We start from the raw sequence: 56,825 nt of genomic DNA, 5'->3' as shown, positions 1-56,825 counted from the left end.
TGCCATGGCCTTAGCCCTCCGCCTGGATGTCGGCGATGGTGCGTTTCAGCACCTTCACCACCTGTTCGAGTTCGCGTTTGTCGTCCTTGTTCAGTGCCTTGAGCGGCGCGCGCACGTGGCCGCAGTCGATGCCGGTCAGGGTCACCCCGTGCTTGATCGTCTGGATGAACTTGCCGCCCTGTTCGAGCACATGCATCAGCGGCAGCATCGCCGACATGATGCGCCGACCCTTGGCAAAGTCGTTCTGGACAACGCAGGCCTCGTAGAGGGCGACATGTTCTTCGGGCAGGAAGTTGGATCCGCCGCAGACCCAGAAGGGTGCGCCCCAGGCAAAGAATTCAAGCGCCTGGTCATCCATACCGCAGCCCAGCTGGATATGCGGGTAGTCGCGGGCCAGCAGGTGCACCCGGTTGATATCGCCCGAGCTTTCCTTGATGCCGCAGAAGTTGCGCGACCGGCCGACCCGGTCCAGGAAGTCTTCGCCCATCATGACGCCGGTGCGGCCGGGGTAGTTGTACAGCATGATCGGCAGATCCGCCGCCCGGTCGATGGCCAGGGCGTTCAGCGCGTTTTCCCGTTCCGTCGGAACCGCATAGGGCGGAGAGGCCAGCAGGATCGCGTCGCAGCCCATGTCGCGCGCGGCGGTGGCCAATGCAATGGAATCCGCCGTCAGCATCGCGCCCGTGCCCATGACAAGGGGCAGGCGACCGCGGATCTGCTGATGGGTGAAGCGCGCGATTTCGATCCGTTCCTCGACCGTCTGGGCATAGTTTTCGCCGGTCGACCCGCCGGTGATCAGCCCATGCACGCCCTTGTTGATCAGGTGTTCGATCACGTCGGCCAGCCCGTCCCATCTGACGGTGCCGTCAGGATGCATCGGGGTCACGACGGGCGTCCAGATGCCGTCAAACTTGAATACAGGGGTCATCTGCACCTCATGCGGTTCGGGGTTGGGGCATCTGCCCAAGGGGCTGATCCAGTGCCTCGGGCATCAGGAACAGGCTGATCTGGTCGCGCGACAGCGCCCAGTGGTCATCGGCCAGGCGGGCGGCGGTGGCGGCGTCCCCGGCTTCGATCGCGGCGATGATCTGGTCGTGCTGGTCGCTGGCCAGCCCCATGTCCATCGCGGTGTCACTGCCCTGGGGGCGGTAGAAGGTCATGCCGATCCGCGCGTGGTCGATCAGCAGGCGATGGAAGCTGGGCATCAGGTAGACGCTGCCGGCCATCTCGCCGGTGATTTCGTGAAAGCGGTAATTGGCCAGCGTGCGATCCTCGGCCGATCCGCTTTGCAGCGCGGCGCGGAAATCGTCCTGGGCGGCCTTAAGCGCCGTGATCTGGTCGGGCCGGGCATTGCCCGCCGCCAGGCGCAGCACGGCGCCGTAGATCATCGGCGCGGCCAGGAAGAAGTTGCGCAGCGTGACATGGCTGAGGTCCGAGACCTTGGGGCTGCGCTGTTCGCGGATCTGCACATAGCCCAGCCCGTCGAGATCGCGAAACACCTCGCGCACGGGGGTGCGGGACAGTCCGAAGCTGTCGCACAGCTGGGTTTCATCCAGGTCGCTGCCCGGGGCCAGCTGCAGCGTCAGGATCTGTCGCTTGAGCCAGTCGGCCAGGTCGGTCTTGCGGGTCTTGGGGGCCATGCGGGGCGCGCCTTTGATCGGGTCTGAAGGTCTCTGCGACTCGGCCTAGCAGAAAATACAACTTGTATGCAAACTGAATTCTGCGGAATATACCGGCATCAGAAACGGAGACTCGGATGACCGAACATGTCGTTTTCGCCCTGGTCGAGGACTTCTCGCACCTGGCCTTCGCCAACGCGGTAGAGCCGCTGCGCATCGCCAACATGGTCAGCGGCAAAGAGCTGTATCGCTGGTCCTTCCTGTCGCAGGACGGCCATGCGGCCAAGGCGTCAAGCGGGGCTGCAACGCTGGTGCATGGGGATTTTGCGGGCGGCGGCGGGGTACTGGATGCTGATCGGCTGTTCGTGGTGTCGGGCAATAACGTGCGTGACCATGTTTCGCGGTCACTGCTGGCGCTGCTGCGGCGTGAACGGCGGCGCGGCATGAAGATCGGGGCGATCTGTTCCGGTGCCTATGTCCTTGCTGCGGCAGGCATGCTGAACGGGCGGCGCGCGGCGGTTCACTGGACCTTGCACGACACTTTCGGTGAAGATTTCCCGCAGGTCGAGCTAAGCAAGAGCATCTTTGTCGCCGAGGACGGGTTTGCCACGGCTTCGGGCGGGGCGGCTGCGGCGGATCTGATGCTGCATTTCATCGAAGCCACCCACGGAGAGGACGTGGCGATCCGGGTGGCAGATCAGATGGTCTATACTGCAGTGCGGGACGAAAGCGCACGCCAGACCGTATCGGTGCAATCCACCTTTGGGCGGCGCAATGCCAAGCTGAACGCCGCGATCCGCGTCATGCGCGACACGCTTGAGACGCCGATTCAGACGCCTGATCTTGCCGCGCGTGTCGGCATCTCGACCCGGCAGCTTGAAAGGCTGTTCGGGTCACATCTGGGGACTTCGCCGCAAAGCTATTATCGCCGGTTGCGCATGGATCGCGCCCAGAGGCTTTTGCTGCAGACCGACATGTCGGTGATGCAGGTGGCAGTGTCCTGCGGCTACGGCAGCACCACCCATTTTGCGCGGCACTACAAGGGCGCTTTTGGCGTCAGCCCGTCCAAGCAACGCTTTCGGATGTGCGAGGCCCGGCATTGATTGCGGTTTCGGTCCAGGCATTGGTCCGGGCCCCTTAGGCAAACGCCAAAGGGGCGAAGGTCCGATTGAAGTCCCGGCAATGGGGCGGGGCAGGGCGGTCTAGCCCGCGTATTCCGCGTCTGACACTTTTTCCAGCCAGGTGACGGGACCTTCGCCCAGGGTCTCCTGTATCGCGATATGCGACATGGCGGTGTCCGGTGCGGCCCCGTGCCAGTGCTTTTCGCCGGCGGGAAAGATCACCACGTCGCCTGCGGTGACCTCCTCTACCGGGCCGCCATCCCGCTGCACGCGGCCCCGCCCGAAGGTGATGATGATCGTCTGCCCGGCGGGATGTGTGTGCCAGGCGGTGCGGGCGCCGGGCTCGAACGTCACATGGGCCCCCGAGGTACGGCCCGGGTCCGGCATCTGAAACAGCGGATCGATGCGCACGGTTCCGGTGAAATAAACCTGCGGGCCAGGGCCCGAGGGGGTGCTTCCGCTACGAATGATCTGCATGGGGCGGTTCTTTCTGAAAAGGGGCGCTGTGTCTGCGGGCGTTGTGTCTGTGGGGGGAGTGTCGAAGAAAGTCCTGCAAGGGTCAAAGGGATCCTGACGCGGATCGCGGGGGCATGATGATGTGGCGGGCCCCGGCCCAGGGGTTAGCCCATCTGGAAAGTGTCCCTCAGCCAGTCGTGCACCTGCGCCACCTTGGGATCCTCCATCCCCGACAGCGGGCGCAGCACGTAACCCCGGTCGCTTTCCAGGAACTGCGGCACGGCGCGGACCAGGCCCGCATCGGGGGCGTCGAGGTCCAGAAGCCCTTCCCAGCACAGCGCCACACCCAGGCCCGACCGGGCGGCGCGGATGACGTGATCGAAGGAATCGAAGGCGGTGTATTCGCCGCGCATGCCGCCCGCGACCCCCAGTTCGGACAGCCAGGATCGCCAAGTGTACCAGGGCGCGTCCTCTCCGGCGACAAGGTCGATGGCGGTCTGCACGGGCAGGTCCTGCGGCACGCGCAGTTCCGGGTGGTCGGCCTTGTAGCCGGGGCTGCAGACGGCCGAGACACGTTCGCGGAACAACAGCGTATCGCCGCCCTGGGGCGGCTCGGCGATCCTCTCCATCCGGATCATGAGGTGGGCGTTCGGACTGTGGCTGGCGTCGGGCATCTGCCGCGACATCAGCGACACGCCCACATCGGGAAAGGCGGCGTTCAGCGACGGGAATTCGGGCAGCAGGCGAAAGCTGGCAAAGGCGATGTCGGTCAGGATCACGACCTCTTCGCGGCGGGGCACACGGCAGAAGGTTTCAAAGGCGGTGCTGGCCTCGTGCAGGGGGCCCTGAAGTGCAGTGAACAGCGCGCGCCCGTCCGGCGTTAGCCGCACCCCGCGCCGTTCCCGCACCAGCAGCTGGCGGTCCAGGCTGTCCTCGAGCGCGCGGATGCGCTGACTGACCCGGGGCTGGGACAGCCCGGCCTCTTTCGCGGCAGAAGACAGCTGACCGGCCCGGGCGACCAGGACGAACAGGCTGAGATCGGCGCTGTAGCGGCCAAAGGTGGCATAAGGATTTCGAATATCAGGCATAACCAGTATCCAAATGATTTCTTATCGCACCTTGCTACCCTGTCTCCTGTGCCAGCGCCAAGGCGAATACCACCCACGGGTGCGCATAGGGGGCTGTCACAGGTGATGACCGTACCCCGTGCCCGATTTTTCCGGGCAACCGCAGGCAAATCATCCGGACAGGTGCCGGATCCGACATCCACGGCCAGGCCCGGCAGGGTCAGACGCAAAAGGCCGAATATTCCAGGGATCACATGACCAAGACCAAAAGCCCCAATATCCTGATCCTGATGGTCGATCAGCTGAACGGGACGCTGTTCCCCGATGGTCCGGCCGAATTCCTGCATGTGCCGAACATCCGGGCGCTGGCCGATCGGTCGGCCCGGTTTGCCAACAGCTACACGGCCTCGCCGCTGTGCGCGCCGGGGCGGGCCAGCTTCATGTCCGGGCAGCTGCCCTCGGTCACCGGGGTCTATGACAACGCGGCGGAATTCGCGTCGTCGATCCCGACCTATGCGCACCACCTGCGGCGCGCGGGCTATCACACCTGCCTCTCGGGCAAGATGCACTTCGTCGGCCCCGATCAGCTGCACGGGTTCGAGGAACGGCTGACCACGGATGTCTACCCGCCGGACTTTGGCTGGACCCCCGACTATCGCAAACCCGGTGAGCGGATCGACTGGTGGTATCACAACATGGGGTCCGTGACGGGCAGCGGCGTGGCCGAGATTACCAACCAGCTCGAATATGACGACGAGGTTGCCTATAACGCGACCCGCAAGATCTATGACCTGGGCCGTCGCCATGACGACCGCCCCTGGTGCCTGACCGTCAGCTTTACCCATCCGCACGATCCATACGTGGCGCGGCGCAAATACTGGGACCTGTACGAGGACTGCGACCACCTGCTGCCCGAGATCGGGGATCTGGGCTATGACCAGCAGGACAGCCACTCCAAGCGGATCTTCGACGCCAACGACTGGCGCAGTTTCGAGATCACCGAAGAGGACATCCGCCGGTCGCGCCGGGCCTATTTCGCCAATATTTCGTATCTTGACGACAAGATCGGCGAGATCCTCGAGGCGCTGCGCGGCACCCGGCAGGAGGAGGACACCGTGATCCTCTTCGTGTCGGACCACGGGGACATGCTGGGCGAACGCGGCCTCTGGTTCAAGATGAGCTTCTTTGAAGGCTCGTCCCGCGTTCCGCTGATGGTCTGTGCACCGCAGGTGCCCGCGGGCCGCGTCGACACGCCGGTCAGCAATATCGACGTCTGCCCGACACTGTGTGATCTGGCCGGGGTCGACATGTCCGAGGTCAGCCCCTGGACCGAAGGCCACAGCCTTGTGCCGGTGGCAAACGGGGCAGGGCGTCCGCCCGTGGCGATGGAATACGCGGCCGAGGCGTCCTATGCGCCGATGGTGGCGCTGCGCGAGGGGCGGTTCAAATACACCCGCTGCGCGCTGGACCCCGAGCAGCTGTTCGACCTGGACGCCGACCCGCACGAGATGACCAACCTGGCCGAGGACCCGGCCCATGCCGAAACGCTGAAGGCCCTGCGCGACAAGGCCGACGCCAGGTGGGATCTGGACCAGTTCGACGCCGACGTGCGCAAAAGCCAGGCGCGCCGCTGGGTCGTTTACGAGGCGCTGCGCAACGGGGCCTATTTCCCCTGGGATCACCAGCCTTTGCTGAAGGCATCCGAGCGCTACATGCGCAATCACATGGACCTGAACGTCGTGGAGGAAAATGCACGATACCCGCGCGGCGAATAGGGTCGCGCCCCCCGGATCGGGTGCCAAGGTGCACCTGACCCTGGGTCAAGATGTCGAAAAACGACACGAAACGCGTCGCTTATCGTCATTTCTGCCTTTCATCCGGCATGACGCGCCCCTTAGGATGGGGACCAGCCGATGAACGGACACCTTTCCCCGGTCCGCGCTGCGGGCAGGGGACACCAACGGCGGGGCAACCCGCGACAGAAAAAGAACGCTGATACTCAGGGAGTTAACTGCAATGCGTAAGATCCTTCTCTCCACCGCCCTTCTGGGTGCCTTTGCCGCCCCGGCCTTTGCTGAAAGCCACGGGTCCTGCGGTGAAGTTTCGATCACCGAAATGAACTGGGCCTCCTCGGCCGTTGTGACCGCCGTGGGCGAATTCCTGATGGAACAGGGCTATGGCTGCGACGTGACGCGCGTGCCGTCCTCGACCAACCCGGCGCTGACCTCGGTTGCGGAAACCAACGAGCCCGACATCCTGACCGAACTTTGGGTCAACGCGGCGCCCGTCTATGACCGCCTGGCCGCCGAAGGCAAGGTGAAGCCGCTGACCGACGTCCTGTCCGACGGCGGTGTCGAAGGCTGGTGGCTGCCCACCTACCTGGTCGAGGAACACCCCGAGCTGGCGACGCTGGAAGGCGTCCTGGCCAACCCCGACCTGGTCGGCGGCCGGTTCCACCAGTGCCCGGACGGCTGGGCCTGTAAAACGGTGAACGCCAACAACCTGCGCGCCGCAGGCGTCGAAGAGGCCGGCATCGAGATCTTCCAGCACGGTTCGGGCGAGACGATGGCGACCTCGATCGCGGCCGCCTTCGAAGACAAGGCCCCCTGGTTCGGCTACTACTGGGCCCCGACTTCGGTCCTGGGTCAGTTCCCGATGACCAAGGTCGACGTCGGTCCCTTTGACGCCGAGGCACACAAGTGCAACGGCCTGGAAGAATGCGCCGATCCCAAGCTGTCGGACTTCCCGGCCGCGAAGGTTCTGACCGTGGTCACCGACAGCTTTGCCTCGGAGAACCCGGAAGTGACCGACATGCTGTCCAAGATGCAGTTCACCAACGAACAGATGAACGGCGTGCTGGCCTGGCAGGAAGAAAACAATGCTTCGGCAGACGAAGCTGCGGTCTACTTCCTGACCACCAACAAGGACATCTGGGCCGACTGGCTGAACGATGCGGCCAAGGAAAAGCTGGCGGCACTGCTGAAGTAATTCGGCAAGGGGCGGGCGTCACATGATGCCCGCCCTTTTCAGATGCGCGCGACAGATAGCAACGGGACGGGACAGGGAAGATGGCACATTACGACGGTGTGTTTAACACACTGGGATTGAGGGATTGGTGCGACGCCGGCAAGGAAGACGGGCCCATGACCATGGCGCAGCTTCTGGCCCAGGCCAAGGGTGCCGACCCGAACGAGACGACCGGGCCGCTGCCCTTTCCGTCGCTGGACAGCCTGCATGACGCCTGTTCGCGCATTCCCCAGACCCGCGAGATGACTGCGGGCCTGGAACGGTTCTTCCTGGACATCAAGAACAGCCTGAAGGTCGTGCTGGATCCGATCACGCAGCCGCTGTCATGGATGCTGGACGGGGCGCTGTGGCTGTTCACCACGATCCCGTGGTGGGTGCTGATCCCGATGCTGATCGCGCTGACCTGGTATGTCTCGCGCTCGCGCGCGGTGACGATCTTCGTGGCGCTGGCCTTTGTTTTCCTCGGCGCGATCGACCACCTGGAGGTGGCGATCCAGACGCTGGCCATCATCTTTGTCTGTACGGGGCTATGCGTGATATTCGGGGTGCCGATCGGCATTGCGATGTCGAAGAACGACACCTTGCAGAAGGGCACGATACCGGTGCTTGACCTGCTGCAGACACTGCCGACATTCGTTTACCTGATCCCGCTGATCTTCCTGTTTTCGGTCACGGAATCGAAACTGTACGGGATCGCGATCATCCTTTACGCCATCGTGCCGGTGATCCGCCTGACGGACCTGGGCATCCGGCTGGTCGACAAGGATGTGATCGAGGCCGCCGATGCCTTCGGCATGACCTCTCGTCAGAAGCTGTTCAAGGTCGAGATCCCGCTGGCGCTGCCCAACATCATGGCCGGTGTGAACCAGACCATCATGATGTCGCTTGCCATGGTCGTGATCGCCTCGCTTGTCTCGGCCCCCGGCCTGGGCGTGCTGGTGCTGCGCGGCATCCGCAACCTTGAAATCGGCGTCGGACTGATCGCGGGCCTGGGCATCGTGCTGCTTGCCGTCATGCTTGACCGGGCCTCCAAGGCCGCGCTGAACCGCGTCGACGTGTCAAGGAGCACCCGATGACCGAGACCACATCGAAACCCGAACCGCAGATCAAGATCCGCGGCCTGTACAAGATCTTCGGCGCGGACCCCGAAAGAGTCCTGCCCGAGGTGCAGAAGGGCATGTCCAAATCCGAGGTGCTGGAAACCACCCAGCATGTGGTCGGCCTGCGGGCCATCGACATCGACATGTATCCCGGCAAGACGACGGTGATCATGGGGCTGTCGGGGTCGGGGAAATCTACCCTGATCCGCCATCTCAACCGTCTGATCGAACCGACGACCGGGGAAATCCTGGTCGACGGGCAGGACGTGATGAAGATGAACCCGGCCGAGCTGCGGGAACTGCGCCGCACCCGGATGTCGATGGTGTTTCAGAAGTTCGCGCTTCTGCCGCACCGCTCGGTCCTGGACAACGCCGCGATGCCGCTTGAGGTGCGCGAGGTCCCGGAAGAAGAGCGCCACGCCGAGGCGCAGAAATGGCTGGCCCGTGTGGGGCTCGATGGCTACGGCGCGTCCTATCCGCACCAGCTTTCGGGCGGGATGCAGCAGCGGGTCGGCATTGCCCGGGCGCTGACCTCGAATTCGGACATCATGCTGATGGACGAAGCCTTCTCGGCGCTGGATCCGCTGATCCGCACCGACATGCAGAACCTGCTTCTGGAACTGCAGGAGGAACTGCACAAGACCATCGTCTTCATCACCCACGATCTGGACGAGGCGCTGAAGCTGGCGGACCATCTGGTGATCCTGAAGGATGGCGAAATCGTCCAGCAGGGCGAACCGCAGCGCATCCTGATGCACCCCGAGGATCCCTACATCGTGGACTTCATTTCCGACATCAACCGCGCCCGCGTTCTGCGTGCCCGCACGGTGATGACCGAAGGGATCACGCCGGATGCGGTGGTGCATGGCGACGTCGACGTGAACGACACGCTGGAAAGCGTCATCGCCCGGGCCGAGGGCCGCACCGATCAGGCCTTCCGCGTGGTGCGCGACGGCCAGCCCGTGGGTCATCTGTCGATGACCGACGTGGTTCTGGCGCTGGTGCCCACGGATGCGTCCGAGCAGCGGCAGGCAACGGTCTGACCCTTCATCGGGCCGCAGGTGAAAAGGGAAACCCCGGTGCCGATACGGCATCGGGGTTTTTTATGTCCGGGGTGCGGTCCTGTCTTCGCCCGGCTTGCACGCCGGTGCGCCGAAGTTCGAGGGCTTTACCGCGATCCAGCATATCGCGGCGGAATAGGCGTGCACTGGCCCCTGGGCTGACTGTACCGGGGGCATGAAAAAGGGCCGGAGGATCGCTCCTCCGGCCCCTTTTGTTGCGCAGGCGCGGGATCAGATGATCGCGCCCATGACCCCCTGGATCACCAGGAAGATCCCGCCCGACAGCAGCGCTGCGGCGGGCACGGTGATCAGCCAGGCGGCGATGATCGTCATGAAATGCGACCGGCGCACCAGCTTGCGGCGGCGGCGTTCCTCGGGGGCGAGGATCGGCTGGCCCATGTCGGCCTTCATCTTGCGCATCCGGCGTTCGGTGTCCCATTCCCGGAAGAATCCCACGCCAAAGACGCCGCCGACCGCGATATGGGTCGAGCTGACGGGCAGGCCCAGCCAGCTGGCGACGATCACGGTGATCGCGGCGGAAAGGGCGACGCAATAGGCGCGCATCGGGTTCAGCTTGGTGATCTGGCCGCCGACCATGCGGATCAGCTTGGGGCCGAAAAGGAACAGGCCGAAGGAAATGCCAAGCGCACCGATCACCATGACCCAGGTCGGGATGCCGACCGCATGGGTGAAATCCCCGGTGGTTGAGGCCTGGACGATCGCCGCCAGCGGGCCGACCGCATTGGCCACGTCATTAGCCCCATGGGCAAAGGACAGAAGCGCCGCCGAGACGATCAGCGGAATGCCGAACAGCACCTTCAGCGACTTGTTGCGGTTCTCTAGGCCCTGGGACTGGCGGCGGATGATCGGGATCATGATCAGCCAGATGACCACGGCCGCGGCCAGGCCGATCAGCAGCGCGTCGCCCAGGTCGATCTTGACGATCTTCTTCACGCCCTTCACCGCCAGGTAGGTGGCAAAGGCTCCGCCCATGATGCCGACCAGGACGGGCACCCAACTGCGGGCGGCGGCGATCTTGTCGTCGCGGTAGATGATGTTGGCCTTGATGAACCACAGGAACCCCGCGGCGATCAGCCCGCCCAGCAGGGGGGAAATCACCCAGCTGGCGGCGATCGCCCCCATCTGGCCCCAGCTGACGGCGGCAAAGCCGGCGGCGGCGATGCCTGCGCCCATGACGCCGCCCACGACCGAATGGGTGGTCGAAACCGGCGCGCCGATCCAGGTCGCGAGGTTCACCCAAAGCGCCGAGGCCAGCAGCGCCGCCATCATCGCGGTGACAAAGGCCGAAGAGGTGCCAAGGTTCTCGGGCGCGATGATGCCCTTGGCGATGGTCGAAACCACGTCACCGCCAGCCAGCAGCGCGCCCGCACTTTCGAAGACCACGGCGATGGCGATGGCCACGCCCATGGTCATGGCATTGGCCCCCACGGCGGGGCCCATGTTGTTGGCCACGTCGTTGGCCCCGATGTTCAGCGCCATGTAGGCCCCGAAGGCGGCGGCGACGACGACCACGAAGGCGTTGTTGGCCTGACCGAACAGCAGCGCGGCCAGAAGCGCGGCGAAGACGACGAAGACAAGGCCGACGCCCAGTCCGATCAGCGGGCGGCTGACGTAGATCGTCGCCTGCTCCAGCGTCGAAAGCCGGCCAAGGTCGCGGTCAAGCGTCTCCAGATGGCTGGGGTCAATATTCTGGTCTGGCATCGGCGTCTCCCTGCGTCGGTCATTCCGGGCCTCGCGATCCCTGTCCGGGTTGGGCAGGGCGCGGGCATCGGGGGGCGATACCGCATGGCGGGCGTTCAGGCAAGTTTGCACGCGCCACGGGCGCGGCTGCCCGAGGATCGGGTACGGGGGCGCAATCGGCCCATTGGGCCGGTCGAGGCGGGTTTTTCAGAACGAAAGGTCCGGCATTGGCCCGGGATGGCACCGGATCAGAGGCTGCGCAGCAGGTCCTGAAGACCGGGTTCGGCGACCAGGGGCGCGGCCTCTTGCGGGGTCATCCAGGCACGCTTGCGCTGACCGACCTCGGGAAAGTCGTCCGAGAGGGAGCGGACCCAGACACCATAAACCAGTACCTCGACCGGGACGGGCAGGCCGCCGCGCTTCACCTTGTGATAGGTGTAGGAACCGATCGCCTCTCCTCCGACGTTGGAGGGGCAGACGCCGGCCTCTTCCCAGGCCTCGATCTCGGCAGCCTGGGCGGCGGTCTTGCCGCGCATGGTCCAGCCCTTGGGAATGATCCAGCGGCCTGAGCCCCGGCTGGTGATCAGCAGAACCTGGCGCTGACCTTCATGCATCCGCTGGCACAGCGCCGCGATCTGCAGCGCGCGGGGGCGTTGCAGCATCGACAGGGCGTAGTCGCCAAACACGTTGAAAACGCGGGATGTGAAATGTCTGCTCAAGGTTGGTCCTGGCTTGTCTTGCGTGTCTTGCCACCGCGCCATCGGCCTTCTGTCAGGGCGGGCGACTTGCGGGCGGGGTAGCGCATTACATGCGGCAAAAGCGGGCCGAGGACCAGAGTCTGTGGATAATTTTAAGCAGTTCTTGCCTAATCTGATGCTAATTTGCGTCAATTTTGGGCGGAATGCCGGGTCCGCTGGCGCTGTGCTGCCGGTCAGGGGCGCAAATCCCATGCCCCGGGGGCAGGCCACTCGGGCCAGTCTCGGTGATGAAAAAGCCCGCGCGGACTGGAGCGCGCGGGCCAGGAAAAGCCGGCAGTCTTAGCCGCCGTGCTTCTTGATCAGGTCTTTCGCCTGCTCGATCAGGGCGGCGCCGTCGATGCTTTTCGCCTCCATATCGGCGATCCAGCGGTCGGTCACGGGCCCGGCCTTTTCCTTGAACTTCGCCACCTCGGCCTCTGACAGGGCGTTGATCGTATTGCCGTTCTTCACGGCAATCTCACGCGCGGGGGCGTCCGCATCCCACATCACCTGCGCGGCGAATTCCGACAGCTTCATGCCGGATTGCGCATCCAGAACGGCCTTCAGGTCGTCGGGCATGCTGTCGTATTTCGCCTTGTTCATCACCATGATGATCGTCGCGGTATAAAGCGCCTGATCCCCGGTGAATTCGGTGTGGTTGTTGGAAAGTTCCGCCAGGCGGATGGCCGGCGTGACCTCCCACGGGATGACGGTGCCGTTCACGACGCCCTTGGACAGGGCTTCTGGAATGGCGGGCAGGGGCATGCCGACGGGCACGGCACCCAGTTCCTTGAGCATGTCGTTGATGACGCGGGTCGGGCCGCGCATCTTCACGCCCTTCATGTCCTCGACCGACAGGATCGGCTTGTCCGCGTGGATCACACCGGGGCCATGGACCCAGGCCCCCAGGACCTTGACGTCCTTGTATTCGCCGTCCTGCAGATCGGTTTCCACCAGGTCCTGAAAGGCCATCGAGGTGGCGACCGGGTTGGTCATCATGAACGGCAGCTCGAAGACCTCGGTCTTGGGATAGCGGCCGGGGGTATAGCCCACTACGGTCATGACGATATCGGCGACGCCATCGATGGCCTGGTCGATCAGCTCCGGGGGTTTTCCGCCCAGGGTCATGCTGTCGTAATGTTCGATCTTGATACGCCCGTCCGAGGCCGCCTCAACCTCGGACGCCCAGGGTTTCAGGATCTTGGCAGGTACGGTGGCCACGGGGGGCAGGAACTGGTGCAGCCGCAGCGTCACCTCCTGCGCGGTGGCAAGGCCGGGGGCAAGCCCGGCGGCCAGGGTGGCAGCAGCCACCGTGGTCATGAATGCGCGACGGATCATATGGTATCCTCCCTTGGTCGCTATAGTGTCAGTCTTGGTCTTGTTTTTATTTTTTTTTGTCGTGCCAGGGCCGGTGCCTGATCGACCGGCCCCGCGTCCGTGAGTGTTCAGTTCAGTGTCACCGGCAGGCTCAGCGGTCCGCGAAATCCGAAGCCGCGGAACTTGACCACGCCGGGATCCGGCAGGGTCATGTTCGGGAACCGGTCGAAGATCATCGGCAGCAGGATCTGCGCCAGCATCCGGCGGGCGATATGGGTGCCCTGGCAGAAATGCGGCCCGTTGCCGAAGGCCTGGTGCGGGGCACGCGGCCGGAAAATGTTGTAATCCTCGGCCTCTCCGTAGACCTCTTCATCGCGGCAGGCCGAGGCCTGGATGGTCATCACGACCTCGCCCTTGGCGATGTGGTGGCCGCGGATCTCGCAGTCCTGGGTCACCAACCGGGACGAGGCCTGGATCGGCGCCACCCATCTGACGCCCTCTTCGAAGGCGGTGTCCCACATGGCATCCCGGACGCAGGCGTCGCGCTGGTCGGGATTGGTGAACAGCCCGAAGAGGATCGTCAGGAAGGCATCGCGGGGTTCGTTGATCCCGCCGCCGATGGCGATCTTGATGTTGGAATAGATCTGCCTGGTCTCGATCGGGTCGTCGGCGTTGACCATGGCCGACAGGGCAGAGGCATCGGGATCGGCGCGGGCGCGGTCCGCACAGGCGTCGAACAGCGCGTTCATTTCGTCATTCGCGGCGTCGGAGCGTTCATACAGCGCGGGGACATTGCCGAAATTGCCGGCCCCGTCGATCAGCGTCTGGGACCAGCGGATCATCTGGTCGTCCGTGGCCTCGGGGATGCCCAGAAGATGGGTCAGGCAGCGGGCGGCATAGGGCGCGGCAAGGTCGGTGAACAGATCCACCGTCTCGCCCCGGGGCAGGCGGCCGACGTAGTCTTCGGCGACTTTGGTGTAGATCTCTTGCCAGCAGCCGCGGATGTTCTTGGGCGAAAAGGCCGGGGCCATGGCATTGCGTTCGCGTTTGTGCGCCTCGCCGTCCTTGCGCATCAGTGTTTGGGTCTGGAAGGCCCGCGCCATCGGCGTCAGCGGATCGTCCGAGCTGAACAGCTCCCAGTTGTCCTTGACGTATTTGGTGTCCGCCGCCTTGGTCAGAAGGATGCGGTTCACGGCTGGCACGCGCAGCACCGGGGCCTCGGCCCGCAGGCGGCGGTAGATCGGATAGGGATCCTCTGTCAGCTGGGCAATGGTGATCGTGTCGTCCACCGGGACGTCTGACCCTAGCACCGTGGTCATCCTTGCTTTCCTCCCCAAAAGCGATGTCCGGGAAGGGTAGGGGCAGGTTTGACATCGGGCAATTCGATTGCCTTTATGAAGTCTATCGATGAAATCTATGGGGGCCGTGATGTCACGCGATCCGTTCACCCTGGACTTTTCCGCGCTGCGCACGCTGCGGGCGGTGCATGTGCATGGCAGTTTCTCGCGCGCGGCGGATCAGCTTGGGCTGACCCAGCCGACGGTCAGCTACACGATCGCGCGGCTGCGCGAGGTTTTCGAGGACGAGCTGTTCGTGCGGCAGGGGGCGGGGATCGTGCCGACCGAACGCTGTACCGAGATCGTCGTCCAGGCCGTCGATCTGACAGACCGCTTCGAGGCGCTGATCACCCCGTGCGATTTCGATCCGGCCACGGCCCGCGCCGATATCGTCATCAGCTGCAACCTTTACGAACGGATCGTGATCCTGCCCCGGGTGATCCATCGCGCCCGACAAGAGGCGCGGGGCCTGCGGCTACGGATCATCCCCTCGACCGTCTATGGCCGCGATCAGCTGACCCGGTCGGAAAGCGATATCCTGATCGGTCCGATCGCGATCAAGGACGAAGGCTATTACCGGCGCGGGCTGCTGCAGGAAGGCTATTCCTGCGTGATGGACCCGGCCAACCCGCTGGCGCGCAACCCTTTGGACATGAAGGTCTATGTCGAGGTCCCGCAAATCGTGGTGAACTATGGCGGCAACTTCCGGTCGAGGTTTCTGGTGATGCTGGATGCGCAGGGGCACAGCCTGAACACGGTGATCGAGGTGCCCAGCCCCGCCGATATCCCCGACCTGCTGCGCGGCACCGACCTGATCGCCACCGTGCCGACCCGCGTGGCGCAGCATTTCGGTGCGGCCGTTGCGGCGGTCCCCTGTCCGGTGCCGGCGCAGATCAGCATCGCGATGCACTGGACGGCGCGGACGCATCGGTCTGGGCCGCACCGCTGGATCCGTGACCTGATCGCGCAGGCTGCAGCCGAGGTGGTCGAGGCCGAGGCCTAGGCTGGGGGCTGACAAGCTGCCCGGCCCCGGATCTCTGCCCCGGACAGCCACATCGGGCGGCCCCGAAAGGCGCATCCGGATAGGCCCGGCATATTCGACCTTTCGCCAATACGCGGGCCTGTGCAAAGCTTGGTATAGTCGGACGGCACGAAGAGGAGCGGGCCGTAAGATGACAGGACCAACAATCAGGGTGGAGGGCGCTTTGAACAGCGCGTTGATTATCGACGACCATCCCCTGTTCTGCGACGCCTTGTCGATGACGCTGAAGGCCAGCATCGGGATCGAGAAGGTTGCGACCGTCGGCGCGCTGGAAGAGGGGCTTTCGCATCTGGAGGAGCATGGCTTTCCCGATGTGATCCTGCTGGATCTGAACCTGCCGGACGTGAACGGGCTGGAAGGGCTTCTGCGGCTGGTCAAGGCCTGCCCCGAGGTGCCCGTGGTCATCGTATCGTCCATGTCCGAACCGCGGCTGATGCGGTCGGTCATCCGGATCGGGGCTGCGGGCTTCGTGCCCAAGCATTCGCCCCGCGCGACCTTCCGTCAGGCCTTTGACAAGATCATGCGCGGTGAGGTCTACGCCCCCGAGGATGCGCTGGCCGACAGCGACGTGGACGGGCCGCCCTCGGCCCGGGAAGACGCGCTGGTGCGGCTGTCGCATCTGACCCGGCAGCAGGCGCGGATCCTGCAGCTGATCTGCGAAGGCCAGATGAACAAGCAGATCGCCTATGAGCTTTCGATTGCGGAGACGACCGTAAAGGCGCATGTTACCGCGATCATGCGCAAGCTTGGCGTGCAAAGCCGCACTCAGGCGGTGCTTATCGCGCAGGAGGCGAATTTCAATTCCCTGCTGCCCGACGCCTGAGCGCGCGACATAAGCATACCGGGCAAGGGGAGGGCCCGTGTCCATGCGTCGGATAGAAGACTTCGCGGGCGGTGTGGCCAAACACCCCTGTGTCCGCAGCGCCGAAGCCGAAGCCTCGGACCCCGAAGCGGTGCGCAAGCTGGCGCGCAGCCTTGGGCCGGGGCCCTTTGCGATCGTTCTGGTGTTCTTCTCCGTGGCCGCGAACCGGGTGTCGCTGGCCATGCAGTTGCAGACGGAATTTCCCGCCGCGCGGATCATGGGTTGTTCCACCGCAGGAGAGCTGACCGCGCAGGGCTATGACGACGACAAGATCGTGGCGATGGCCTTTCCGGCGGATCATTTCGCGGTGGAAACCCTGCTGGTGCCGGATCTTCAGAAACTGGCCCCGCGCGACCTGATGGGCGGGCTGATCCGGGCGCGGCAGAACCTGATGCGCCGTCAGCCGACCTTCACCCATGAATTCGCCATGCTGCTGGTCGACGGTCTGTCCACCCGCGAAGATCAGCTGACCGCGGCGCTGGCCTCGGGGCTGGGGGCGGTGCCGCTGTTCGGGGGATCGGCCGGGGACGGGGCGCGGTTCGAGGAAACCTTCGTGCTGAACGGGCACGAGATGATCCAGAACGCCGCCGTGCTGACCTTCTTCCGCACCGATTGCCCGGTCCGGGTCTTCAGCTTCGACCATTTCGAGGCGACCCAGACCCATATGGTCGTGACCGAGGCCGACCCCGAACACCGCGTGGTCAAAGAAATCAACGCCGAACCCGCGGCGGTGGAATACGCCCGGCTTGTGGGTGTCGACCCCGAGATGCTGGACGACACGATATTTGCCGCCAACCCCCTGGTGGTGCAGGTCGGCGGCAAGCATCACGTGCGGTCCATTCAGGGTGCCGACGAAGACGGCGCGCTGACCTTCTTTGCCGCCATCGACGAAGGGCTGGTGCTGACCCTGGCCAAGCCCAAGGATATCGTGCAGCACCTTGATCAGGCGCTGAGAGAGCTGGGCGCGGCGCAAAGCCCGGCGACGATCCTGGCCTGCGACTGCGTCTTCCGCCGCACCGAGGCCGAGCTGAGCCAGAAGGGGGCCGAGGTCTCGCGCCTGCTTTCGGCGCATAACGTCCGGGGCTTTTCCACCTATGGCGAACAGATCGGCGCGATCCATGTGAACCAGACCTTCACCGGGGTCGCGATCTATCCGCCGACGGGGATCTCATGACGCTGCGGTCCGAAAGCCTTCTGAACCCCGCGGATACGCCCGAAAGATCGCGGGAAAAGCTGCTGAAGATCGTGGATGTGCTGATGCAGCAGGCCGAACAGCGGTCGGCCGAACATGGTGTGGCCTATGGCCAGTTCCAGCGTGCCGCCCTGCTGGAAGAAGAGGTCCGCCAGCGCACCACCGATCTGGAACACACGCTGGATCTTCTGTCGGTGTCGAACGCCCGCCTGGCCGATGCCAACCGCGAACTGGCGGCGGCGCGGCGCAACCTGACCAATGCGATCGAGACCATCCAGGAAGGCTTTGCCCTGTTCGACCGCGACGACGTGCTGGTCATGTACAATTCGCGCTTCGCGTCGTTCCTGCCAGATGTGCGGGCCGAACTGCGGGCGGGCATCACCTTTTCCGACTACGTCGAGATGGTCAGCCGCTCGGCCTATCTGGACCTGACCGACAAGGACAATTCCGACGCCTGGGCCAGCCGCCGCCGATTGCGCCACCGCGACAGCCACGTGGTCTTCAACGTGCATGTCACCGGCAACCGCTGGATACAGATTGCCGAACACCGCACGATGGACGACGGCACCGTCATTCTTCAGACCGACGTCACCCATATCGTCTTGTCCGAGCGCGAGGCGATGACCAAGGTGCTGGACGATCAGGCCAGCATGATCCGCGCCACGCTGGAACATATCACCCTGGGCGTCTGCATCTTCAATTCCGAGAACAAGCTGGCGGGCGTGAACCAGCGGCTCAGCTATCTGCTGGGGCTGCCGATTTCGCATTTCCGGCTGGGGCGGGATTTTCAGGACCTGTTCCGCCAGGTCTCGGACGAGATGGAGAGCATTTCCGGCCTGAAGGGCGGCGGCCTGCTGAACTGGGTCGCGGGGGCCAGCCCGCGCAGCCCCATCCGGTTCGAGGTCGTGCGCCGCAATCGCCTTGTTCTGGTGATCTCGGCCGAGGATCTGCCCGACGGCGGCTTCGTGATGTCGGTGGCCGATGTCACCGCAGAACGCCGCACGATGGAAGACATCACCCGCGCCAATGAAACGCTGGAAGCGCGGGTCAAGCAGCGGACCCTGGACCTTGAAGATGCACTTGGCCGGGCCGAACGGGCGAATTCCGCGCGCTCGCGCTTTGTTGCGGCGGCCAGCCACGACCTGTTGCAGCCGCTGTCGGCGGCCAAGCTGTTCGTCGCCTCGGCCGAGGATGAAGCGCCGGATGACAATGCCCGCGTGGTTCTGACCAAGGCGCAGAATGCGCTGGCGAGCGTGGAGAACATCCTGTCGGCGCTGCTGGATATATCCAAGCTCGAGGCCGGGCATTCCTCGATGTCGATCATGCCGGTGCCGCTGTCGCATCTGCTGCGCCAGCTGCGCGACGAATTCGCCCCGATGGCGGCGGCCAAGGGGATCGACCTGGCGGTCGTGGGGTCGTCCATGGTGGTGGAAAGCGATGCGACCTACCTGCGGCGGATTCTGCAGAACCTTCTGTCCAACGCCATCCGCTATACCGAAAGCGGGCGGGTGCTGGTCGGGGTGCGGCGCAAGCCCAATGACCGCCTGCGGGTCGAGGTCTGGGACACCGGCCCCGGTATCGCGCCCAAGGATCAGCAGAGCATTTTCAAGGAATTCCATCGGCTTGGGGTCTCGGCCTCGGCCTCGGCCGGGATGGGGCTGGGGCTGGCCATCGTGGATCGCGCCTGTGCCCAGCTGGGCCATCCGATCCACCTGGACAGCGAGGTCGGCCATGGCACGCGCTTTGGCATCGACCTGCCGGTGTCGCGGATCTGGGGCAGCAACGGATCGGTGCCCGGCGCGGGGCTGGACCGCGTGCCCCTGCCGTCCGAGGCCGGCCAGGTCGCCCTGCTGATCGAAAACGACGCCGAACTGCGCCCCGCCATGGTGCACATGCTGGAACGCAAGGGCGTGCAGGTGATCGACGTGGAATGCGGAGAAGAGGCCCTGGACCTGATGGAGGTGCTGGACATCACGCCCGACCTTCTGCTGGTGGACTACCAGCTGGGCGAGGGGATGGACGGGCTCGAGACGCTTCAGGCGCTGTTCGACCGCTTTGGCCGTCTGCCCGCGCGTCTGGTCACCGCCAACCGCAGCCAGGAGGTTGCGCGCGCCGCCAAGTCCGCCGGGGTCCAGATCTGCTACAAGCCCATCAACCCGCGCGAGATCGAGCTGTTCCTGAGCGACCCGAGCTAGGGGCGCGGGGGCCTGATCGCGAAGGGCTTACCGCACAGGTCACGCCGATCCGCGCCAGCGGCCCGCGGCCTCTTCCCATCGGCGGATCACCAGCATCTCGATCGCCAGCATGACGGTGACGAAGGTCAGCGCATAAGCCAGCACATGGGCGGTCTGGAAGTTCTGGAAATGCAGGTGGATCTTGAACCCGATGCCGCTGGACCGGCCCAGGAATTCCACCACCAGTACGATCTTCCAGATCATCGCCAGCCCGTTGCGCGCGGCCACGGCAAAGAACGGGGCCAGCTGCGGCAGCAGCACGTGGCGCAGATGGGCCATGCGCGACATGCCAAAGACCTGCGCCATGTCGTCGTGGTCGGGGTTGGTCGCACGGGTGCCGTCACGCAGCGTGGTGATCACCTGCGCCACCTTGTTCAGCGTCACCGCCGCGATGGCCGCTGTTTCGTTCAGCCCGATCCAGAGATAGCACAGAACGATCACCACCAGCGCGGGGATGTTCAGAAAGACCGTCACCCAGGGGCCAAAGAAGCGATCCGCGCCGGGATGGCGGCCCAGAAGGATGCCGATCACCGATCCCAGGCCCATGGCCAGGGTGAAGGCGATGGCGACACGGATCAGCGTGGCGCGCATCTGGATCCACAGCTCTCCCCTGGCGGCAAGCTCGGCCCAGACGGTCAGGGTGGCGCGGGGCGAGGGCAGCACAAGCGGATCCGCCTTGACCGCCGAGGCCAGGGCCCAGAGCGCCACGAGGCAGACCAGTGACAGGGCCGCGACAATCCAGTCTTTGCGCATCTTCTCCTCCGGGGGTGATCCTAGTGCTGAAGGGGTCGGAACGGGCGCTGGACTTTGGTCGTATAGGGGCGCGCAGAACGCAGGAGTAGCGTCACCCCATGTGGAGGAACATCACCGGATTTTTGCTGTGCATGGCGCTTTGGGTCGTGGCGCTGCCCCTTGGGGCGGTGGATTGGCCCGTCTCGCCCCGCGCCGCGATCGCGGAACGGATCGTGCCGCCCTATGCCCTGGGCGAGGGGATCAACGACAAGGGCGTCTATCACCTGCTGAATTCCGGCGGGGCCGAGATCGGCTATGCCTTCGAAACCGGGCCGCTGGCCCCTTTGCCGGGGTTTTCGGGCAAGCCGATCAACGTGCTGGTGCTGCTGAAACTGGATGGCACCTTCATCGACGTAAAGCTGCTGTCACAGCACGAACCGGTCTTTGTTGCAGGGCTGGGCGAAAAGCCGTTTCGCGATTTCCTGGAACAATACCCGGGCCTTGCCATCACCCAGAACCTTGTCGTCGGCGTGCCTTATGGCAGCGGCGGGGGCGGGTCGGATCTGATCTATCTGGACGGGGTGACAAAGGCGACGGCCAGCGTGCGGATCGCGCATGAATCCATCCTGGCCGCTGCGCTGTCGGTGGCGCGGGAAAAGCTGGCGGGGATCGGCGGCGGGGCCTCGGCCCGGCCTGACATGGCGGTCGAGGAAGATCTGAGCTGGCAGGACCTGATCGACCAGGGGATAGCGCAGCGCCTTGTGGTGACAAATGCCCAGGCCGATCAGGCCTTTGCCGGCACGATCTGGGCACGGGACGATCCGATCGCGCAGGACGAGCCGGAGGGGATCTATATCGACCTCTGGCTGGTCGACGTCGGCGCGCCCGCGGTGCAGCGGGCGGTTTTCGGGCCTGAAACGCTGGACGATCTGGCGCGGCTTTACGCGGTCAGCCCGGATGACGAACCGCTTCTGGTGATGGACTATGGCCGCCATGGGCTGGTGTCGCAGAATTTCGTGCGCAACACCGCGCCCGACCGGCTGTCGGCGACGCAGGGCGGCTTTCCGGTGGCGCTGCGCGATGCGGATCTGTTTGTCGAACTCCACCCGGATATTCCTGAACCGCAGGCGGTGATGATCCTGCGCGCCGACCGGCGGCTGGGCTTCAACCCGATTGCCGACTGGACCCTGCGCGTGCAGGCGGTTCGCGAACACGGCATGTTCCACCCCGAAATTGGAGATGCGCATTTCGAACTGACCTCTTCCGCGCCCGGGCGGTTCTATGTCACGCCCAAGGTGATCAAGCCGCGCTCGCCCTGGGTCGATGCGATCTTCAACCGGCAGGGCGATCTGATCGGGCTTGCGGTCTTTCTCGCGGGGCTGCTTGTGCTGCTGGGGCCGGGCATGACCCGGCTGGCGGGGCACCGGCATTACACCGCGATCCGGCTGGCGATCCTGGCCGTGGTGATCGGCTTTGTGGGGTACTGGGGGCAGGGGCAGCTGTCGATCGTTACCGTGCTGGCGGTGCTGCGGGCGGCCCTGGGGGACGGGTCCTTCCAGGTGCTGCTGTATGATCCGTTTTCGCTGCTGATCTGGGGCGTGACGATCCTGGGGTTCGTGCTGTGGGGGCGGGGGCTGTTCTGCGGCTGGCTGTGTCCCTTCGGCGCGATGCAGGAATTCGCGCATCACCTGGGGCGCTGGCTGCGCCTGCCGCAGATCACCCCGGGGCGGCGGCTGGACCTGTGGCTCAAGCGGGTGAAATACCTCGTGCTCTTCGGGCTGATCGCCACGGCCTTCCTGTTGCCCGACCGGGCCGAGAAGATGGCCGAGGTCGAGCCCTTCAAGACGGCCATCACCGTGCATTTCCAGCGCGAATGGTTCTACGTGGCCTATGCCATGCTGTGGCTGGTACTGGGCACGGTCTTCTTCAAGGGGTTCTGCCGCTATGTCTGCCCGCTTGGGGCCTTCATGGCCATCGGCGGGCTGCTGCGCGGACGCGACTGGATCGCCCGGCGCGAGGCCTGCGGATCCCCCTGTCAGCTGTGCCGGGTCAAATGCCCCTATGGCGCGATCCGCAAGACCGGAGAGATCCAGTATGACGAATGTTTCCAGTGCCTGGATTGTGTTACCATCCACGATGACCCCGCCCAATGTGTCCCCCTGATCCTGGCCAACCGGAAAAGGAAAGCGGCATGAGGATGACCCGACGCAGGTTCCTGACCCTTTCCGCCGCCGCTGTGTTGCCCGGCACGGCGCGGGCAGCGTCGCAAAGCTGGCGGGGGATCGCCTTTGGCGGTGAGGTCTCGATCACCATCACCGGACGGGCGGATCGCATCGCCGCGGATCTGAAGGCGCTGGCCCTGCGGATGCGGCAGATCGAGGCGCGGTTTACCCTGTTCGACCCCGGATCGGACCTGCGGCGGCTGAACCGCCTGGGCCGCGCGCCGCTTGGGGCCGATCTGGACGCGGTGCTGGAGGTTGCGCGGGCGGTGCATGACGCAACGGACGGGATGTTCGATCCGACGGTGCAGTCGCTTTGGCTGGATCTGGCGGAAGGACGCACCCCCGACCCGGGCCGCATCGGGCTGGGCCAGCTGCGGCGCGAAGGCGGGGATCTGGTGCTGGGGCCGGGGCAGCAGCTGACGCTGAACGGCATTGCCCAGGGGTTCGCGGCGGATCAGCTGCGCGACATGCTGCGCGCGCGGGGCTATGCGCGGGCGCTGGTGGACATGGGCGAACAGGCGGCGCTTGGCGGGCACTTCCGGCTGGGGATCGAGGATCCCGCTGCCGGTCCGGTCGGGCGGGTGTCGATCCGCAATGCCGCCGTCGCGACCTCCAGCCCCGGGGCGATGCGGATCGGCGGGCGCGACCATATCCTGCACCCGCGCGGCGGGGCGGCGGTCTGGTCGACGGTGACGGTGGTGGCGGGGCAGGCGGCGCTGGCCGATGCGGCCTCGACCGCGTTCTGCCTGATGGATGTGCCCACGATGCGCGTTGCCCGCGACAGGCTGGGCTTGCACCGGGTGCTTTACGTCGACCGGGATGGGGATGTGCGCAGCCTGTAAGGGCTGTGCCGCGTGGGTCAGCGGTCGGGCTTCAGCGGTCGGGCTTTAACGTTCGGGCTTTAACGTTCGGGCTTTAACGTTCTGGCGGCAGGAAGGTCAGCCCATGGGCGGCAAAGATTGCCTGGATCCGGCCATCCGCCAGCGCCTTTTCGATTGCGTAATCCACGGCATAGCCCAGATCGCGGTGCTGGTGGTTCACCGCCACGCCTATGGTCCAGTCCTTGCGCACCAGCCCCGGGTAGGGCGGCGTGTGCAACTTGTGATCCCTGCCCAGGTCCTCGCCCAAACCGGCCTCAAGCGCGGCGCGCGGGCCCATGGCGGCCATGGTGTCGCCCCGCGCCAGGGCCTTCACGGCCTGGTCGGTGGTGGCAAAGCGCCGGATTGTGCCCGAGGCCGCGCCGCGCCCGAAGGACGACAGGTAGAAATCCGAGAGAGAGTCATTCTCGACCGCCACCGTGTCATAGCGGAAATAGGCCGGCGTCGGCGCATCGCCGTCGGGATAGGCTGATATCGCATAGGCGATGGCCAGTTCCTCCATCGCGTATTGGCCGGTGAACACCACCTGTTCGATGCGGCAGGTCAGGTCGCTGTCATAGGGCACATGCAGCATCACGTCCGAGACGCGGCCGCCGACAATGGCCCCCTTCCAGACGTAGTTGCGCAGATCGGCATCCAGTGTCTCGTCGGCCTGGACCAGGCGAAAGCGCGGCTCGACCCCGATGTCTTCGGCGATCAGGCGGCCGATCTCGATATCCACGCCCTGCGGCTTGCCGGCTTCTTCGTAGGACCAGGGGGGGAAGTCTTCGTAGACGGCGAATTCGATCCAGCCGTCGTCCAGGATGGTGTCGAATTCCCGGCCCACGTCCTGCGCAAAGGTGTTCTGCGGCTTGGGCTGGGGCACGTGATCTTCGCAACGCGCAAAAGCCTGCCCCGCAAAAGCGAGGCAGGCAATGCCGCTGAGAACAGCAAGGGTGCGTGTCATGGCGTCACTGCGTGGCAGATAGGCCGATGGTCAGGATATCCCCGGCCTTTTTCCAGCTGGTCTGATCGTCGCTGAGAATGCGAGAGGCCTCGAAGGCGACGGAATCCGCAACCGGGGCACCTGAACCGGTCTCGACCTCGGCGGCGATCCCCGAGAGCTCTTCCTTCAGGGCGGCGACATCGGTCACCGTGCCGGCCAGAAGGCTGTCGCGAATATCGGCAAGACGCGCGGAATGGCTGTCCAGGGCCCCGTCATCGGGCCGCGTTTCAATATAGGTGCGGATGGCCCAGGCGGCTTTCTGGCCCAGCAGTTCGCCAAAGCCGGGCATCTTGGTGATGCCGTTCTGGGTCATGCCATAGCGGAAGCGTTCCACGTACCATTCGTCGCCATATTCCTCGGCTTCCAGATAGCGCAGGTCGGGGGCCAACCCGCCGGACACCGCGCCCAGCCCGTGGCAGCGCGCGCAGTTCTGGTTGTAGCCCGAGGATCCGATCTCGATCGCCTTGATCCAGGTGTCTTCCCCGACTTCCTCGGCGCGATAGGGGTTTTCGGTCAGCCATTCCTCGCCCACGTCGGGCAGGGCGTCGGTGTTCACCGGCTGCGGGGCGACATCCCCATGGGCCAGCGCCATACCCGACAGCGACAGGGTGGCGAGGGCGGCAAGCGTAAAGATCTGTTTCATGGTCTCCTCCGAGCGTTTCACAATCAATAGTCCCGCCGGTGCCCGACCCGCCATTAGACCTTGGTCCCAAAGCCGGGCGGTGCCCCTGCGACCAAGGTCTAATGGTGGGTCGGAGGGCCTGTTCCTAAGCTCGGGTTCGGAGGAGAATTTTCATGGCACTGACTGGATCTGCCCCGATGCGGGGCGGCATTTTGGGTTCCGTCGCGATGGTCGCCGGCCTGCTGGCCGGGGCGGCGCAGGCGCAGGACGTCAAGGTGCAGGTCACCTATCTGCGAGTGGAGGAGCCGCCCGCGGTCGTGCTGTCGAACCTGGACCCGATCCCCGAAGATCGGGGCATCAAAGGGGCGCAGCTGGGGTTGGCAGACAATGCCACGACGGGGCAGTTCATGGGCCATGCCTATGCGCTGGATGTCGTGTCGCTTCCTCCGGGCGGCGACGCGGCAGCCGAAGCGGCACGCCTGGGCGAGGCAGGCCAGCTGGTGCTGACCGACATGGGGCTGGGCGATCAGCTGTCTGTGGCGGATCTGCCGGGGCTGGCGCAGGCGCTGATCTTCAACGTCTCGGCGGAAGACGGGGTGCTGCGCAACGACCAGTGCCGCGCCAACCTGCTGCACACCGCGTCGGAACTGCGGATGCGCACGGATGCCTTGATGCAGGTGCTGCTGGCCAAACGCTGGACCAAGGCCGCGCTGATCGAGGGCGAGGGCCCCGAGAACGCCGCCCTGGCCGAGGCCTATCGCGCCTCGGCGACCAAGTTCGGGATCAAGATCGTGTCGACCGCAGCCTGGTCCGAGGCCGGCGATCTGCGCCGCAATGCCGCACAGGAAGTGCCTTTGCTGACGCAGGGTTTCAAGGATCATCACGTGGTGTTGGTGGCCGATGCGGCGGATGATTTCGCGCGCTACATCGAACACAACACCTGGGTGCCGCGACCGGTGATCGGATCGACGGGGCTGCGGGCGCTGACCTGGGACCGGGTGGTCGAACAATGGGGCGCGGCGCAGCTGCAATCGCGGTTCCTGGCCCTGGCAGGCCGCGACATGGGCCCGCGCGATTTCGCCGCCTGGGTCGCCATGCGCGTCATCGGAGAGGCCGTGACCCGCACCGGATCGGCCGATCCGCAGATGATCCGCGACTATGTGCTATCGCCCGAGTTTGAACTGGCCGCCTTCCTGGGCCGTCCGGTCAGTTTCCGCACCTGGAACGGCCAGCTGCGGCAGCCGATCCCGGTGGTGAACGCCCGCGCGGTCGTGGGTGTCGCGCCGCTGGACGGGTTCGAACATGCGCGCAATCCCCTGGACAGCCTGGGGACGGATGCGCCGGAAAGCACATGCACTGAATTTGAAACAGCCTTGAAAAAGGGGAACTAAGATGCTGCGCGTTTCGACACTTGCGCTATGTCTCGGGCTGGCAAGTCCCGCTGTGGCCTCGGAAATCTGGGTGACCAACGAAAAGGACGACACGATCAGCGTGATCGACATCGACACGCTCGAGGTCGTGCGCACCATTCCCACTGGCGAACGTCCGCGCGGGATCACCTTCAATTCCGACCGCTCGCGGGTCTATATCTGCGCCTCGGACAGCAATGCGGTGCAGGTCATGGACCCGGAAACGGGCGAGATCCTGCATGATCTGCCCTCGGGGGCAGATCCTGAACAATTCGTGCTGTCGCCCGATGACCGCTATCTGTGGATCGCCAACGAAGACGATGCCGTGACCACGGTGGTCGACGTGGAAACCCGCAAGGTCGTGGCCCAGATCAACGTCGGCATCGAACCCGAGGGCATGGCCGTGTCGCCCGATGGCAAGACGGTCATCACCACCTCGGAAACCACGAATATGGCGCATTGGATCGACACCGAGACGCGGTCGATCCGCGCCAATACCCTGGTCGATGCCCGCCCGCGCCATGCCGAGTTCATCAAGGACGGGGCCGAGCTTTGGGTCTCGGCCGAGATCGGCGGCACGATCTCGGTCTTCGACACCTCTAACCAGTCCGAGATCACCAAGATCCGTTTCGACATTCAGGGCGTGCACCCCGACCTGATCCAGCCCGTGGGGTTTGAGCTGACCCCGGATCAGAAGACCGCCTTTGTCGCCCTTGGCCCGTCCAACCACGTCGCCGTGGTGAACGCCGAAACCTACGAGGTCGAAGACTATCTGCTGGTCGGGCGCAGGGTCTGGCACATGGCGTTTTCGCCCGATCACAGCCAGCTGTTCACCACCAACGGTGTGTCTGGCGACGTGACGGTGATCGACGTGGCCGCCCGTAAGGCGGTGAAATCCATCAAGGTCGGCCGCTTTCCCTGGGGCGCGGCAACCCGTTGAAAAACGAATAGAAAGGAAATGAACATGCGGATGATGACGGCTGCGGCCCTGACCCTTGCGATGGCGGCTTTGCCCGCGCTGGCGGATGACGATGATGATGACGACAAGGGCTTTGGCATGGCCGGGATCCTGTCGGCCACCAATTCCGAAGACCTGCCGCCGATCCTTCTATCGGCGGGCCAGCCCCTGGCCGATGCGCCGCTGGAATTGAAATCCGGCACCTATTACGAGATCGAGATCGAGGCCGACGGCAGCCAGGAACTGGCGCTGATGGGGCCAGAGTTCTTCCGCGCCATCTGGATCGACGAGATCGTGATCGAGGGGCTGGAAATCCGTCCCCTTGGCATCGACAGCTTCGAATTCGACGAGGCCGGCGTGATGGAGGTGGGCTTTGTCGCGATCAAGCCCGGGTCTTACCAGCTGTATGTGCCGCAGTCGCGGGGCGATCTTCAGCGGCTGGACATCACCATCAAGTAGGGGGCGAAATCCGCCACGATGACCAGCGACAGCGCAGGGATCACCGTTCAGGGTGTCAGCTATCACTGGGGGGCGAAACGCGCCCTGGACCAGGTCAGCTTTGCCGTGCCCCGGGGGGCGGTCTGTGCGCTTCTGGGGCCGAACGGGGCGGGGAAATCCACGCTGTTCGGTCTGCTGACCGGGCTGTTCCGCCCCGAGGCCGGGCAGCTGGTGCTGGCCGGTCACGACATCGCCCGCGCCACCCGTCCGGCCCTGGCCGCTACGGGTGTCGTCTTTCAACAGCCGACGCTGGATCTGGACCTGAGCGTCTGGCGCAACATGCTGTATTTCGCAGGACTTCACGGGCTGCGCGGGCAGGACGCGCGGGACCGGGCCGGGGCCGCGCTGACCCGTCTGTCCATGCAGGAAAGGGCGGGCGAAAAGGTGCGCGCCCTGAACGGCGGCCACCGCCGCCGGCTGGAAATCGCCCGCGCCCTGATGCACGACCCGCAGGTGCTGTTGCTGGATGAGCCGACCGTGGGGCTGGATGCGCCGACCCGCGCCGCGCTGACCGATCAGGTCCATGCGCTGGCCCGGGACAGCGGGATCAGCGTGCTCTGGGCCACCCATCTGACGGATGAGGTCCAGGCAGGCGATCACCTGGTCATCCTGCATCAGGGGCGGGTCTTGTCCGAAGGGCCGACGCCCGCTGTCGGACCAGCGCTGACGGATCATTTCCTGGCCGTGACCGGGGACCAAACCGGGGCCCCGGCATGACCCACGCGCTAACCGCCCTGATCGCCATCTGCACGCGCGAGGCGCTGCGCTTTTTCGGCCAGCGCAGCCGCATGATCGCGGCGCTGGTGCGGCCGCTGATTTGGCTGCTGGTCTTTGCGGCGGGCTTTCGCGCGGCGCTTGGCCTGTCAATCACCGAACCCTACGAGACCTACATCACCTACGAGACCTATATCGTGCCGGGGCTTCTGGGCATGATCCTTCTGTTCAACGGCATGCAATCCTCGCTGTCGCTGGTCATGGACCGCGAGCTGGGGACCATGCGGCTGTTGCTGACCGCGCCCCTGCCGCGCTGGTGGCTTTTGTCGTGCAAGCTGATCGCGGGGGCGCTGATCGGCGTGATCCAGGCCTATGCCTTCCTTGGGATCGCAGCGATTTACGGTGTAAGTTATCCCGCCTTCGGCTATGTTGCGGCCTTTCCGGTCATGCTGATCGCGGCCTTCATGGTCGGGGCGCTTGGGATCGCGCTGTCCTCGACCGTGCGGCAGCTTGAGAATTTTGCCGGGGTGATGAACTTTGTCATCTTCCCGATGTTCTTCCTGTCCTCGGCGCTTTACCCGCTGTGGAAGATGGCCGAGGCCAGCGCGCTGTTGCACGACATCTGCATGGTGAACCCCTTCACACACGCGGTCGAGGCGCTGCGCTTTGCGCTGTACCTCAAGCTCAATCCGCTGGCGCTTGGGGTGACGCTTGGGGCGGTGGTGCTGTTCATGGCGCTGGCGCTTTGGGGCTATGACCCGGGGCGGGGCAGCGTGCGCCGCAAGGCCTAGGGGCGCGCCGATCGGGGCCGATCCGGGGCACAGGCGGGGTCGCAGTCGGGGTCGTATGCGGGGGGCGACTTAGGTCGGATAGGCCCGCGCCGTGCTTGCTGGCACCCTTCCGCACGGAGGAGCCTGCCATGACCCGTCGACCACTTGCCCGTTTCCCGTCCCTTTGCACTGTGTCCGCGCTGGTGGCCCTGACCGTCGCGTCGCCAGCTTTGGCAGACGACAAGGCGATGGACCCGGGCGCGGATACCCAGGTCACCGAACAGGGCGTGCTGAACCCGCACGAGATGTCGATGGCCAGCGTCATGGACAAGATCCGCGAAGGCCAGACCGGCATGGTCATCTGTTCGACCGGCTATCTGATCACGAAATCCGGCCGGCATGAACTGGCGAGAGAGCTGTTCACCCGCTGCGCCGAGGCCGGGTACACCGGCACGATGACCTGGATGAGCCAGCTGGACGACGTGGGCCTGGGCGGGCCGCAGGACCTTGCAGCCGCCGCCGAATGGAACCGCCGCGCGGCCGAGGCGGGCGATCCTGTCGGCAAGTTCAACCGCGGCCTCGACCTGATGCGCGGTTGGGGCGTGGCACAGGACGATGCGGCCGGGCGTCGCCTGATCGACGAGGCGGCCAAGGACGGTCTGGACGTGGCGCAGCGCCTGAAGGGGGCCGACTACGACCTGGACGAGGTCACCCCGGACGCGGATGAGTGGCGCTATCAGCGGCTGTTCTAGGGGTTCGGTGTAACGAGTGGTCTACGACTTTGGTCGTAGGGGCCCTCCGACGAAGGTCGGGGGGCTTTGTTGTCCTGCATCAAATGCCGCCCCGGCCCCCCGTGCGAAATTGTGGTGTCTCATGATTTCAAAGGGGAAAGAGATGTCCAACACAGGCCTTTCAACCATCGCGGCGCTTGTCTTGGCGATTGCCGCCGTGCCCGCCGGCGCGGACCAGATCACCGACATCAAGACGGAGGCCGGAGAAAAGTTCTTTCACAAGGAATGCTACCGCTGTCATTCGGTCGATGCGGATCGCGACAGCTATGGCCCGCTGCTGACCGGGGTGGTGGGGCGCAGGGCGGGGGCCCAGGACGGCTATCCCTATTCCGAAGCGCTGGCGCAGGCGGGGTTCGTCTGGACGCCGGGCGCGCTGAAGGCCTGGATGATGGACAACGACGGGTTCCTGCCGCGCACCAAGATGCGCCACGTGGGCATTGCGGATCCGACGGTGCTGGATTTCATCGTCAGCTACCTTGGGTCGATTTCGGACTAGGGGCGCAGGCTGAGGCGCGATCCCGCGCAAGCAGGGATCAGGCGGCCCCGGCCAGACGGGCGGGGCTGCCCTGCAGCCGCAGGATGCGGTCGGCCAGGCGGTCGGCCTCGCGCGGGTCGTGGGTGACCAGCAGGGTGGTGACGGGATGGGTGGCGCGCAGATCCTCGAACAGCGCCATCATCTCGTCCGCCAGCCCAGGGTCGAGCGAGACGAAGGGTTCGTCCAGCAACAGCAACCTGGGCCCCGCGGCAAAGGCGCGGGCCAGGGCCAGGCGGCGCTGCTGGCCAAGCGACAGCTGGCGCGGCATGTGATCGGGCTTGTCGCCCAGGCCGACGGCCCCCAGCCAATGGGCGGCCTGATCGGGGGTGCAGCGGGTGGTCAGGGTCAGGTTGTCGCGCGCGCTGCGCCAGGGCAGCAGGTTGGGATCCTGGAAGACCATGGCGATGCGGCCCTGCGTGGCGGGGCCGGTCACGCTTCCCCGATAGCCGCGATGCAGGCCCGCGACGACCCGCAGCAGAGTGGATTTGCCGATGCCGGAAGGCCCGGTCAGGGCCAGCGTTTCACCGGCGCGGACGGCAAAGGACAGCGCCCCCAGGATGGGGACGCCGCCGGCGTGCACGGACGCCAGATCAAGGATCAGATCAGGAGGCGGGCTCATAGAACAGGCCCTCGGGCAGGGTGGTGGCCTTGCCGACCAGGTCCGCGCCGCCCAGGCTGGCCATGATCGCCAGCATCTTCGACGCATCCTCGCGCGAGACGGGGCCGGGGGCGGGGATGCCCGCGATCCAGCCGGCCTTCAGCGCCTCGAACTGGGCGTCGGTCTTGGCGCGCATCTTGTCGCGCAGGCGGTCCCAGGCGGCAGGATCGCTGGCCAGCAGGTCCTTGGCCCGGCGCGAGGCGCGGACCATGCCTTCGACGATCTCGGGGTTGTTGCGGACGAAGTCGCCGGTCAGGACGTAGCCCAGCAGCGGGGTCTCGGGGTTCAGGCCAAGCGCCAGCGCGGCTTCGGACGTCGAGGCAAGCAGACGCATCCCCGAGGCTTCCATCTTGGCCCCGAAGTGCCAGAAGTTGATCGCGCCGTCGACCTCGCCCGAAAGCGCTGATTTGAAGATCAGCGGCGGCGCGCCAAAGACCTGTTCGCTTTGACCGGCCAGGTCGAAATCCATTTCTTGTTGGGCATAGGCGCGCAGGATCAGCCAGCTTTTGTCGTTGGGCCCGCCGGCGATGCCGATCTTGGCCCCAGCCAGATCCGCCAGCGTTTGTGCGGTGCTGTCCTTGCCGACGTAAAGCCCGCCGACCGCCTTGGAATAGGGGATAAAGACGTAATCCTTGCCCTCGGCCCGCTGTGTCGCCACCCAGAGCCAGTCTGCGACGATCATGTCGACCTCGCCTCCGGCCAGGGCGACGCGACCGGCGGCGCCCCCGGCGATGTCCATGACCTCCATCTGGAAGCCCGCATCGCGGTCGAACCCGTTGTGCTGGATGGTGTCGACTTCCCAGGCGACGGTGCCCGACATGTAGAGCGCGGCCTTCAGGCGGGGCAGGTCTTCGGCCAGGCCCGGGGATGCGATAGCGGTGGCGATCGCGGTGCCCATTACGGTGCCCAAGGTAGTACGGCGCAGGAACGTGGTGAATGCAGTCATGGTGTCCTCCCTCTTGCGCTCAGGATAGGGCCGCGAGGGCGCCGCGCGAAATACGACCAAAGGACGAAGCGGGGCGGTTTGGGCCCTATCCTGAAGGATGGGGGGCGGTCGGGGCCGCGACGCGGCGCGCGTCTGGGCGGCGCAAGAGGCTAGGTCGTACCGGGACTACGACCAATCGCCAATACCCGCCCGAGGGGGCATGGCCAATACTTTCACAAGTCTGCGAGCTGCCCGTCAGCAAGGCGGGCCATCGATCCAATGGGAGGAAACAGATGAACAGGTTTGTAAAAGCCGCCGTCGCGGCGACCATGACCTTTGCGTTCTCGAATGTCGCCGTTGCGCAGGTGACCGAAGAGGACCTGGCGAACGACCAGGCGACGCCCGGCGATATTCTGACGAACGGCATGGGGCGGAACCTTCAGCGCTATTCCCCGATGGAGACGCTGAACAAGGACAACGTCGAAAACCTCGTGCCCGCATGGGCCTTTTCGCTTGGCGGGGAAAAGCAGCGCGGCCAGGAAACCCAGCCGCTGGTGCATGACGGCGTGATGTACATCACCGGGTCCTATTCGCGGCTGTACGCGATCGACCTGAAAACCGGCAAAGAGCTGTGGCAATTCGATGCCCGCCTGCCCGAAGGTATTCTGCCCTGCTGTGACGTGATCAACCGCGGTGGCGCGATCTATGGCGACAAGATCTATTTCGGCACGCTGGACGCGCGGATCGTCGCGCTGGACCTGAAGACCGGCGACACCGTGTGGAACAAGAAGATCGCCAACTACAAGGAAGGCTATTCCTACACCGCAGCGCCCCTGATCGTGAACGGGCTGGTGATCACCGGCAACTCGGGCGGGGAATTCGGCATCGTCGGCGCGGTTCAGGCGCGCGATGCGGAAACCGGCGACCTGGTCTGGGAACGCCCCGTGATCGAAGGTCACATGGGCATGCTGAACGGTGAAGAATCCACCATGACCGGCACGCTGAACGCGACCTGGCCGGGCGACATGTGGAAGACCGGCGGCGGCGCGACCTGGCTGGGCGGCTCTTACGACAAGGACACCGACACGCTGGTCTTCGGCACCGGCAACCCGGCCCCCTGGAACAGCCACCTGCGCAACGCGGGCACCCCGACCGAGGGCAACACGGGCGACAACCTTTACGCCGCCTCGCGCCTGGGCATCGACCCGGCCACGGGCGAGATCAAGTGGCACTTCCAGACCACGCCGCGCGAAGGCTGGGACTTTGACGGCGTGAACGAAGTGGTGGCCTATACCGACCGTTCGGGCAACCAGCGTTTCGCCACCGCCGACCGGAACGGGTACTTCTACGTTCTCAACCGTGAAGACGGGGCCTTTGTCTCGGCCTCGCCCTTTGTCGAAAACATCTCCTGGGCGGATGGCATCGACGAAAACGGCCGCCCGATCTTTGTCGAGGACAACCGCCCCGGCAACCCGCTTGAGGCCGACAAGGGCGAGATGGTCTTTGCCGTGCCGTCCTTCCTGGGGGGCAAGAACTGGATGCCCATGGCCTATTCGGGCCGCACCGGGAACTTCTACGTGCCCTCGAACGAATGGGGCATGGACATCTGGAATGAACCGATTTCCTACAAGAAGGGCGCGGCCTACCTGGGTGCGGGTTTCACCATCAAGCCGATCTTCGAGGATCACATCGGGTCGCTGAAGGCGATCGACCCGGATACCGGTGAGATCAAGTGGAACTACAAGAACGACGCGCCGCTGTGGGGCGGGGTCATGACGACGGGCGGTGGCCTGGTGTTCTTCGGCACCCCCGAGGGCGAGTTCATCGCCCTGGATGACGAAACCGGCGAAAAGCTGTGGTCCTTCCAGACCGGCTCCGGGATCGTCGGCCAGCCGGTGACCTATGAACTGGATGGCGAGCAGTATGTCTCGATCATCTCGGGCTGGGGCGGTGCTGTTCCGCTCTGGGGTGGGGAAGTCGCCAAGAAGGTGAACTACCTCAACCAGGGGGGCACCCTCTGGACCTTCAAGCTGCCCAAGCAGCTTGCATCGGCCAACTAAGACAAAGTTCCTCTCCAACTTCGCCCCGCCTCTCCCGGCGGGGCGTCTGTCTTAGTGTTCGGTGTAAGGCGCGTCCCAGTTCGGGGCGCGCTTTTCGTTGAAGGCCCGCAGACCTTCGGTCAGGTCGCGGCCCTGAAGATGGATGCAAAAGGCGTCACGTTCGGCCCGCAAGCGGTCATCCAGCGGGCGGGCCCGGGCGTCGGGCGCGGTCAGGCGGCGCAGGGCGCGCAGGGTCTCGGGGCTGCGGGCGGCGATTTCCTGCGCCAGGGTCCGGGCGCGCGGCATCAGGGCGGCGTCGGGCAGGACTTCGGTTACCAGGCCCCAGTCGCGGGCGGTGGCGGCGTCGATCAGGTCGGCCGTCAGGAACAGATGCGCGGCGCGCATCGGGCCGATGCGGTCGGGCAGGCGGGCGGTCGCGCCCCCCGTCGGCACGATGCCATAACGCGCGTGGCCGTCCCCGATCCGCGCGCTGTCCGCCGCCAGCACGATGTCGCAGGCCAGCAGCATTTCCAGCCCGCCGGCCACGGCGGTGCCGTTGACCGCGCCGATCACCGGCATGGGCAGTTCGGCAATGCGGCTGATGATGCGCTGATTATAGGCCAGTGTGTCGGCCAGCCGGCTGTCGCCTTCGGCCCGGGCGGCGTCGAATTCGCGCAGGTCCCCGCCGGCGCAGAAGGCCCGGCCCGCGCCGGTCAGGATCGCCGCGCGGAGGTCATCGCGCACGGCCAGTTGGGTCAGCCGATGGTCCAGCGACCACATCAGCGCCTGGGACGCCGCGTTTAGCTGCGCAGGCCGGTTCAGGGTCAGGGTGGCGATCGGCCCGTCGGTGGTCAGATCCACGCAGGCGGGCAGGATCGCATAGCTTTGCGGCAGAGGGGCCAGCGCCTGTGCCAGCGCCGCCTGGCCTTCCGCATCGGCATCGGCAACAAGCGCCTGAACGCACAGGCGCTTCTGGGCGTCCTGGGTGACGCGGACATCGACGCTGGCCCCGGGGCTGCAGTGTTCCGCGACCTCAAGGCGCAGCTTCTCGGCGATGGCCAGATCGCGCAGCGCGGGTTTGAAGATCTTGCCCACGGCGGTCACCGGAAGCGCGTCGATCTGAAGGATGCGGCGGGGGCGTGCGGGCGGCTCGTGCAGCCCGTCCTCTAGCTGCTGGTGCAACGCGGCCAGATCGAAGGCCTGCCCGTCGCGGGGCACCACGAAGAGAACCGGGACCTCTCCGGCGTATTGGTCGGGCATGCCGACGGCGGCGCTGATCTCGACCCCCGGCAGGGCGTTGGCCACGTCTTCGATCGCGGCGGGGTCGATGTTGTGGCCGGACCGCACGATCAGGTCCTTCTCGCGCCCGGTCAGCACAAGGCGTTCGTCGTCGGTCAGGTACCCCACGTCGCCGGTGCTCAGCCAGCCATCCGCATCCAGCACGCCCTTTGTATCGCGGGGATCGGCGTAGCCGGGAAAGACCTGCGGGCCGCGCACCTGCACCAGCCCGCTTTCGCCCGGCGCGCAGGGGATGTTGTCAGTGATCCGCAGGATCCGGGTTTCGGAATAGGGCGGGCGCAGGCCGACGCTGCCCGGCACCGGAGGCGCAGCCCCGGGGGTAAAGGCGATGGCGGCGCTGGTTTCGGTCATGCCATAGGTTTCGTGGATCGGAATGCCGGTCACCTGCCGGAACCTGTCGCCCACGGCCGCGGGCAGCACCGCGCCGCCGGTCACCGCCATGCGGATGCGCGACAGGTCGCGGCCCGGTGTCCAGGCCGCCGCCATCGCGGCAAGCGAGGTCGGCACGCCGCTGACGATGGTCGCGCCAAGCGCCTCGGCCAGGTGCCAGTAGCCGGTGATGACCTGCGGCGGACGCAGCGCATAGGGCGAGGGCACGACCATATGCCCGCCCGCTGCCAGTACCGAAAGCCCCACGGTCATTGTCCCGCCGACGTGGAAGAACGGAAACCCATTCAGGACGGTATCGCTGCGGTCATAGCCAAAGACCTGACCAAAGGCGAAGGCGGCGTGGATCTGGTTGCCATGGGTCAGGGGCACCAGCTTGGGCCGTCCGGTGGTGCCACCGGTGTGAAACAGCGCGCAGACCGTGTCGCGATCCTGCGTGGGGGCAAAGTCCAGCGCGTCGGGGGATTGCGCCTCAAGCAGCGGCTCCAGCGCGGTGAAACCGTCGGGCAGGGGGCCTGTCGCCCCGATGACCAGGATCCGGTCCAGCCCGGGCACGTCGCGCAAAAGGCCCTGCGCCTTGTCCCAGCACAGGCTGTCCAGATCCGGGGCGGGAACGATCAGCAGGCGCGCGTTTTCTGCCCGCAGCAGATCGACTAGCGTGTCGCGGTTCAGCAGGTAGTTCAGCGTACTGGCCACACCGGCGATCTGCGCACCCAGGTGCAGCACCGGCATCAGGGGCAGGGTAGGCGTCAGGAAGGCAGCAACGCCGTGTTTTTCGCCCGGATTCGCACGCAGCCCCAGCTGGTGAAACAGGTTCGCCGCCTGTGTCACCGCGCCCAGCAGGCCGGCGTGGGTTAGGCTTAGCCCGATGTCATCGGGGTCGGGGCCGTTCAGCACGGTCAGAGCGGGACGGTCGCCGCCGTCCTGGGCCGTGGCGCGCAGCAGGTCGTGCAGGTTTCGGGCCGGCACGGCCTGGTCATAGGGCAGAGCCTCGATCGCGCGGATGTCGTCGATGCCCGTCACGGGCCGGATCGGGCGGGTGGTCCTGAGGGCGGGCATCGCGGGCTCCTGTCGTTTGGCGATCCTTGCGTGGTCGGGCGCAGTCGGGCCCAGTCGGACGCAATCTGGGCGCAATCCGTGCGCGGTCAGGCGCGGCGGGCGTATCCGGCATGGGCCAGTTCCTGGCGGCCCTGCGCCTCGCCCGAGGCGGGGATGCTTTCGCCGCTGCGGTCGGTGACCTTGGGCCACAGCCGGGCCAGATCCTCGGGGGCATTGGGGCCGGTGCTGACAAAGCTGCCCTCGGTCAGGGTGATGTTCGCCGTGGCGAAGCCGCCCGCCCCGGCACATAGGATCGTGCGGTTGGGTGCCTCCGGCGTCAGCAGGTGCAGCACGCCGGGGCTGACGAATTCGGGGCGCAGGTGATCCAGTTCCGCCTGGGGCAGCAGCCCGTCCAGCATCTGCGTGGCGGCCGTGGGCGCGATGCAATTCACCCGGATGTCATGGCGCGCGCCTTCCAGCGACAGCGTCTGCATCAGGCCGACCAGCGCCATCTTCGCGGCACCATAGTTCGACTGGCCAAAGTTGCCGTACAGCCCCGAGGACGACGTCGTCATCACGATCCGCCCGAAGCCCTGGTCGCGCATCAGCGGCCAGACCGAGCGGCAGCAATGCACCGCGCCCATCACGTGCACCTCCATCACCAGGCGGAAATCCTCGATCGGCATCTTGGCGAAGCTCTTGTCACGCAGGATGCCGGCGTTGTTTACCAGCCCGTCGATTCGCCCCCATTGCGTGGCGATGTCGTCGACCATGCCCTGCACGTCGTCTGCATCCGCGACCGAGGCGGGGGCGGCCATGGCACGGCCCCCCTGTTCTGTGATCTCGTCCACCACCGACTGGGCGTGATCGGGGGAGAGATCGTTCACCGCCACGCGCGCGCCGCGCTTGGCCAGCAGCAGGGCATGGGCGCGGCCCAGGCCTGCGCCTGCGCCGGTGACAAGGACAACGCGTCCGTCAAGATCGATCATCTGGGGTCTTCCGTTCTGGTTTTTTTATTCTGGGCCGCCCGGTGTGGATCCGGGCGGGTGGATTCCGGTGTGATGGGTTTGCGCAGGGCTCAGCCGAGCGGGGTCGCGGTGCCGACCAGCCAGTTCCAGGGCTGGGTGCCGGTGGCGCGACGGCGGGCGAAATCGGCGTCGATCAGGTCATACATGCCGGGGAACAGGTCACGGCGGATGCGTGGCTGATCGGTGATGTGCAGGATCGCCTCGCCCTGCGCAAAATCGGGCCAGTCGGGGGCCCCTTCGGCAAGGGGCACACCGTCACGGGCAAAACCGGTCCAGTAGTCGCCGAAGATGCGGGTCAGGGTGGCCTCTCCCTCGGTGTCGGGGGCCTTGGGCCAGGCGGGCGGAGACTGGCGCATCGTGTCGAACAGATAGGCCAGTTCGCAGGCATGAAAGGCGTGCAGATCGCGGTCGTCGGCCTCGGGGTAGCCGTGGTCGAAGTAATAGACCTGCGCGGCGCGGCCATTGGCCACCTGAGCCTTGGCGGCGGCCAGAACCGTCCACCCGAACAGCGCATGCCCGGCGGCGTCCTCGCAGCTGCGGCGCAGATTGTCCGAAGGGTAGAGCGCCAGGAAATCCTCGGTCAGATCGCCATAGGCGGCGCGGATCTGTGCCTCGTAACTGGCGGCATCGGCGGGCACGGGGGGCATCAGGAATTCAAGCGTCGGGATCTCTCGCGCGTTGAAGCCGGTCAGCAGGGGGGCATCGGCGCTGCGCCCGTCGCGGAACATCATCAAAGGCTGATCGGGCAGGTGGTGACCGTCGATCACGCCCTGCGCGGCAAAGCCCGCCGCATCGGCGGCCAGCGCCAGCTCTTGCGCGTCCCATTGGCGCAATTCGTCGATGCTGCTGGCCCTGAGCTTTTCCAGAAGCGCCCGACCGCTGTCTTCGCCGGTGCCCATGCCATGACGGTTGGCGCGCAGGTGCTGGGCGGAACAGATATGGCCGCTTTGGGCCACGGCGCGGGCGAACAGCCCCTGCGCGGCGGGCGCGCACATCAGGTAATAGACGCTCAGCGCCCCGGCGGATTCCCCGGCGACGGTGACATTGTCGGGATTGCCGCCGACGGCGGCGATATTGTCGCGCACCCATTCAAGCGCGGCGATCTGGTCCAGCAGGCCGTAGTTGCCCGAAACGCCATCGGGGTCCTCGGCGCTGAGATCCGGGTGGGCGAGGTAGCCCAGCACGTTGAGCCGATAGTTGATCGAGACGACAACCTGACCGCGGCGGGCCAGCGCGGCCCCGTCGGTCAGCGCCTCGCTTCCGGCACCGCGCAGAAGGTTGCCGCCATGGATCCAGACAAAGACGGGTAGGTCGCGCGCGTCCTTGGGGGCCCAGATGTTAAGGTTCAGGCAGTCTTCGTCCTTCAGCAGGATGTCGCATTCATAGACGCTGCCCTTGCGCCGGAAGGGCTGGGGGCAGGCGGGGCCAAAGGCGGTGGCGTCCCGGATCCCGTCCCATGTCGGGGCCTTCACGGGCGCGCGCCAGCGCCGGTCCCCGGTCGGCGGCAGGGCGTAGGGCAGGCCCCGATAGACATGCAGGCCGCCTTCGGCGCTGCCCCGGGCGCGGCCGGCGGGGAAGTCTGCAAGGGGGGCGGAAGCCTGATCCCGGTTCAGATCTGGGGTCGGATCCTGGGTCGGATTTGGGGCGGAGGCGGTATCGGTCATCTGCGGCGTGGTCCCTTTTGCGGTCGTCCTGGCGGGGTCAGATGACACCGGATGCCCGCAGTCGGGCAATATCGTCGGACGAGAACCCGGCCTGGGCCAGGACGGTGTCGGTATCGGCCCCAAGGCGCGACGGGGCGCTGGCGGGATGGCAGCTGGCCCCGTTGGCCTTGAAGGGCAGGTTGGGCACATGCACCGGGCCGTCATGATCGCCGCCCGCCAGGGTCATCTCGGATACCAGGTCGCGGGCGGCGAACTGGTCTTCCTGCACCACTTCGTCCAGGCTGCGGACACGGGCGGCGGGCACGGCGTGCTGGGCCAGCAGATCCTCCCACTCGGCCGCGCTGCGGGTCAGGAACAGGGCGACCAGTTCATCCCGGAGGGCGGGCGCGTTGTCGCGGCGGGCCTGGGGCGTGGACCAGCGCGGGTCGTCCAGGATGTCCTGACGTCCCGTGGCGCGGCACAGCAGATCGAACTGGCGGGCGTTGTTGGCGGCCAGCATCAGCACGCCGTCGGCGGTCTGGAAGGCCCCGGACGAGGGGCTCTGGCTCCAGGCTTCGTTGCCGTTCTGGGCGGGTTTCCACCCGGCGGTCAGATGCTGGGTCACAAGCGAGGCCATCAGCATCAGCGCGGTGTCCAGCATCGCTACGTCCAATTGCACGGCGCGGCCGGTGCGGCGCACCTCGGCCAGGCCCGCCATGATGGCCATGGCGGCGTTCATTCCGGTGGCGTAATCGACGTAAGGCGCGCCGACCTTGGTGGGGCCGTCACCCTGCTGGCCGGTGGTCAGCATGATGCCGCACATGCCCTGGATCACGTGGTCATAGGCCGGGCGCGGGCGCAGCGGGCCGTCCTGCCCATAGGCCGAGATCGAACAATAGACGATGCCGGGGCGCAGGGCGCTGACGTCCTTGAACCCCAGGCCCAGACGTTCGGCGACACCGGGTTTGAAGTTCTCGACAAAGACATCCGCCGTGGCGATCAGGCGGCGCAGGGCCTCCAGCCCCTCGGGGGATTTCAGATCCAGCGTGACGGATTTCTTGGCCGCGTTATGGGCCAGGAAATTCAGGCCCATGCCGATCTCGCTTAACCGGGGCGAGGGGCCGCCGTTGCGGGTCCAGTCGCCTTCGCCGGGCTTTTCGATCTTCAGAACCTCGGCCCCCAGAAGCGACAGCTGATAGGTGGCGAAGGGCCCGGCCAGGACCTGGCTCAGATCGACGACGCGCAGCCCGGCCATGGGGCTGAAACCGGTGTTGACCGCACTGGGGGTTTCCTGGGGTGCCGCGACAGTCTCCTCTGCCGTCGGGGCGCGATAGGTCTTGGTCATCACGGTCTCCTGCCTTCTCGTGACGGGCCGGAAAATTTCCACCCTCCCTTGCCATACGGGGCGGGGGTCAATAAAAAAAATTCAAAATATCTGTAATGTGATAGGTCGCGCTTATGGCTCATTCCCCCCAGCATCTCGACCGGCTGCGCCTGCGCCACCTGCGCCTGCTTGAGCTGATCGAGGACCACAGATCGCTGCGCGCGGTGGCCGAACAACTGGGGCTGACGCAGCCCGCCGTGTCGCAGATGGTCAAGGATCTTGAGTTCGCATTCGGTGCGATGCTGGTCGATCGCTCTGTTCGCGGGGTCGAGCTGACAGGGCTGGGGCGGCTGGCGCTGCAGCGGTCGCGATCAGGGCTGGCGGCCTTCCACACGCTTGCGGCGGAACTGGACGAAGGCCTGCCGCCGGTGCTGCACGTGGGCACCAATCCGGCGATGATGTTCAACATGATCCCCGCGGCCCTGCGCATCGCCCAGTCCAGGGCCGGGCAGGATGCCGTGCCGACCCGCTACGCCCTGCGCACGGGGCTGGCCATGGACATGGCCCGCGCGCTTTGGGACGGAGAGATCAATTGCTACGTCGGCCGTATCGACTGGGAGGTGGTGCCGGGCGACATGAAGCAGAGCCTGCGGCACGATCACCTGTATGAAACCGATCTGGTGGTGGTCTGTTCGCAGGCGCATCCGCTGGCCGGGCGCAGCGATCTGGTCCCCGAGGATTTCCGCGACACCATCTGGGCGCTGCCGCCCGAGGATTCCAAGAACCGCATGGGCCTGTCCGCCGCCTTCCGCAACAATGGCCTGCCCGAGCCGTCCATCGCGGTCGAGGTGGCGGCGGATCCGAACGGGCTGATGAACATCGTGCGGGAAATGCCGGTGCTGGCGGTGATCCCCCGGCTGGTGCTGAACACGCCCGCAGCGGGCACGCAGCTTGTGGCGCTGGACGTGGATTTCCTGCGGCTCGCCCCGGTCGAGATCGGTTTCATGACGCTGGTCGAACACGAGCATCTGACCGGCCTGCAGGATTTCCGCGCCGCGCTGATGGCCGCAGCGCAGGAGATGCCGTTCTAGGGCGGGGCATCTTGGGGGGACGGGCCGCGCCGGATCGGGGATGTCACCGGGGATAGGTTTAGGGGATGGCAGGGACCGACGGGTGCCGGTTGAGATCCGCAGACCCGATCGCGCCTAGCAGATGCCCTGGCGCAGGTCTTTGTGTCTGTTTGTTCTGGCCGGGATCTTTCGGTCAAGGCGCTCTGTCTACGAATGTCGGTTCGGGTCCGTTACCCGAGTTGCGCTGACATGGATGCCTCGAAGCTTCAGTCTTGGCCTGTCGGATCGGCCAAAATGCCCGAAGCGGGGCACAATCGCGACGCATCAGCCGCCTGTCCTCACCCCGGTCGGGTGGCCCCTGCGCGCCTTGGGGTTCGCAATGCGGCGGCCCGGAGGGGCCATCGCATCTGCCGGGGCCATAACGCCCGGGCCTATTTGCTTTCGAAGATCACCGGGCAATCGCCGATCCGGTCCTCGACCAGGTCCAGCCAGCTGCGCGCGCCGGGTTTGCGGGCCACATGGGCGTCCAGGAAGGCCGTTGTGACCAGCTTCAGCGCGTCGAACTGGTCCTTGATCGTGTCGCCCTCGGGCGTGAGGCCGCCCAGATAGTGGTTCGCATCGTCCAGCACTGCCAGCACCTTGTCGCCCGGAGGGGACAGGTGGAAGGGTTCGCATTTCCAGTGCCAGTCCTGCCCCTTGGCCCCGCCATCCGCCTTGCCGGTAACGGTCAGCATCGGGCCGGTGATGGCGTCCCAGGATCCGTCGCGCAGGCCCTGCTGGTTGCGTCCCTGACCAGAGAGGACCAGCGCGGCGCGAAAGCGCGGATCGTGGAACCGGCGCGGCCCGTCGGGCAGGTCGATCTCGGCCCCGGCGAAAAGCTGGGCGGTATAGGCGCCAAAGCTGTGACCGGCGATGGCCAGCGGAAAATCGGCGTCGCGCGCCAATCCGGCGGCATCCAGCACGTTGCCCAGCCCGTCCAGCACCGCTCGCACGATGCGCACCCGGTCCAGCCAGTGCTCGGGGTCGTGCAGGATGCGGAACATGGTCATCCGTGCCTCGGGCCGTTGCCGGGCCCAAAGCACAAGGGACGGATCCTCGGGGTCCAGCCCCAGTTCAGGGTGCCGGCGCGCAACCGCAGAGATGCTGTCGGCAAAGGTCGGATGGATCACCACATAGCCCTGCTGCACCCAGGTTTCGGTCAGGGTGCCATAGGCTTCGCCGCTGGATCCCAGGCCGTGGCAGAAGATCACCACGCCGCGCGCCGACGTGCCCTTTGGGTGGCGGACCACAAGGGGCAGGGGCGCGTGCTGATCGGTTGCCAATGTCACGCGGGTCATCAGGGGGGAGTATCTGTCGCAGCTTGCGCACCAGGGCATGTTCATCAGGCGGGCTCTTTCCTTGGTGGGGTGTTGCTTGCGGGGCCCTTGGCCCCGGGCGTGGTCTGCTGCGCGGGCGGGGTGGTGCCCGAGGGCTCCAGCAGGTGACATTCTGCGGTGCCGCCCCCCGGAACGGCAAGGGCCCGGGGGCTTTCGCTGCGGCAGCGGTCGATGGCCCGCGGACAGCGGTGCCGATAAGGGCAGCCCTGCACGGCGATGCGCGGCAGATCCGTCGGCGGCGCGGCCCGTCTGGCGGCGCGGCGCGCGCGCTGGCGTTCGGGATCCAGCAGCGGCACGGCATCCAGAAGCGCGCGGGTATAGGGGTGCGCGGGCTGGTGATAGACGCGGTCGGCGGGGCCTTCTTCGACGATATGGCCCAGGTACATCACCGCGATCCGGTCCGAGATGTGGTGCACCAGCGCTAGGTCATGGGCGATCAGCAGGTAGGACATGCCGGTGGCATCGCGCCGTTCGTACAGAAGATTGATGATCTGGTTCTGGGTCGAGACATCCAGCGCGCTGACCGGTTCGTCCAGCACGATCAGCTTGGGTTGCAGCGCAAGGGCGGCGGCGATGGCGATGCGCTGCCGCTGACCGCCCGAGAATTCGTTGGGATAGCGGGGCAGATGCGTCTCGGGCAGGTTGACCATGCGCAGCAGTTCAGCCGCGCGGGCGCGCCGGTCGGCGCGGGTCATCGTGGCGTGGATCTTCAGCGGTTCGGTGACGATCTGTTCCACCGTCATCGACGGGTTGAGCGAGGAATAGGGATCCTGGAACACCGCCTGGATCTTGCGCCGCACCACGTCCGGGTAGCCGTCCTTCATCTGCGCCAGGTCGGTGCCGTCGAACATCATTCGCCCGGACGAGGCGGGGACCAGCCCCAGCAAGGTATTGGCGATCGAGGATTTGCCGGACCCGGATTCGCCAACCAGCCCAAGGGTTTCGCCGGGGCGGATCGTCAGGTTGGCCCCCTTGACCGCATCGACGCCGCGGGTCTTCAGGCCCAGCAGGCTGCGCCCGCCATAGGTGACGGTCAGGTCTTCGATCTGCAGCAACGGGTCGGTCATTGGGCGGCCTCCAGGGTCAGGTCGGTGGCGCGGATGCAGCGGGTCAGGCGCTCGGCGTTGGTCGTTGTCTGACCGGGTGTCAGGTCCACGGGCAGGGCGCAGCCGGGCGCGGCATGGGCGCAGCGCGGGGCAAAGCGGCAGCCCGTGGGCCAATGGCCGGGCGTGGGCACCGCGCCGGGGATCACCGGCAGGGGCGGCGTGCCGCTGGCCCCGTGCGGCATGGCCGACAGAAGGCCGGCCGTATAGGGATGGCGCGGGTCGCGGAACAGCTGTTCGACGGGCGCGGTTTCCACGACCTCGCCACAGTACATCACCGCGATGCGGTCGCAGATGTCGGCGGCCACGGCCAGGTCATGGGTGACGAACAGCATGGCCATGCCCATTTCATCCTGAAGGTCGCGGAAAAGGTCCAGGATCTCCTGCTGAACGGTCACGTCCAGGGCGGTCGTGGGTTCATCCGCGATCAGCAGCTTGGGGCCGCAGGACAGGGCGCGGGCGATGGCGATCCGCTGTGCCATCCCGCCCGAAAGCTCGTGCGGGTAGGCGCGGGCGCGCTCTGCCGGGCGGGGGATGCCGACACGGTCGATCAGCTCGACGGTGCGGTCCCAGGCGGCGCGGCGCGACAGGCCCTGCTTGATCCGCAGCACCTCGGAAATCTGCGAACCTACGGTGTAAGCCGGGTTGAGGCTGGTGGTCGGATCCTGAAAGACCATGGCGATGTCGGTGCCGCGTGCTTTCTCCAACCCCGAGGGCGGAAGTTGCAGCAGGTCGGTGCCATCCAGGGTGACCTGGCCGGCGGTGATGCGGCCTCCGGCCCCGATCAGGCCCATCAGGGCCAGGCCCGTCACGGTCTTGCCCGACCCGGATTCCCCGACAAGGCCCAGGGTCTCGCCCTTGGCGATGCGGAAGGACATGTCGGTCACCACGGGCACCGGATCGCCCCCTTTGGGCGAGACCATGACCTCGAGCCCGTCAACCCGCAGGGCGTCGTCTTCGCGGGCGGGCAGGGGCGCGGTGCCCTTGCGGGCGATGGCGGCGCTGCGGGGCCTGGGTGGCGTGGCGGCGGGCAGGCGCACGCCGCGCCCGATGGAATCCCGCAGCACGTCGCCCAGAAGGTTCACGGCCAGAACGGTCACCACGATGGCCAGGCCCGGCGGTACGGCAAGAAAGGCGTTCAGCTCCATATAGGCGGCGGCGGTGTTCAGCATGGTGCCCCAGCTGGCCTGCGGTGGCTGCACGCCAATCCCGACAAAGCTGAGCCCGGCCTCGGCCAGAAGCACGGCCCCCACAGTCAGGGTGACCTGCACGATCAGCGGCGGGGCGATGTTCAGGAAGATATGCCGGATCAGGATCCGCCGGGGCGAGGCCCCGATGACGCGGGCGGATTTCACGTAGACCTCTTCGCGTTCGGTCAGTACCACGGACCGGGCCAGCCGCAGGAAGGCGGTGGAGTAGAGGATGCCAAGTGCGAACATCGCCTTGTGCAGACCGGAGCCCAGGATGGCGATGATGACGATGGCTACCATGATGCCGGGGATCGAGACGATGGCCTCGACCGCGCGCATGGTGATCCAGTCCCACCACCCGCCGCGATAACCGATGAACAGCCCGATCGGCACGCCGATCAGCACAGCCAGGCCGGTGGCCTCGGCCGCGGCGATGACGGCGATGCGGCTGCCGTGGATCATCCGGGACAGCACGTCGCGGCCCAGGTCGTCGGTGCCCAGCCAATGCTTGGCCGATGGCCCCTGTAGCGCGTCCATCAGGCTTTGCTGCAGCGGGTCGTAGGGCGACAGGGCCTCGGCGAACAGGGCGCAGATCAGCAGGGTCAGCAGCACCAGCGCCGAGGGGATGACCACGGCCAGGGTCGAGGCGCGCCAGCGCGGGCGGCGTCTGGTGGTCGCTGCGGTGCCGGTGGCGGTTGTGGGGGACAGGGTCGGGGCGCTCATGCGGGACGGGCTTTCGGATTGATAAGGCCGTAGACGATGTCGGTCGCCAGCTGGACCCCCATCACGACCAGAACAAGGATCAGGACAATGCCCTGGATCATGGGGATGTCCTGTTGGCGCACGGCGGCGATGGCCAGCGATCCGATGCCGTTGATGGCATAGACCTGCTCGACGATCAGCGCGCCACCCAGCAGGACGGTGATCTGAAAGGACAGCACGGTGACCACGGGCACCAGCGCGTTCTTCAGCGCGTGGCGAAAGATCACCCGGCGGGACGACAGGCCCTGGGCGCGGGCCGCGCGGATGTAGTCCTGTTGCAGCACGCCCACCATGGCGGACCGCACCTGGCGCGCCAGCGCCGCCGAGGTCGACAGCCCAAGCGCCAGCGCGGGCAGGGTGATCGACAACAGCCAACCCAGGGGATTTTCGCCCAGGGGAACGTATCCGGTGGCGGGAAACCAGCGCAGCGTGACCGCAAAGACAGAAGCCAGGATCAGGCCGAACCAGAAGTTCGGGATCGCCTGGCCGATGGTCGCCCCGAAGGTCGCCAGCCGGTCAATCCAGGATCGCGGCCGCAGCGCGGCGGCCACGCCCGCCCCAAGCCCCACGACCACGGAAATCAGCACCGAGGCAAAAGTCAGCGACAGGGTCGCGGGCATCCGCAGCAGCACCGCATCCGTCACCCGGACCGAGTTGAAGAAGGACGTGCCCAGGTCGCCCTGAACCGCCCGTCCCAGCCAGTCGAGATAGCGGGTGACGAAGGGATCGTTCAGCCCCAGCCGTTCCCGCACCTGTTCATGCTGTTCGTTCGAGCCACGGTCGCCGATGATCAGGTCGACCGGATCGCTTGGCAGCAGGGCGGTGAAGGAAAAGGTCAGGATCGAGACGATCAGCAATAGCGGAACCATTGCCAACAGTCGCTGACCGACAAGTTTGATCATGACCTTTTCCCCCGGTCGGTGGTGTCAGAAAGATGAAGGAACGCTGCGCCGGTACGGCGGTCAGTTGTCCAGGCGCAGGCCGCGGAAATAGGGCACGTCGGTTCCGGGCCGGAACTTGACCGTGTCGTTGGCGGCGATGGCGTCCGAGGCCCCGAACAGGATCGGCGTGGTGGTGATGAAGATCATGTAGCTTTCATCAGCCAGCCGGTTCAGCATCTCGTGATAGATCGGCGCGCGCTCGGCTTCATCGGCGGTGGCCAGTCCGGCGTCGGACAGGCGGACCAGCTCGGGGTCGGGGGCAATCCGGTAGGGATTGAAGACCGCATCCTCGCCCACGTAGTAGGTGGTGATGAACTTGGGGTCGATGGCGTTGTTCCAGACCAGGTTGGTTGCCGGGAAATCCGTTGTGCGCGACCGGCGGGCCAGGGTGCCTGGCTCGACCGTCTGGATGTTCATCTTGATGTTGATGTCCTTCAGGAAGCCGGCCACAGCTTCGAGCCGCGAGGCAAAAATCGGGATCGAGGGCATGTCGAAGGCAAAGCCATCTTCATAGCCCGCCTCTTTCATCAGCGCGCGCGCCTTGTCGAGGTCGTAGGCATAGCGGCCTTCCAGCGTCGGGTCATGTTCCCAAAGCCCCGCCACATAGGGTTGCGACGCCGGGGTCGACAGGCCGAATTCGACCGCTTTCGAGAAAGCTTCGCGGTTGATGGCATAGTTCATGGCCATGCGCACGCGGGTGTCGGCGAAGGCGGGCACCTTGGTGCCGTCGCGGTCCAGGATCGACAGGTGATAGGTGGTGCCGCCCGGCTGGCGCAGCAGCTTCAGCCCTGCGGTCCGGTCCACGATCGCCGCCTGGGGCGAGGACAGGAAGATCGCCAGGTCGACCTGACCGGTCTTCAGGGCGTTGACGCGGGCAGTGTTGTCGGGGATCTCGGAAATCTCGATCCGGGCCAGGCCCTGGTCGTCGGGCGTGCGATAGTTCGGCGTGGGCAGGTAGACCCGCACTTCACCTTCGCGGGATTCGTCCGCGGAATAGACGAAGGGCCCGGTGCCGACGGGATTGCGATCCAGCGCCGGGTCATCCAGCGCGGCAGCGCTGACCATCATCCCGGCCGTGCCCGAAAGCGCGTCGATGATCGAGGGGTCGGGCGATTTCAGGGTGATCGTCACCTCGTTCTCGCCGGTGACTTCGGCCTTTTCGGCCAGTTTCATCCCGGCGTTCACGCCAAGTTCGATCACCCGGTTCAGGTTGCGCGCCGCCAGGTCGGCGGTGAAGGGCGAGCCATCGGAAAAGGTGATGCCCTGTTTCAGCTGGATGGTGATGATGCTGCCGTCAACCTTGTGGCTTTCGGCCAGCACCGGCACGATGTCGCCCTCGGCATTGCGGTCGAACAGCGCCTCGTAGACCGGGCGCAGATAGGAAAAGCCGCCGCCGGAATGCTGGTGCGGATCCATGGTGATCAGCTTGGCCTGTTCGGCAAAGCGAAAGGTGCCCGCGGGCTCTGCCATGGCGGGCAGGGCGGTCAGCGCGGTGCTGGCCAGCAATGAGAATGCAAGTGTCTTGATTGAAATGGTCATGTCAGGCCCTCCCTGCCCGATGTGTGTCTGGCGAGAGGTACCGCAGGCCAAGCGATCAAAAAATTCGGAAATTTCTTGCGGATGATAAATCAAGCTTATCGCATTGTGGCTTGCCTGCCGGGTCATCCGGCAGGCAGGCCCCGGCTGCCAATGTGATAGGCTGGGCTAATCACATGTAAGATACTTTCGACTATATTTATCGCTGGCGATCTGGTCCGCTGCACCCGGTCAAGGGTGCCTGTGCAAGTGAGGAGCTTGCACGCCACCGGGAGCTGACCGATTGCTGCGCCTTGGCGCAACCATCGCGGAGGAGAAGATGCGGATCGCAAACCTGATATCGGGGGCAGTGCTTGTCCTGTTTGGCCTGGTGATGCTGGCGCTGGTGATCCCGGCCCAGATCGAAGAAGGCCCCGCAGGCATGATGTCGCCCCGGCTGGTGCCGCAGATGATGGTCTGGCTGATCCTTGGCCTGTCGCTTTTGCTGATCGTGACGAACCTGCGCGCATCCTCGGGCGAGGCGGGGCCTTTCACACGGGACGAGGTCATCGCCTTCCTGCGCATCGGCGGGGTCTTTGGCCTGTCGCTGGTGCTGTTCTTCGCGCTCGGGGTCCTGGCGGCCTCGCTTGCGCTGATCCTTGGGGCGCTGCTGGTGCTGGGGGAACGGCGGCCGCTGGTGCTGGTGTTGATGCCCCTGGGGCTGATCGGCGCGGCCTATGTCCTGTTCACCCACGTGCTTGGCACGGTCTTTCTGTGAGGCCGGGATGCAGGCGCTGATCTCTGGCTTCGCGGATGTGCTGAACATTTACACCCTGGCGTGGATCTGCGTCGGCGTGACCCTGGGCTATGTCCTGGGGGTGCTGCCGGGGCTGGGCAAGGCGACGGGCGTCGCGGTGTCGATCCCGCTGACCTTCTACCTGGAACCGGTCGCGGCCATCGCCCTGCTGATCGGCATCGCCAAGGGATCGGCGGCGGGCAGCGCGGTGTCGGCCATCCTGCTGAACACCCCGGGAGAGCCGTCTTCGGCCCCGACCGCGCTGGACGGCTATCCGCTGGCGCGGCAGGGCAAGGCGCAGAAGGCGTTGAAAATGGGGCTCTTTGCCTCGGTCATCGGGGATTTTCTGTCGACGCTGGTGCTGATCTGCCTGGCCGCCCCGCTGGCCCGCTATGCCTTGCTGATCGGCCCGGTCGAACTCTGCGCGATCCTGGTCTTCTCGATGACTTTCATCGGCGGGCTGTCGGGCAAATCGCTGATCAAGGGGCTGATCGCCGGGGCCTTTGGCGTGCTTTTCGCCACCGTGGGTCTGGAGACCGAAAGCTTCATCCCGCGCATGACCTTCGGCCTGCTGGAGCTGGACGACGGGCTGCCGCTGGTGCCCATTGCCATCGGTATGCTGGCCGTGGCCGAGATGATCGTGCAGGCTGGCAACATGCGCCAGCTGGACGCCGAGACGGCCCGGATCGTCGACGGCGGCGCGCCCGAAGATCGCGTGGTCCTGTGGTCGGAATGGAAACGCTGCCTGGCACCGATCCTGCGCGGCACGCTGATCGGGTCTGTCGTCGGCATCCTGCCGGGGCTGGGGGCATCGGTCGGGTCCTTCCTGTCTTACGGCGCGACGCGCCGGGCGTCGAAAAACCCCGAAGAATTCGGCACCGGCCGGATCGAGGGCATCGCCGCCGCCGAAAGCGCCGACAATGCCGTGGTGCCCGCCAGTTTCGTGCCGCTGTTTGCCCTGGGCATTCCGGGCAGCGTCATTGCCGCGATCCTGATCGCCGCCTTCGTGCTGCACGGGCTGACGCCAGGGCCGCGCATGTTCCAGGAACAGCCCCAGCTGGTCGCCGCCGTCTATGCCGCCATGCTCTGTGCCAGCGGCGTGTTGCTGCTGATCGGCTATACCGGTCAGCGCATCTTTGCCCAGGTGACCCGCGTGCCGATCCGGCTGATCATTCCCGGCGTGCTTTTCCTGTGCTGCATCGGTGCCTGGATGGAGACCGGGTCGATCTTCGCGATCTACATCATGCTGGCCTTCACCGTCTTCGGTTTCCTGGCGAAAAAGCTGGATTTCTCATTCGTCACCTTCCTGATCGGCTTTGTCATCGGCCCCAGTGCCGAACTGTCCTTCCGGCAGTCGCTGCAAATCCTCGATCACCGGTGGACGAAGCTTCTGGATCACCCCATTGCCCTGGTCTTCATCGCCCTGACGCTGGTCGTCCTGGTGGTGCTGGCGCGGGGGCGCAGCGCGGGCCCTGCTGGCGGCGTCAGACCCGCCCGGGATCCGCAGATCACACCGACACATCACGAAGGGAGGATATCGTGAGAGATTTCATTCAAAGGCCGACACGGCGCCGTTTGACCGGCTGGCTTGCTGCCGTGGCCCTGGGGCTGACCGGACTGGCCGGCATGGGCACCGGGGCGGGGGCTGCAGACTATCCGTCCCGGCCGATCACCATGCTCGTGGGCTATAACGCCGGCGGTCAGACCGACCTGGTGGCGCGTGCCGCGGCGCAGGTCATGTCCGACGCGCTTGGCCAGCCGATCAACGTGGTCAACAAGCCCGGCGCGGGCGGCGGTGTCGCCGCGCGGGAACTGACGCAGGCCAAGCCCGACGGCTACACCATCATGTTCCACGCCAATTCCGTGGTGAACAACGATCCCTTCCTGATGAAGCGGATCACCTTCACGCCCGAGGATTTCGAATGGGGCGGCTTCATCACCGTCTACCAGGCCGGGCTGATCACCCAGAAGGACGCGCCCTATGACGATCTTGACGGTTTCGTCGCCTGGGCCAAGGAGAACCCGGGCTTCAACTACGCCACGCTCAGCCCCGGCGCGCGGATGATCATGCAGGAGATCGCCAAGAAGGAAGGGCTCGACGCCAATTACATGCCGGTGAAGGGCGGGGGCGAGATGATCAATGCCATCCTCGGCCGGCAGGCGGTCATGGCGATGTCGGGCGGGATCCATGCGAAATATCCCGACGACATCAAGACGCTGGCGGTTCTGACGACCTTCCGGCAACCCTCGTGGCCCGAGGTGAAGTCGATCGACGAATTCGGCTATGCGCTTGGCATGGACGGGCGTGCCGGGCTGATGCTGCCCAAGGGCACGGATCCCGCGATCGTGCAGGCCCTGTCCTCGGCGCTGCAGAACGCCGAGACGGACGCGACCTTTGCCAAGGTCACGGGGGCGGCGAATATCCCGATCATGTTCCTCGATGCCGATGCCGCCAAGGCCGAGATGGAGCGCACCTACAAGGAATACGGTGAGATCTACCGCCGCGCGGGCGTCGAGCCGCAGTAAGGCGAAGGTCTGTTGGGCGAGCTGTAGAAACCGATATGAGGCCGGGCAGACGGGCAGGGGCGGTGACCGAAAGGCACCGCCCCTTTTCCTTTGCTGCGTGTCCCGGGGGAAGGGCCGGGCGGGGCGTGGCGGGGGGCTGGCCGCCCCGCGACCCCGGCCTATTTCCGTTCAGGCGGATGTTCGAAAATCGACGGCCGCGCGCCTTGAAGTCAGTTCGTTCAGTACATATTGAACAATATGAACTTGGAAGGCCGGGCCATGCACGACACCACGGACGAGAAATTCATCGAAACCATCGGACTGATCTGGCAGGCCGAGGGCAATCCCCGCATCGCCGGTCAGATCCTGGCCTGCCTGATCCTGTCCGACGATCCCCGATCCCTCAGCGAGATCGCCGAGACGCTTGGCGTGTCTAAGGCCTCGGTCTCGACCAACGTGCGGATGCTCGAAGCGCGCGGGCTGACCGAAAAGGTATCGCGCGTCGGTCAGCGGATCGATCTGTGGAAGGCCGTGCCGCATCCCCAGGGCGCGACCCTGCGGGCGATGTCACAGCGGTTCCGGCGCAATGCCGACCGCATCACCGAGATCGCCCATGATTTCGGCCCCGAGGCGCGGGGCAAACAGGACAAGGTGGCCCAGTTCGGGGACTTCTACCGCTCTTCCGCGGATTTCCTCGAACAATGGGCCGACCAACTGGACAAGGCGGCACCGGCCAGGACGACCGCCCCCCACATCGAAGACGAGACCGAAAACCATGGCTGACCGACCCCAAGAACCGCCCAAACCTGCCACTACAAAGCCTGATTGGGCCAAAACGCACCGTGAACGCAAGGCGGATGCCGCCCATGCCGAGGGGCGCAAGCCCCCGCGCCGCCGCTGGCCCTGGATCGTCCTGCTGATCGTGGCGCTTGGGGCGGGGGCCTTCTGGGCGCAATCCTCGGGGCTGATCGGCGGCGAGGAGGGCGCAGGGGCCGGCACGGCCCCCGCGACGGAAGAGCCCGCCGTGGCGGCAGAAGACGCCGCGCCCGCCCGCGAGGTGACCATGCAGCTGCTTCCGGCCGAAGTGACGCGGATCGAGGTCCGCGCCCTGCGTGACAGCGTGCGGATCACCGGAACGCTGACACCCTCGCGCCATCTGGGCATCCCGGCCGAGGTCTCTGGCCGCGTCGACGCGGTGATGAAACGCGCGGGCGACCGGGTCGAGGCCGGCGAGGTGCTGGTTCAGATCGACCTTGAAACGCTGGAAAACCAGCTGGAGCAAAGCCGCGCCACCGCCGACGCCACCCGCGCCCAGCTGGATTTCGCGAAGGGAGAGCTTGAGCGCACCCAGAGCCTGGTGGATCGCGGCGTCGCGACCTCGTCCAACCTCGACAGCGCGCGCAGCAACGTGCAGCAGCTTCAGGCCAATCTGACCGCGCTGGAACAGCAGGTCGCCACGGCGGAACAATCCATCGGCAAGGCCACGATCACCGCGCCCTTCGCCGGCCAGATCGCCGACCGCAGCGTCGATCCCGGGGCCTATGTCAGCCCCGGCACGGCGCTGATGACGCTGGTCGATATCTCGTCCTTGGAACTGGAAGGCGCGATCCCGGTGAACTATGCGCCTCAGATCGCCACCGGCCAGCAGGTTGAAATCAATGTCGACGGCTTCGGCTCCAAAAGCTTCGAAGGGCAGGTCGAACGGGTGGCCCCCGTTGCCAGCGCCGGCACCCGCATGCTGCCGATCTACGCCACGATCGAAAACGCCGACATGATCCTGCGCGGGGGCATGTTCGCCTCGGGCGTGCTGGTGCTGGAAGAGGTGACCGATGCGATCGGTCTTCCGGCCGAGGCCCTGCGCAAGGATGACCAGGGCGATTTCGTGCTGAAGATCGTGGATGGCAAGGCGCAGCGTCAGGCGGTTACCGTCGCCCGCACCTGGGATCGGGGCCGCGTGGTGCAGATCGCCAAGGGTCTGTCGCCCGACGACCTGGTCGTCAGCGCCGCGCTGGAACGGCTCCAGCCCGGCATGTCCGTCACCCTGATCGGAGAATAAGGGCATGTTCCTGACCCGCATTTCCGTCGCCCAGCCGGTCTTTGCCACGATGATCATGGTGGCGATCTTCGTCATCGGCCTGTTCTCGTACCAGCGTCTGCCGGTCGAACAGCTGCCCGAGGTGGATTTCCCCGTCGTGGCTGTCGTGACCTCTTACCCCGGGGCCACGCCCGAGGCGGTCGAGGCCGACATCATCAAGCCGATCGAGGATGGCGTATCGACCCTGTCGGGCATCGACACGATCTCCTCGACCGCGCAGACCGGGTCGTCCATGGTTCTGATCCAGTTCGAGCTTGAGGTCGACAGCTCCATCGCCGCGCAGGACGTGCGCGACCGGATCGCGCAGATCCAGGGCAACCTGCCCGACGCGGCCGAGGATCCGCAGATCCTGCGGTTCGACCCGTCCGAGCTTCCGATCATCTCGGTCGGCCTGTCCTCGGATCGCTATGACGCCGGGGTGCTGACCGCCCTGGCGGAGGATCAGCTGGCCACGCGCCTGTCGAACATCCCCGGGGTGGGGCGCGCCTCGGTCGTCGGGGGGCTCCCGCGTGAGGTGCATGTGCTGCTGGATCCCGAACGCCAGTCCGCCCTTGGCATCGGCGCGTCCGAGGTTGCGGCGGCGCTGGCGGCGGAAAACACCGATCTGCCCGCCGGTTCGGTGACCGAAGGGGCCTCCAAGCAGTCGGTGCAGGTCGAAGGCCGGATCGAGAACCTGGCCGACTTCGAGGAAATCATCATCGCCCGGCGCGGCGGCTACCCGGTGCGTCTGGGCGATGTGGCCAATGTCGGCACGGATCTGGCGGAACGCACCAGCCTGGCCATGCTGGACGGATCCCAGGCTCTGGCCATCGACATCGTGAAGACCCAAGGCGCCAATACCGTCGCCGTGGCCGAAGCGGTGCGCGAGGAAATCGCCAAGCTGGCCGAGGATCCGCTGTATGACGGCATCGAGGTCTCGATCATCCGCGACAACGCGGTGCCGGTCGAGCAAAGCTTTGAATCGGTGCAGTCGATGCTGGTCGAAGGCGCGCTTCTGGCCACCGTGATCGTGTTCCTGTTCCTCAATTCCTGGCGGTCGACGGTGATCACCGGGCTGACGCTGCCGATCTCGATCATCGGGACGATGGCGGCAATCTACTTCCTGGGCTTCACGCTGAACATGATGACCATGATGGCGCTGTCGCTGGCCGTGGGCATCCTGATCGACGACGCCATCGTGGTGCGTGAAAACATCATGCGCCACCTGCACATGGGCAAGGATCACCATCAGGCGGCGCTGGACGGGACCAATGAAATCGGTCTGGCGGTCTTTGCCACCACCCTGTCGATCGTCGCGGTCTTTCTTCCCGTGGCCTTCATGGAGGGCATCCTGGGCCGGTTCTTCCTGCAATTCGGGGTGACGGTCTCGGTTGCGGTTCTGATCTCGCTTTTCGTGTCGTTTACGCTGGATCCGATGATGTCCTCGGTCTGGTACGACCCGGCGGCGGACAAGAACGCCAAGCGCGGCCCCCTGGGCCGGGCGATCCACCAGTTCGAGATCTTCTTCGACTGGCTCGGCCGCCGCTATCGCGGGCTGCTGAAGCTCGCGCTGCGCTGGCGCAAGATGACTTTGATGGTGGCGGTGCTGGCCTTTGTCGGCGGGCTTGCCCTGTTCCCGGTGGTCGGCGCGGAATTCGTACCGCCGGCGGACAATTCCGAGGTCCAGGTGGACCTGGAGCTGCCTGTGGGCACGCCGCTGGACCGGACGGCAGAAAAGATCGCCCAGGTGGACGCGGTGCTGCGGACCTTCCCGGAGGTGATCGGCACCTATGGCACCGTGAACTCGGGCACCAATTCGGGGGAAAACGCGGCATCCATCATCGTGCGCATGACCGGCCCGCTTGAGCGCGAGGAAACGCCCACCACCCTGACGCCCGCCCTGCGCGAGGCGCTGGCGGCCATTCCCGGCGTCAAGTTCCGGGTCGGGGCCGCGGGCGGTCTGGGCGGCGGCGTTGCCACCCCGATCGAGATCAAGATCTTCGGTGAGGATCTGGACGTTCTGACCCGCCTGTCGCGGCAACTGGCCGACGACCTGGCGGCGCGCCCGGGCTTTGCGGATGTGCGGACTTCGCTGGACGATCCGCAGCCGACCATCGGTATCCGGATCGACCGCGACGCGGCCTCGGACCTTGGGGTGTCGCTGG

At 65.9% G+C, this 56,825-nt stretch carries 49 protein-coding genes (2 of these 49 only partly in view); 26 read left to right on the top strand and 23 right to left on the bottom strand.

Annotated features, from left to right (window positions below; all coding sequences use genetic code 11):
• The 3 genes in view from BMX99_RS13320 to BMX99_RS13310 are tightly spaced (at most 7 nt apart) and all read right to left on the bottom strand, a layout consistent with a single transcriptional unit that may run on beyond the window.
• Positions 1–6, bottom strand: partial view of an aldehyde dehydrogenase gene (locus BMX99_RS13320; protein WP_093452628.1) — the 5' end (the start) only. It extends 1,491 nt beyond the left edge of the window; only the first 6 of its 1,497 coding nucleotides appear in the window; it begins with the start codon at positions 4–6; its stop codon lies off the left edge, out of view.
• A gap of 4 nt (positions 7–10) precedes the next feature.
• Entirely contained in the window at positions 11–928 is a 918-nt protein-coding gene (locus BMX99_RS13315; RefSeq protein WP_093452625.1) for a dihydrodipicolinate synthase family protein, read from the bottom strand.
• A 7-nt stretch (positions 929–935) separates the two neighbouring features.
• The gene (locus tag BMX99_RS13310) at positions 936–1,640 is read right to left on the bottom strand and encodes a GntR family transcriptional regulator (protein WP_093452622.1); all 705 of its coding nucleotides are present in this window, start codon (positions 1,638–1,640) and stop codon (positions 936–938) included.
• 116 nt (positions 1,641–1,756) lie between these two features.
• Between BMX99_RS13310 and BMX99_RS13305 the strand changes: the two genes are divergently transcribed.
• Entirely contained in the window at positions 1,757–2,722 is a 966-nt protein-coding gene (locus tag BMX99_RS13305) for a GlxA family transcriptional regulator (protein ID WP_093452619.1), read from the top strand.
• 99 nt (positions 2,723–2,821) lie between these two features.
• Here BMX99_RS13305 and BMX99_RS13300 read toward each other — a convergent pair whose 3' ends face one another.
• Together BMX99_RS13300 and BMX99_RS13295 are read right to left on the bottom strand one after the other, a co-directional pair.
• Entirely contained in the window at positions 2,822–3,217 is a 396-nt protein-coding gene (locus BMX99_RS13300) for a (R)-mandelonitrile lyase (RefSeq protein WP_093452616.1), read from the bottom strand.
• A gap of 143 nt (positions 3,218–3,360) precedes the next feature.
• Positions 3,361–4,284 carry a LysR family transcriptional regulator gene (locus tag BMX99_RS13295; protein WP_093452613.1) on the bottom strand — a complete coding sequence of 308 codons (924 nt, stop codon included), beginning with the start codon at positions 4,282–4,284 and terminating at the stop codon, positions 3,361–3,363.
• Between the two features lie 233 nt (positions 4,285–4,517).
• On the opposite strand from BMX99_RS13295, the gene betC reads away from it, so the two are divergent.
• The 4 genes from betC (at position 4,518) to BMX99_RS13275 (ending at position 9,433) form a co-directional block, all read left to right on the top strand.
• Positions 4,518–6,038: a choline-sulfatase gene (gene betC / locus BMX99_RS13290; protein ID WP_093452611.1), complete on the top strand. Its 1,521-nt coding sequence runs from the start codon at positions 4,518–4,520 to the stop codon at positions 6,036–6,038.
• A gap of 241 nt (positions 6,039–6,279) precedes the next feature.
• Positions 6,280–7,251 (top strand): ABC transporter substrate-binding protein, encoded by a 972-nt coding sequence (locus tag BMX99_RS13285; protein WP_093452609.1) that lies wholly within the window; start codon positions 6,280–6,282, stop codon positions 7,249–7,251.
• 80 nt (positions 7,252–7,331) lie between these two features.
• The gene (locus BMX99_RS13280) at positions 7,332–8,366 is read left to right on the top strand and encodes an ABC transporter permease (RefSeq protein ID WP_093452606.1); all 1,035 of its coding nucleotides are present in this window, start codon (positions 7,332–7,334) and stop codon (positions 8,364–8,366) included.
• A complete protein-coding gene (locus tag BMX99_RS13275; RefSeq protein ID WP_093452603.1) occupies positions 8,363–9,433 on the top strand; it encodes a quaternary amine ABC transporter ATP-binding protein in 1,071 nt (356 codons plus the stop codon). The genes BMX99_RS13280 and BMX99_RS13275 overlap by 4 nt, the downstream gene beginning before the upstream one ends.
• Before the next feature lie 249 nt (positions 9,434–9,682).
• On the opposite strand, the gene BMX99_RS13270 is transcribed toward BMX99_RS13275, so the two are convergent.
• The 4 genes from BMX99_RS13270 to BMX99_RS13255 form a co-directional block, all read right to left on the bottom strand.
• A complete protein-coding gene (locus tag BMX99_RS13270) occupies positions 9,683–11,173 on the bottom strand; it encodes an inorganic phosphate transporter (RefSeq protein WP_093452600.1) in 1,491 nt (496 codons plus the stop codon).
• A 227-nt stretch (positions 11,174–11,400) separates the two neighbouring features.
• Positions 11,401–11,871: an NUDIX hydrolase gene (locus BMX99_RS13265; RefSeq protein WP_244525533.1), complete on the bottom strand. Its 471-nt coding sequence runs from the start codon at positions 11,869–11,871 to the stop codon at positions 11,401–11,403.
• A 318-nt stretch (positions 11,872–12,189) separates the two neighbouring features.
• Entirely contained in the window at positions 12,190–13,227 is a 1,038-nt protein-coding gene (locus tag BMX99_RS13260; RefSeq protein ID WP_093452597.1) for a TRAP transporter substrate-binding protein, read from the bottom strand.
• 107 nt (positions 13,228–13,334) lie between these two features.
• Positions 13,335–14,525, bottom strand: coding sequence for a cytochrome P450 (locus BMX99_RS13255; protein WP_093452594.1), 1,191 nt, complete (start codon positions 14,523–14,525; stop codon positions 13,335–13,337).
• 109 nt (positions 14,526–14,634) lie between these two features.
• Between BMX99_RS13255 and BMX99_RS13250 the strand changes: the two genes are divergently transcribed.
• The 4 genes from BMX99_RS13250 to BMX99_RS13235 all read left to right on the top strand — a co-directional run bounded on the left by BMX99_RS13250 (position 14,635) and on the right by BMX99_RS13235 (position 19,834).
• A complete protein-coding gene (locus BMX99_RS13250; protein ID WP_170848722.1) occupies positions 14,635–15,546 on the top strand; it encodes a LysR family transcriptional regulator in 912 nt (303 codons plus the stop codon).
• Positions 15,547–15,715: 169 nt separating this feature from the next.
• Positions 15,716–16,408, top strand: coding sequence for a response regulator transcription factor (locus BMX99_RS13245; protein WP_093452589.1), 693 nt, complete (start codon positions 15,716–15,718; stop codon positions 16,406–16,408).
• Between the two features lie 43 nt (positions 16,409–16,451).
• Positions 16,452–17,621, top strand: a complete 1,170-nt coding sequence (locus BMX99_RS13240; RefSeq protein ID WP_093452586.1) for an FIST N-terminal domain-containing protein — start codon at positions 16,452–16,454, stop codon at positions 17,619–17,621.
• A complete protein-coding gene (locus BMX99_RS13235) occupies positions 17,618–19,834 on the top strand; it encodes a hybrid sensor histidine kinase/response regulator (RefSeq protein ID WP_093452583.1) in 2,217 nt (738 codons plus the stop codon). Before BMX99_RS13240 ends, BMX99_RS13235 begins: the two co-directional genes overlap by 4 nt.
• Before the next feature lie 39 nt (positions 19,835–19,873).
• Here the strand turns inward: BMX99_RS13235 and BMX99_RS13230 are convergent, their stop codons facing one another.
• On the bottom strand, positions 19,874–20,626 hold the full coding sequence (locus BMX99_RS13230; RefSeq protein WP_093452580.1) for an ABC transporter permease: 753 nt from the start codon (positions 20,624–20,626) through the stop codon (positions 19,874–19,876).
• A 98-nt stretch (positions 20,627–20,724) separates the two neighbouring features.
• Here BMX99_RS13230 and BMX99_RS13225 point away from each other — a divergent pair, with 98 nt between their 5' ends.
• Both BMX99_RS13225 and BMX99_RS13220 read left to right on the top strand, forming a co-directional pair.
• Complete coding sequence (locus tag BMX99_RS13225; protein WP_093452577.1) at positions 20,725–22,800, top strand: 4Fe-4S binding protein; 2,076 nt, start codon at positions 20,725–20,727, stop codon at positions 22,798–22,800.
• Positions 22,797–23,669 carry an FAD:protein FMN transferase gene (locus tag BMX99_RS13220; RefSeq protein ID WP_170848723.1) on the top strand — a complete coding sequence of 291 codons (873 nt, stop codon included), beginning with the start codon at positions 22,797–22,799 and terminating at the stop codon, positions 23,667–23,669. The genes BMX99_RS13225 and BMX99_RS13220 overlap by 4 nt, the downstream gene beginning before the upstream one ends.
• 73 nt (positions 23,670–23,742) lie before the next feature.
• Here the strand turns inward: BMX99_RS13220 and BMX99_RS13215 are convergent, their stop codons facing one another.
• Both BMX99_RS13215 and pedF read right to left on the bottom strand, forming a co-directional pair.
• Complete coding sequence (locus BMX99_RS13215; RefSeq protein WP_093452571.1) at positions 23,743–24,651, bottom strand: substrate-binding periplasmic protein; 909 nt, start codon at positions 24,649–24,651, stop codon at positions 23,743–23,745.
• 4 nt (positions 24,652–24,655) lie between these two features.
• Positions 24,656–25,333 (bottom strand): cytochrome c-550 PedF, encoded by a 678-nt coding sequence (pedF, locus tag BMX99_RS13210; protein WP_093452568.1) that lies wholly within the window; start codon positions 25,331–25,333, stop codon positions 24,656–24,658.
• Positions 25,334–25,485: 152 nt separating this feature from the next.
• Between pedF and BMX99_RS13205 the strand changes: the two genes are divergently transcribed.
• The 7 genes from BMX99_RS13205 to BMX99_RS13175 all read left to right on the top strand — a co-directional run bounded on the left by BMX99_RS13205 (position 25,486) and on the right by BMX99_RS13175 (position 30,948).
• Complete coding sequence (locus BMX99_RS13205; RefSeq protein WP_244525534.1) at positions 25,486–26,703, top strand: ABC transporter substrate-binding protein; 1,218 nt, start codon at positions 25,486–25,488, stop codon at positions 26,701–26,703.
• Between the two features lies 1 nt (position 26,704).
• The gene (locus tag BMX99_RS13200; RefSeq protein ID WP_093452566.1) at positions 26,705–27,661 is read left to right on the top strand and encodes a YVTN family beta-propeller repeat protein; all 957 of its coding nucleotides are present in this window, start codon (positions 26,705–26,707) and stop codon (positions 27,659–27,661) included.
• Positions 27,662–27,694: 33 nt separating this feature from the next.
• Complete coding sequence (locus BMX99_RS13195; protein WP_409371784.1) at positions 27,695–28,138, top strand: hypothetical protein; 444 nt, start codon at positions 27,695–27,697, stop codon at positions 28,136–28,138.
• Positions 28,139–28,156: 18 nt separating this feature from the next.
• A complete protein-coding gene (locus BMX99_RS13190; protein ID WP_093452559.1) occupies positions 28,157–28,894 on the top strand; it encodes an ABC transporter ATP-binding protein in 738 nt (245 codons plus the stop codon).
• Entirely contained in the window at positions 28,891–29,682 is a 792-nt protein-coding gene (locus tag BMX99_RS13185; protein ID WP_093452556.1) for an ABC transporter permease, read from the top strand. The genes BMX99_RS13190 and BMX99_RS13185 overlap by 4 nt, the downstream gene beginning before the upstream one ends.
• Before the next feature lie 128 nt (positions 29,683–29,810).
• On the top strand, positions 29,811–30,413 hold the full coding sequence (locus BMX99_RS13180) for a tetratricopeptide repeat protein (protein ID WP_093452553.1): 603 nt from the start codon (positions 29,811–29,813) through the stop codon (positions 30,411–30,413).
• Between the two features lie 142 nt (positions 30,414–30,555).
• The gene (locus BMX99_RS13175) at positions 30,556–30,948 is read left to right on the top strand and encodes a c-type cytochrome (RefSeq protein ID WP_093452551.1); all 393 of its coding nucleotides are present in this window, start codon (positions 30,556–30,558) and stop codon (positions 30,946–30,948) included.
• Between the two features lie 37 nt (positions 30,949–30,985).
• Here BMX99_RS13175 and BMX99_RS13170 read toward each other — a convergent pair whose 3' ends face one another.
• Complete coding sequence (locus BMX99_RS13170) at positions 30,986–31,606, bottom strand: ATP-binding cassette domain-containing protein (protein ID WP_093452548.1); 621 nt, start codon at positions 31,604–31,606, stop codon at positions 30,986–30,988.
• The gene (locus BMX99_RS13165; RefSeq protein ID WP_409371779.1) at positions 31,590–32,591 is read right to left on the bottom strand and encodes an ABC transporter substrate-binding protein; all 1,002 of its coding nucleotides are present in this window, start codon (positions 32,589–32,591) and stop codon (positions 31,590–31,592) included. The genes BMX99_RS13170 and BMX99_RS13165 overlap by 17 nt, the downstream gene beginning before the upstream one ends.
• A 272-nt stretch (positions 32,592–32,863) precedes the next feature.
• On the opposite strand from BMX99_RS13165, the gene BMX99_RS13160 reads away from it, so the two are divergent.
• A complete protein-coding gene (locus tag BMX99_RS13160) occupies positions 32,864–34,630 on the top strand; it encodes a PQQ-dependent methanol/ethanol family dehydrogenase (RefSeq protein ID WP_093452544.1) in 1,767 nt (588 codons plus the stop codon).
• Between the two features lie 51 nt (positions 34,631–34,681).
• Here the strand turns inward: BMX99_RS13160 and BMX99_RS13155 are convergent, their stop codons facing one another.
• The 4 genes from BMX99_RS13155 to BMX99_RS13140 form a co-directional block, all read right to left on the bottom strand.
• Positions 34,682–37,354 (bottom strand): AMP-binding protein, encoded by a 2,673-nt coding sequence (locus BMX99_RS13155; protein WP_093490889.1) that lies wholly within the window; start codon positions 37,352–37,354, stop codon positions 34,682–34,684.
• Positions 37,355–37,440: 86 nt separating this feature from the next.
• Entirely contained in the window at positions 37,441–38,322 is an 882-nt protein-coding gene (locus BMX99_RS13150; protein WP_093452542.1) for an SDR family NAD(P)-dependent oxidoreductase, read from the bottom strand.
• Between the two features lie 89 nt (positions 38,323–38,411).
• Positions 38,412–40,025, bottom strand: a complete 1,614-nt coding sequence (locus tag BMX99_RS13145; protein WP_093452539.1) for a carboxylesterase/lipase family protein — start codon at positions 40,023–40,025, stop codon at positions 38,412–38,414.
• A 37-nt stretch (positions 40,026–40,062) separates the two neighbouring features.
• The gene (locus tag BMX99_RS13140; RefSeq protein ID WP_093452537.1) at positions 40,063–41,349 is read right to left on the bottom strand and encodes a CaiB/BaiF CoA transferase family protein; all 1,287 of its coding nucleotides are present in this window, start codon (positions 41,347–41,349) and stop codon (positions 40,063–40,065) included.
• A gap of 113 nt (positions 41,350–41,462) precedes the next feature.
• Between BMX99_RS13140 and BMX99_RS13135 the strand changes: the two genes are divergently transcribed.
• On the top strand, positions 41,463–42,419 hold the full coding sequence (locus BMX99_RS13135; protein ID WP_093452535.1) for a LysR substrate-binding domain-containing protein: 957 nt from the start codon (positions 41,463–41,465) through the stop codon (positions 42,417–42,419).
• A gap of 410 nt (positions 42,420–42,829) precedes the next feature.
• Here BMX99_RS13135 and BMX99_RS13130 read toward each other — a convergent pair whose 3' ends face one another.
• From BMX99_RS13130 to BMX99_RS13110, 5 genes are read right to left on the bottom strand one after another with little or no spacing between them, the layout of a single operon-like run.
• Positions 42,830–43,735 (bottom strand): alpha/beta hydrolase family protein, encoded by a 906-nt coding sequence (locus BMX99_RS13130; protein ID WP_139199534.1) that lies wholly within the window; start codon positions 43,733–43,735, stop codon positions 42,830–42,832.
• Between the two features lie 44 nt (positions 43,736–43,779).
• A complete protein-coding gene (locus BMX99_RS13125; protein WP_093452531.1) occupies positions 43,780–44,841 on the bottom strand; it encodes an oligopeptide/dipeptide ABC transporter ATP-binding protein in 1,062 nt (353 codons plus the stop codon).
• Positions 44,838–46,790, bottom strand: a complete 1,953-nt coding sequence (locus BMX99_RS13120) for a dipeptide/oligopeptide/nickel ABC transporter permease/ATP-binding protein (protein ID WP_093452529.1) — start codon at positions 46,788–46,790, stop codon at positions 44,838–44,840. Before BMX99_RS13120 ends, BMX99_RS13125 begins: the two co-directional genes overlap by 4 nt.
• Positions 46,787–47,731: an ABC transporter permease gene (locus BMX99_RS13115; RefSeq protein ID WP_093452527.1), complete on the bottom strand. Its 945-nt coding sequence runs from the start codon at positions 47,729–47,731 to the stop codon at positions 46,787–46,789. The genes BMX99_RS13120 and BMX99_RS13115 overlap by 4 nt, the downstream gene beginning before the upstream one ends.
• A 60-nt stretch (positions 47,732–47,791) precedes the next feature.
• Positions 47,792–49,309: an ABC transporter substrate-binding protein gene (locus tag BMX99_RS13110; RefSeq protein ID WP_170848724.1), complete on the bottom strand. Its 1,518-nt coding sequence runs from the start codon at positions 49,307–49,309 to the stop codon at positions 47,792–47,794.
• A gap of 316 nt (positions 49,310–49,625) precedes the next feature.
• On the opposite strand from BMX99_RS13110, the gene BMX99_RS13105 reads away from it, so the two are divergent.
• The 6 genes from BMX99_RS13105 to BMX99_RS13080 all read left to right on the top strand — a co-directional run.
• On the top strand, positions 49,626–50,063 hold the full coding sequence (locus BMX99_RS13105) for a tripartite tricarboxylate transporter TctB family protein (RefSeq protein ID WP_139199533.1): 438 nt from the start codon (positions 49,626–49,628) through the stop codon (positions 50,061–50,063).
• Between the two features lie 7 nt (positions 50,064–50,070).
• Complete coding sequence (locus tag BMX99_RS13100; protein ID WP_093452520.1) at positions 50,071–51,624, top strand: tripartite tricarboxylate transporter permease; 1,554 nt, start codon at positions 50,071–50,073, stop codon at positions 51,622–51,624.
• The gene (locus BMX99_RS13095) at positions 51,621–52,607 is read left to right on the top strand and encodes a Bug family tripartite tricarboxylate transporter substrate binding protein (protein WP_139199531.1); all 987 of its coding nucleotides are present in this window, start codon (positions 51,621–51,623) and stop codon (positions 52,605–52,607) included. The genes BMX99_RS13100 and BMX99_RS13095 overlap by 4 nt, the downstream gene beginning before the upstream one ends.
• Positions 52,608–52,865: 258 nt before the next feature.
• Positions 52,866–53,369 carry a GbsR/MarR family transcriptional regulator gene (locus BMX99_RS13090; RefSeq protein WP_175480273.1) on the top strand — a complete coding sequence of 168 codons (504 nt, stop codon included), beginning with the start codon at positions 52,866–52,868 and terminating at the stop codon, positions 53,367–53,369.
• A complete protein-coding gene (locus tag BMX99_RS13085) occupies positions 53,362–54,642 on the top strand; it encodes an efflux RND transporter periplasmic adaptor subunit (protein WP_093452511.1) in 1,281 nt (426 codons plus the stop codon). Before BMX99_RS13090 ends, BMX99_RS13085 begins: the two co-directional genes overlap by 8 nt.
• A 4-nt stretch (positions 54,643–54,646) precedes the next feature.
• On the top strand, positions 54,647–56,825 hold the 5' portion of the coding sequence (locus tag BMX99_RS13080; protein ID WP_093452509.1) for an efflux RND transporter permease subunit. It continues 929 nt past the right edge of the window; 2,179 of the gene's 3,108 nt are visible here — the first part of the coding sequence; its start codon is at positions 54,647–54,649; its stop codon lies beyond the right edge, outside the window.

The organism is Pseudooceanicola nitratireducens (assembly GCF_900109195.1).
Taxonomy (GTDB): domain Bacteria; phylum Pseudomonadota; class Alphaproteobacteria; order Rhodobacterales; family Rhodobacteraceae; genus Pseudooceanicola; species Pseudooceanicola nitratireducens.
The sequence above is the reverse complement of the archived record's forward strand: the minus strand, read 5'-3'. Positions and strand labels throughout refer to the sequence as shown.

Bases quoted from the DNA above. Each gene is read 5' to 3' on its own strand.
- BMX99_RS13090 (WP_175480273.1), top strand. From the start codon at position 52,866: ATGCACGACACCACGGACGAGAAATTCATCGAAACCATCGGACTGATC.
- BMX99_RS13110 (WP_170848724.1), bottom strand. From the start codon at position 49,309: ATGACCATTTCAATCAAGACACTTGCATTCTCATTGCTGGCCAGCACC.
- BMX99_RS13300 (WP_093452616.1), bottom strand. From the start codon at position 3,217: ATGCAGATCATTCGTAGCGGAAGCACCCCCTCGGGCCCTGGCCCGCAG.
- BMX99_RS13225 (WP_093452577.1), top strand. From the start codon at position 20,725: ATGTGGAGGAACATCACCGGATTTTTGCTGTGCATGGCGCTTTGGGTC.
- BMX99_RS13275 (WP_093452603.1), top strand. From the start codon at position 8,363: ATGACCGAGACCACATCGAAACCCGAACCGCAGATCAAGATCCGCGGC.
- BMX99_RS13155 (WP_093490889.1), bottom strand. From the start codon at position 37,354: ATGCCCGCCCTCAGGACCACCCGCCCGATCCGGCCCGTGACGGGCATC.
- BMX99_RS13310 (WP_093452622.1), bottom strand. From the start codon at position 1,640: ATGGCCCCCAAGACCCGCAAGACCGACCTGGCCGACTGGCTCAAGCGA.
- BMX99_RS13180 (WP_093452553.1), top strand. From the start codon at position 29,811: ATGACCCGTCGACCACTTGCCCGTTTCCCGTCCCTTTGCACTGTGTCC.
- BMX99_RS13315 (WP_093452625.1), bottom strand. From the start codon at position 928: ATGACCCCTGTATTCAAGTTTGACGGCATCTGGACGCCCGTCGTGACC.
- BMX99_RS13270 (WP_093452600.1), bottom strand. From the start codon at position 11,173: ATGCCAGACCAGAATATTGACCCCAGCCATCTGGAGACGCTTGACCGC.
- BMX99_RS13170 (WP_093452548.1), bottom strand. From the start codon at position 31,606: ATGAGCCCGCCTCCTGATCTGATCCTTGATCTGGCGTCCGTGCACGCC.
- BMX99_RS13230 (WP_093452580.1), bottom strand. From the start codon at position 20,626: ATGCGCAAAGACTGGATTGTCGCGGCCCTGTCACTGGTCTGCCTCGTG.
- pedF (WP_093452568.1), bottom strand. From the start codon at position 25,333: ATGAAACAGATCTTTACGCTTGCCGCCCTCGCCACCCTGTCGCTGTCG.
- BMX99_RS13245 (WP_093452589.1), top strand. From the start codon at position 15,716: ATGACAGGACCAACAATCAGGGTGGAGGGCGCTTTGAACAGCGCGTTG.
- BMX99_RS13305 (WP_093452619.1), top strand. From the start codon at position 1,757: ATGACCGAACATGTCGTTTTCGCCCTGGTCGAGGACTTCTCGCACCTG.
- BMX99_RS13130 (WP_139199534.1), bottom strand. From the start codon at position 43,735: ATGACCCGCGTGACATTGGCAACCGATCAGCACGCGCCCCTGCCCCTT.
- BMX99_RS13250 (WP_170848722.1), top strand. From the start codon at position 14,635: ATGTCACGCGATCCGTTCACCCTGGACTTTTCCGCGCTGCGCACGCTG.
- BMX99_RS13165 (WP_409371779.1), bottom strand. From the start codon at position 32,591: ATGACTGCATTCACCACGTTCCTGCGCCGTACTACCTTGGGCACCGTA.
- BMX99_RS13195 (WP_409371784.1), top strand. From the start codon at position 27,695: ATGACGGCTGCGGCCCTGACCCTTGCGATGGCGGCTTTGCCCGCGCTG.
- BMX99_RS13085 (WP_093452511.1), top strand. From the start codon at position 53,362: ATGGCTGACCGACCCCAAGAACCGCCCAAACCTGCCACTACAAAGCCT.
- BMX99_RS13240 (WP_093452586.1), top strand. From the start codon at position 16,452: ATGCGTCGGATAGAAGACTTCGCGGGCGGTGTGGCCAAACACCCCTGT.
- BMX99_RS13285 (WP_093452609.1), top strand. From the start codon at position 6,280: ATGCGTAAGATCCTTCTCTCCACCGCCCTTCTGGGTGCCTTTGCCGCC.
- BMX99_RS13125 (WP_093452531.1), bottom strand. From the start codon at position 44,841: ATGACCGACCCGTTGCTGCAGATCGAAGACCTGACCGTCACCTATGGC.
- BMX99_RS13120 (WP_093452529.1), bottom strand. From the start codon at position 46,790: ATGAGCGCCCCGACCCTGTCCCCCACAACCGCCACCGGCACCGCAGCG.
- BMX99_RS13140 (WP_093452537.1), bottom strand. From the start codon at position 41,349: ATGACCAAGACCTATCGCGCCCCGACGGCAGAGGAGACTGTCGCGGCA.
- BMX99_RS13100 (WP_093452520.1), top strand. From the start codon at position 50,071: ATGCAGGCGCTGATCTCTGGCTTCGCGGATGTGCTGAACATTTACACC.
- BMX99_RS13205 (WP_244525534.1), top strand. From the start codon at position 25,486: ATGGCACTGACTGGATCTGCCCCGATGCGGGGCGGCATTTTGGGTTCC.
- BMX99_RS13145 (WP_093452539.1), bottom strand. From the start codon at position 40,025: ATGACCGATACCGCCTCCGCCCCAAATCCGACCCAGGATCCGACCCCA.
- BMX99_RS13190 (WP_093452559.1), top strand. From the start codon at position 28,157: ATGACCAGCGACAGCGCAGGGATCACCGTTCAGGGTGTCAGCTATCAC.
- BMX99_RS13200 (WP_093452566.1), top strand. From the start codon at position 26,705: ATGCTGCGCGTTTCGACACTTGCGCTATGTCTCGGGCTGGCAAGTCCC.
- BMX99_RS13295 (WP_093452613.1), bottom strand. From the start codon at position 4,284: ATGCCTGATATTCGAAATCCTTATGCCACCTTTGGCCGCTACAGCGCC.
- BMX99_RS13105 (WP_139199533.1), top strand. From the start codon at position 49,626: ATGCGGATCGCAAACCTGATATCGGGGGCAGTGCTTGTCCTGTTTGGC.
- BMX99_RS13150 (WP_093452542.1), bottom strand. From the start codon at position 38,322: ATGATCGATCTTGACGGACGCGTTGTCCTTGTCACCGGCGCAGGCGCA.
- BMX99_RS13185 (WP_093452556.1), top strand. From the start codon at position 28,891: ATGACCCACGCGCTAACCGCCCTGATCGCCATCTGCACGCGCGAGGCG.
- BMX99_RS13280 (WP_093452606.1), top strand. From the start codon at position 7,332: ATGGCACATTACGACGGTGTGTTTAACACACTGGGATTGAGGGATTGG.
- BMX99_RS13175 (WP_093452551.1), top strand. From the start codon at position 30,556: ATGTCCAACACAGGCCTTTCAACCATCGCGGCGCTTGTCTTGGCGATT.
- BMX99_RS13255 (WP_093452594.1), bottom strand. From the start codon at position 14,525: ATGACCACGGTGCTAGGGTCAGACGTCCCGGTGGACGACACGATCACC.
- BMX99_RS13260 (WP_093452597.1), bottom strand. From the start codon at position 13,227: ATGATCCGTCGCGCATTCATGACCACGGTGGCTGCTGCCACCCTGGCC.
- BMX99_RS13160 (WP_093452544.1), top strand. From the start codon at position 32,864: ATGAACAGGTTTGTAAAAGCCGCCGTCGCGGCGACCATGACCTTTGCG.
- BMX99_RS13215 (WP_093452571.1), bottom strand. From the start codon at position 24,651: ATGACACGCACCCTTGCTGTTCTCAGCGGCATTGCCTGCCTCGCTTTT.
- BMX99_RS13235 (WP_093452583.1), top strand. From the start codon at position 17,618: ATGACGCTGCGGTCCGAAAGCCTTCTGAACCCCGCGGATACGCCCGAA.
- BMX99_RS13220 (WP_170848723.1), top strand. From the start codon at position 22,797: ATGAGGATGACCCGACGCAGGTTCCTGACCCTTTCCGCCGCCGCTGTG.
- BMX99_RS13135 (WP_093452535.1), top strand. From the start codon at position 41,463: ATGGCTCATTCCCCCCAGCATCTCGACCGGCTGCGCCTGCGCCACCTG.
- BMX99_RS13115 (WP_093452527.1), bottom strand. From the start codon at position 47,731: ATGATCAAACTTGTCGGTCAGCGACTGTTGGCAATGGTTCCGCTATTG.
- betC (WP_093452611.1), top strand. From the start codon at position 4,518: ATGACCAAGACCAAAAGCCCCAATATCCTGATCCTGATGGTCGATCAG.